The 57,105-nt window shown below is 41.9% G+C and carries 57 protein-coding genes and 1 riboswitch (1 of these 58 running past the window's edge); of the genes, 12 read left to right on the top strand and 45 right to left on the bottom strand.

The annotated features are described in order from the left end of the window. The first annotated feature begins 218 nt into the window (after nucleotides 1–218). Nucleotides 219–857 (top strand): YktB family protein, encoded by a 639-nt coding sequence (locus K8L98_RS10125; protein WP_223441959.1) that lies wholly within the window; start codon nucleotides 219–221, stop codon nucleotides 855–857. 34 nt (nucleotides 858–891) lie between these two features. Here K8L98_RS10125 and K8L98_RS10120 read toward each other — a convergent pair whose 3' ends face one another. The 23 genes from K8L98_RS10120 to K8L98_RS10010 form a co-directional block, all read right to left on the bottom strand. Beyond that, nucleotides 892–1,161 carry a UPF0223 family protein gene (locus K8L98_RS10120; RefSeq protein ID WP_223441956.1) on the bottom strand — a complete coding sequence of 90 codons (270 nt, stop codon included), beginning with the start codon at nucleotides 1,159–1,161 and terminating at the stop codon, nucleotides 892–894. A gap of 35 nt (nucleotides 1,162–1,196) precedes the next feature. Next, nucleotides 1,197–2,153 carry an NAD(P)H-dependent flavin oxidoreductase gene (locus K8L98_RS10115; protein ID WP_223441953.1) on the bottom strand — a complete coding sequence of 319 codons (957 nt, stop codon included), beginning with the start codon at nucleotides 2,151–2,153 and terminating at the stop codon, nucleotides 1,197–1,199. Nucleotides 2,154–2,270: 117 nt separating this feature from the next. Further along, the gene (locus K8L98_RS10110; RefSeq protein WP_223441950.1) at nucleotides 2,271–3,272 is read right to left on the bottom strand and encodes a phosphotriesterase family protein; all 1,002 of its coding nucleotides are present in this window, start codon (nucleotides 3,270–3,272) and stop codon (nucleotides 2,271–2,273) included. Between the two features lie 4 nt (nucleotides 3,273–3,276). Next, nucleotides 3,277–4,950 (bottom strand): long-chain-fatty-acid--CoA ligase, encoded by a 1,674-nt coding sequence (locus K8L98_RS10105; RefSeq protein ID WP_223441947.1) that lies wholly within the window; start codon nucleotides 4,948–4,950, stop codon nucleotides 3,277–3,279. Between the two features lie 151 nt (nucleotides 4,951–5,101). After that, entirely contained in the window at nucleotides 5,102–6,265 is a 1,164-nt protein-coding gene (locus K8L98_RS10100) for an ABC transporter substrate-binding protein (protein ID WP_223443307.1), read from the bottom strand. A gap of 68 nt (nucleotides 6,266–6,333) precedes the next feature. Beyond that, nucleotides 6,334–7,041 (bottom strand): ABC transporter ATP-binding protein, encoded by a 708-nt coding sequence (locus tag K8L98_RS10095; protein WP_223441945.1) that lies wholly within the window; start codon nucleotides 7,039–7,041, stop codon nucleotides 6,334–6,336. Beyond that, nucleotides 7,019–7,798, bottom strand: coding sequence for an ABC transporter ATP-binding protein (locus tag K8L98_RS10090; RefSeq protein ID WP_223441943.1), 780 nt, complete (start codon nucleotides 7,796–7,798; stop codon nucleotides 7,019–7,021). Before K8L98_RS10090 ends, K8L98_RS10095 begins: the two co-directional genes overlap by 23 nt. Further along, the gene (locus tag K8L98_RS10085; protein ID WP_223441940.1) at nucleotides 7,798–8,778 is read right to left on the bottom strand and encodes a branched-chain amino acid ABC transporter permease; all 981 of its coding nucleotides are present in this window, start codon (nucleotides 8,776–8,778) and stop codon (nucleotides 7,798–7,800) included. Before K8L98_RS10085 ends, K8L98_RS10090 begins: the two co-directional genes overlap by 1 nt. Beyond that, nucleotides 8,775–9,641 (bottom strand): branched-chain amino acid ABC transporter permease, encoded by an 867-nt coding sequence (locus tag K8L98_RS10080; protein ID WP_223441937.1) that lies wholly within the window; start codon nucleotides 9,639–9,641, stop codon nucleotides 8,775–8,777. Before K8L98_RS10080 ends, K8L98_RS10085 begins: the two co-directional genes overlap by 4 nt. A 298-nt stretch (nucleotides 9,642–9,939) precedes the next feature. Further along, entirely contained in the window at nucleotides 9,940–10,923 is a 984-nt protein-coding gene (locus tag K8L98_RS10075; protein ID WP_223443305.1) for a quinone oxidoreductase family protein, read from the bottom strand. A 5-nt stretch (nucleotides 10,924–10,928) separates the two neighbouring features. Beyond that, entirely contained in the window at nucleotides 10,929–11,702 is a 774-nt protein-coding gene (locus K8L98_RS10070; RefSeq protein ID WP_223441935.1) for an enoyl-CoA hydratase/isomerase family protein, read from the bottom strand. 19 nt (nucleotides 11,703–11,721) lie between these two features. Next, nucleotides 11,722–12,486, bottom strand: a complete 765-nt coding sequence (locus tag K8L98_RS10065) for an SDR family NAD(P)-dependent oxidoreductase (RefSeq protein WP_223441932.1) — start codon at nucleotides 12,484–12,486, stop codon at nucleotides 11,722–11,724. A 14-nt stretch (nucleotides 12,487–12,500) separates the two neighbouring features. Beyond that, nucleotides 12,501–13,244 carry a 2-phosphosulfolactate phosphatase gene (locus K8L98_RS10060; RefSeq protein WP_223441930.1) on the bottom strand — a complete coding sequence of 248 codons (744 nt, stop codon included), beginning with the start codon at nucleotides 13,242–13,244 and terminating at the stop codon, nucleotides 12,501–12,503. Between the two features lie 2 nt (nucleotides 13,245–13,246). Further along, on the bottom strand, nucleotides 13,247–14,302 hold the full coding sequence (locus tag K8L98_RS10055; RefSeq protein WP_223441929.1) for a phosphotransferase family protein: 1,056 nt from the start codon (nucleotides 14,300–14,302) through the stop codon (nucleotides 13,247–13,249). 25 nt (nucleotides 14,303–14,327) lie between these two features. Further along, nucleotides 14,328–14,735, bottom strand: a complete 408-nt coding sequence (locus K8L98_RS10050; protein ID WP_223441927.1) for an acyl-CoA thioesterase — start codon at nucleotides 14,733–14,735, stop codon at nucleotides 14,328–14,330. 15 nt (nucleotides 14,736–14,750) lie between these two features. After that, nucleotides 14,751–15,533, bottom strand: a complete 783-nt coding sequence (locus K8L98_RS10045) for an enoyl-CoA hydratase (RefSeq protein ID WP_223441925.1) — start codon at nucleotides 15,531–15,533, stop codon at nucleotides 14,751–14,753. Next, on the bottom strand, nucleotides 15,530–16,414 hold the full coding sequence (locus K8L98_RS10040; protein WP_223441922.1) for a 3-hydroxyacyl-CoA dehydrogenase family protein: 885 nt from the start codon (nucleotides 16,412–16,414) through the stop codon (nucleotides 15,530–15,532). The genes K8L98_RS10045 and K8L98_RS10040 overlap by 4 nt, the downstream gene beginning before the upstream one ends. A 76-nt stretch (nucleotides 16,415–16,490) precedes the next feature. Then, the gene (locus K8L98_RS10035; protein WP_223441920.1) at nucleotides 16,491–17,054 is read right to left on the bottom strand and encodes a TetR/AcrR family transcriptional regulator; all 564 of its coding nucleotides are present in this window, start codon (nucleotides 17,052–17,054) and stop codon (nucleotides 16,491–16,493) included. Between the two features lie 83 nt (nucleotides 17,055–17,137). After that, on the bottom strand, nucleotides 17,138–18,748 hold the full coding sequence (locus K8L98_RS10030) for a long-chain-fatty-acid--CoA ligase (protein ID WP_223443303.1): 1,611 nt from the start codon (nucleotides 18,746–18,748) through the stop codon (nucleotides 17,138–17,140). Between the two features lie 77 nt (nucleotides 18,749–18,825). Beyond that, complete coding sequence (locus K8L98_RS10025; protein ID WP_223441917.1) at nucleotides 18,826–19,578, bottom strand: SDR family NAD(P)-dependent oxidoreductase; 753 nt, start codon at nucleotides 19,576–19,578, stop codon at nucleotides 18,826–18,828. Further along, a complete protein-coding gene (locus K8L98_RS10020; protein WP_223441914.1) occupies nucleotides 19,578–20,753 on the bottom strand; it encodes a thiolase family protein in 1,176 nt (391 codons plus the stop codon). The genes K8L98_RS10025 and K8L98_RS10020 overlap by 1 nt, the downstream gene beginning before the upstream one ends. A 16-nt stretch (nucleotides 20,754–20,769) precedes the next feature. Continuing rightward, complete coding sequence (locus tag K8L98_RS10015) at nucleotides 20,770–21,546, bottom strand: SDR family oxidoreductase (RefSeq protein ID WP_223441911.1); 777 nt, start codon at nucleotides 21,544–21,546, stop codon at nucleotides 20,770–20,772. Between the two features lie 11 nt (nucleotides 21,547–21,557). Next, nucleotides 21,558–22,784, bottom strand: a complete 1,227-nt coding sequence (locus tag K8L98_RS10010) for an acyl-CoA dehydrogenase (protein ID WP_223441909.1) — start codon at nucleotides 22,782–22,784, stop codon at nucleotides 21,558–21,560. Nucleotides 22,785–23,042: 258 nt separating this feature from the next. On the opposite strand from K8L98_RS10010, the gene K8L98_RS10005 reads away from it, so the two are divergent. Further along, a complete protein-coding gene (locus K8L98_RS10005) occupies nucleotides 23,043–24,515 on the top strand; it encodes an aminotransferase class I/II-fold pyridoxal phosphate-dependent enzyme (protein WP_223441907.1) in 1,473 nt (490 codons plus the stop codon). A gap of 851 nt (nucleotides 24,516–25,366) precedes the next feature. On the opposite strand, the gene K8L98_RS10000 is transcribed toward K8L98_RS10005, so the two are convergent. Together K8L98_RS10000 and K8L98_RS09995 are read right to left on the bottom strand one after the other, a co-directional pair. Beyond that, entirely contained in the window at nucleotides 25,367–25,507 is a 141-nt protein-coding gene (locus K8L98_RS10000; RefSeq protein WP_083328358.1) for a GapA-binding peptide SR1P, read from the bottom strand. 199 nt (nucleotides 25,508–25,706) lie between these two features. Further along, nucleotides 25,707–26,006 carry a DUF3055 domain-containing protein gene (locus K8L98_RS09995; RefSeq protein ID WP_223441906.1) on the bottom strand — a complete coding sequence of 100 codons (300 nt, stop codon included), beginning with the start codon at nucleotides 26,004–26,006 and terminating at the stop codon, nucleotides 25,707–25,709. Nucleotides 26,007–26,157: 151 nt separating this feature from the next. Between K8L98_RS09995 and K8L98_RS09990 the strand changes: the two genes are divergently transcribed. Next, nucleotides 26,158–26,556: a DUF1885 family protein gene (locus tag K8L98_RS09990; protein WP_223441905.1), complete on the top strand. Its 399-nt coding sequence runs from the start codon at nucleotides 26,158–26,160 to the stop codon at nucleotides 26,554–26,556. A gap of 25 nt (nucleotides 26,557–26,581) precedes the next feature. Here K8L98_RS09990 and K8L98_RS09985 read toward each other — a convergent pair whose 3' ends face one another. Both K8L98_RS09985 and K8L98_RS09980 read right to left on the bottom strand, forming a co-directional pair. After that, the gene (locus K8L98_RS09985; RefSeq protein WP_223441903.1) at nucleotides 26,582–27,418 is read right to left on the bottom strand and encodes a polysaccharide deacetylase family protein; all 837 of its coding nucleotides are present in this window, start codon (nucleotides 27,416–27,418) and stop codon (nucleotides 26,582–26,584) included. 172 nt (nucleotides 27,419–27,590) lie between these two features. Further along, nucleotides 27,591–27,845 (bottom strand): hypothetical protein, encoded by a 255-nt coding sequence (locus K8L98_RS09980; RefSeq protein WP_223441901.1) that lies wholly within the window; start codon nucleotides 27,843–27,845, stop codon nucleotides 27,591–27,593. A 238-nt stretch (nucleotides 27,846–28,083) separates the two neighbouring features. On the opposite strand from K8L98_RS09980, the gene K8L98_RS09975 reads away from it, so the two are divergent. Then, nucleotides 28,084–28,473 (top strand): hypothetical protein, encoded by a 390-nt coding sequence (locus K8L98_RS09975; protein ID WP_223441899.1) that lies wholly within the window; start codon nucleotides 28,084–28,086, stop codon nucleotides 28,471–28,473. An 88-nt stretch (nucleotides 28,474–28,561) separates the two neighbouring features. Here K8L98_RS09975 and lpdA read toward each other — a convergent pair whose 3' ends face one another. The 5 genes from lpdA to K8L98_RS09950 form a co-directional block, all read right to left on the bottom strand. Then, a complete protein-coding gene (gene lpdA / locus K8L98_RS09970) occupies nucleotides 28,562–29,974 on the bottom strand; it encodes a dihydrolipoyl dehydrogenase (RefSeq protein ID WP_223441898.1) in 1,413 nt (470 codons plus the stop codon). A 3-nt stretch (nucleotides 29,975–29,977) separates the two neighbouring features. Then, the gene (locus K8L98_RS09965) at nucleotides 29,978–31,339 is read right to left on the bottom strand and encodes a dihydrolipoamide acetyltransferase family protein (protein WP_223441897.1); all 1,362 of its coding nucleotides are present in this window, start codon (nucleotides 31,337–31,339) and stop codon (nucleotides 29,978–29,980) included. Between the two features lie 171 nt (nucleotides 31,340–31,510). Next, nucleotides 31,511–32,488, bottom strand: coding sequence for an alpha-ketoacid dehydrogenase subunit beta (locus tag K8L98_RS09960; RefSeq protein ID WP_101564924.1), 978 nt, complete (start codon nucleotides 32,486–32,488; stop codon nucleotides 31,511–31,513). Nucleotides 32,489–32,491: 3 nt separating this feature from the next. After that, nucleotides 32,492–33,607, bottom strand: a complete 1,116-nt coding sequence (pdhA, locus tag K8L98_RS09955) for a pyruvate dehydrogenase (acetyl-transferring) E1 component subunit alpha (protein WP_223441895.1) — start codon at nucleotides 33,605–33,607, stop codon at nucleotides 32,492–32,494. A gap of 509 nt (nucleotides 33,608–34,116) precedes the next feature. Beyond that, on the bottom strand, nucleotides 34,117–34,803 hold the full coding sequence (locus K8L98_RS09950; RefSeq protein ID WP_223441893.1) for a YkyA family protein: 687 nt from the start codon (nucleotides 34,801–34,803) through the stop codon (nucleotides 34,117–34,119). Nucleotides 34,804–35,186: 383 nt separating this feature from the next. Between K8L98_RS09950 and K8L98_RS09945 the strand changes: the two genes are divergently transcribed. After that, nucleotides 35,187–35,312, top strand: coding sequence for a YjcZ family sporulation protein (locus tag K8L98_RS09945; protein ID WP_223441891.1), 126 nt, complete (start codon nucleotides 35,187–35,189; stop codon nucleotides 35,310–35,312). Between the two features lie 151 nt (nucleotides 35,313–35,463). After that, on the top strand, nucleotides 35,464–36,018 hold the full coding sequence (def, locus tag K8L98_RS09940) for a peptide deformylase (RefSeq protein WP_223441889.1): 555 nt from the start codon (nucleotides 35,464–35,466) through the stop codon (nucleotides 36,016–36,018). A 97-nt stretch (nucleotides 36,019–36,115) separates the two neighbouring features. Here the strand turns inward: def and K8L98_RS09935 are convergent, their stop codons facing one another. Continuing rightward, the gene (locus K8L98_RS09935; protein ID WP_223441885.1) at nucleotides 36,116–36,886 is read right to left on the bottom strand and encodes a Cof-type HAD-IIB family hydrolase; all 771 of its coding nucleotides are present in this window, start codon (nucleotides 36,884–36,886) and stop codon (nucleotides 36,116–36,118) included. A 443-nt stretch (nucleotides 36,887–37,329) separates the two neighbouring features. On the opposite strand from K8L98_RS09935, the gene K8L98_RS09930 reads away from it, so the two are divergent. From K8L98_RS09930 to K8L98_RS09920, 3 genes are all read left to right on the top strand, one after another. Beyond that, nucleotides 37,330–37,539, top strand: coding sequence for a DNA-dependent RNA polymerase subunit epsilon (locus tag K8L98_RS09930; protein WP_070878987.1), 210 nt, complete (start codon nucleotides 37,330–37,332; stop codon nucleotides 37,537–37,539). Nucleotides 37,540–37,544: 5 nt separating this feature from the next. Continuing rightward, the gene (rnjA, locus tag K8L98_RS09925; protein WP_223441882.1) at nucleotides 37,545–39,212 is read left to right on the top strand and encodes a ribonuclease J1; all 1,668 of its coding nucleotides are present in this window, start codon (nucleotides 37,545–37,547) and stop codon (nucleotides 39,210–39,212) included. A gap of 156 nt (nucleotides 39,213–39,368) precedes the next feature. Then, complete coding sequence (locus tag K8L98_RS09920; protein ID WP_223441879.1) at nucleotides 39,369–39,518, top strand: hypothetical protein; 150 nt, start codon at nucleotides 39,369–39,371, stop codon at nucleotides 39,516–39,518. Nucleotides 39,519–39,597: 79 nt separating this feature from the next. Here K8L98_RS09920 and ade read toward each other — a convergent pair whose 3' ends face one another. The 8 genes from ade to K8L98_RS09880 form a co-directional block, all read right to left on the bottom strand. Then, nucleotides 39,598–41,325: an adenine deaminase gene (ade, locus tag K8L98_RS09915; RefSeq protein WP_223441878.1), complete on the bottom strand. Its 1,728-nt coding sequence runs from the start codon at nucleotides 41,323–41,325 to the stop codon at nucleotides 39,598–39,600. Between the two features lie 57 nt (nucleotides 41,326–41,382). Continuing rightward, nucleotides 41,383–41,485, bottom strand: a riboswitch (purine riboswitch). Between the two features lie 476 nt (nucleotides 41,486–41,961). Then, nucleotides 41,962–42,624 (bottom strand): potassium channel family protein, encoded by a 663-nt coding sequence (locus K8L98_RS09910; protein ID WP_223441875.1) that lies wholly within the window; start codon nucleotides 42,622–42,624, stop codon nucleotides 41,962–41,964. 76 nt (nucleotides 42,625–42,700) lie between these two features. After that, nucleotides 42,701–43,714 (bottom strand): cytochrome d ubiquinol oxidase subunit II, encoded by a 1,014-nt coding sequence (locus K8L98_RS09905; protein ID WP_223441873.1) that lies wholly within the window; start codon nucleotides 43,712–43,714, stop codon nucleotides 42,701–42,703. A 15-nt stretch (nucleotides 43,715–43,729) separates the two neighbouring features. Beyond that, nucleotides 43,730–45,058, bottom strand: coding sequence for a cytochrome ubiquinol oxidase subunit I (locus K8L98_RS09900; RefSeq protein ID WP_223441870.1), 1,329 nt, complete (start codon nucleotides 45,056–45,058; stop codon nucleotides 43,730–43,732). A 130-nt stretch (nucleotides 45,059–45,188) separates the two neighbouring features. Then, entirely contained in the window at nucleotides 45,189–46,049 is an 861-nt protein-coding gene (locus K8L98_RS09895) for a gamma-glutamylcyclotransferase family protein (RefSeq protein WP_223441867.1), read from the bottom strand. 15 nt (nucleotides 46,050–46,064) lie between these two features. Continuing rightward, the gene (locus K8L98_RS09890; RefSeq protein WP_223441864.1) at nucleotides 46,065–47,372 is read right to left on the bottom strand and encodes an ATP-binding protein; all 1,308 of its coding nucleotides are present in this window, start codon (nucleotides 47,370–47,372) and stop codon (nucleotides 46,065–46,067) included. A gap of 82 nt (nucleotides 47,373–47,454) precedes the next feature. Beyond that, a complete protein-coding gene (locus K8L98_RS09885) occupies nucleotides 47,455–47,907 on the bottom strand; it encodes a DUF6884 domain-containing protein (RefSeq protein WP_223441861.1) in 453 nt (150 codons plus the stop codon). A 277-nt stretch (nucleotides 47,908–48,184) separates the two neighbouring features. Beyond that, on the bottom strand, nucleotides 48,185–48,751 hold the full coding sequence (locus K8L98_RS09880; RefSeq protein WP_223441858.1) for an acyl-CoA thioesterase: 567 nt from the start codon (nucleotides 48,749–48,751) through the stop codon (nucleotides 48,185–48,187). 102 nt (nucleotides 48,752–48,853) lie between these two features. On the opposite strand from K8L98_RS09880, the gene mreBH reads away from it, so the two are divergent. Continuing rightward, nucleotides 48,854–49,861: a rod-share determining protein MreBH gene (mreBH, locus tag K8L98_RS09875; RefSeq protein WP_223441855.1), complete on the top strand. Its 1,008-nt coding sequence runs from the start codon at nucleotides 48,854–48,856 to the stop codon at nucleotides 49,859–49,861. 284 nt (nucleotides 49,862–50,145) lie between these two features. Beyond that, entirely contained in the window at nucleotides 50,146–51,000 is an 855-nt protein-coding gene (locus K8L98_RS09870; RefSeq protein WP_223441852.1) for a VanW family protein, read from the top strand. 45 nt (nucleotides 51,001–51,045) lie between these two features. Here K8L98_RS09870 and abc-f read toward each other — a convergent pair whose 3' ends face one another. From abc-f to K8L98_RS09855, 3 genes are all read right to left on the bottom strand, one after another. Continuing rightward, nucleotides 51,046–52,803, bottom strand: a complete 1,758-nt coding sequence (gene abc-f, locus K8L98_RS09865; RefSeq protein ID WP_223441849.1) for a ribosomal protection-like ABC-F family protein — start codon at nucleotides 52,801–52,803, stop codon at nucleotides 51,046–51,048. A 287-nt stretch (nucleotides 52,804–53,090) separates the two neighbouring features. Next, on the bottom strand, nucleotides 53,091–53,972 hold the full coding sequence (locus K8L98_RS09860; protein WP_223441848.1) for an aminoglycoside phosphotransferase family protein: 882 nt from the start codon (nucleotides 53,970–53,972) through the stop codon (nucleotides 53,091–53,093). Further along, nucleotides 53,969–55,147: an acyl-CoA dehydrogenase family protein gene (locus tag K8L98_RS09855; protein WP_223443301.1), complete on the bottom strand. Its 1,179-nt coding sequence runs from the start codon at nucleotides 55,145–55,147 to the stop codon at nucleotides 53,969–53,971. The genes K8L98_RS09860 and K8L98_RS09855 overlap by 4 nt, the downstream gene beginning before the upstream one ends. Nucleotides 55,148–55,303: 156 nt before the next feature. On the opposite strand from K8L98_RS09855, the gene K8L98_RS09850 reads away from it, so the two are divergent. Then, a complete protein-coding gene (locus tag K8L98_RS09850) occupies nucleotides 55,304–56,533 on the top strand; it encodes an aminopeptidase (RefSeq protein WP_223441847.1) in 1,230 nt (409 codons plus the stop codon). Nucleotides 56,534–56,589: 56 nt separating this feature from the next. On the opposite strand, the gene K8L98_RS09845 is transcribed toward K8L98_RS09850, so the two are convergent. Next, nucleotides 56,590–57,105, bottom strand: the 3' portion of a protein-coding gene (locus K8L98_RS09845; RefSeq protein WP_223441846.1) for a DegV family protein. Its footprint extends 342 nt past the window's final position; the window shows 516 of its 858 coding nt (coding positions 343–858); its start codon lies beyond the right edge, outside the window; it ends in the stop codon at nucleotides 56,590–56,592.

Genomic DNA, 57,105 nt, shown 5'->3' with positions numbered 1-57,105 from the left:
GTTAACCAGCGACTTTTCATTTAACATAATTTTCTGATATTTTTATATATGATATGAAACTTGAAAATAGGATGCAACTTGGAAGTGAAAATTGTGTATTTACCTATTATTTAGTTAATACCACATTTTCAAAGTGTCGAAACGTGCAAGTTTCTTTCGAATATGCTGGCTGATGTGCTAAAATGTTGGCATGCACCGTGATCAGGAGGTAAGAAGGAATGGACTTCAAAGGATTTACAAATGAAGATTTCGATGTATTTAAAATTGACGGCTTAGATGAGCGAATGGAAGCATTAATTCATACAGTAAGGCCAAAGCTTGAGCAGCTAGGTGAAAAATTTGCCTCTGAACTCTCAGGAATGACGGGGGATGAGATGTTTGCGCATGTCGCAAAGCACGCACGCCGGTCCGTTAACCCGCCTAAAGATACTTGGGTTGCATTCGCAAGCAATAAGCGCGGATATAAAATGCTTCCCCACTTTCAAATCGGCCTATGGGAAACTCACGCTTTCGCCTGGTTTGCGGTTATTTATGAGTCTCCTGTAAAAGACCAATACGGAGCTGAGCTTGCAAAAAACTGGACCAGACTGCGTTCACAAATTCCAGACCATTTCGTCTGGTCGGCGGACCATACAAAACCGGAAGTAACCGTTCAAAAAGACATGAGCCAAAAAGATTTTCAAAAAATGTTTGAACGCCTGCAAAATGTCAAAAAAGCGGAATTATTATGCGGAATTAAAATGGACAGAGAAGATGCCGTTAAAATGAGCGGAAAAGAATTTACTGACAAAATGGAAGAGACATTTAAGACACTGCTTCCTCTATATACTATTGCTCAAAAAGCTGCTGTTTCATAAGAAATACACAAAAGGACGGGATGAACCCGTCCTTTTACATTTTGATTTTATCTGCATCGCTGCTTTCTCTGCTTTTTTTAATGGCCCGGTAAGAAGAATACCCGCTCATTTCTTCAAAATCATCACAGAGATTCTTCTCTTCTGCTTTGCTCGGGACAATCTCCTTGAATCTCCGGTACGCTTTCATCAAGTCTTCCCGGCTGATCCCCTTTTCGTATGCTTTTTCAATTGATTGAAAAAATGCAATCACATCAATGATTTCATTTGTGCTCCAATCCGGCTGAATCGGATATTGATAATCCATTGTTCCTCACCTGCCTTTTCCTGTTGAGTGGTAAGTTAACTCCACCTTTGTCTTATTTCGGAGGCCTCAGATATCATCCGCGACATAAGCTGTTCGACGCTTGGCACATCGCGGATTAAGCCAGTTACTTGTCCAGCCCACGCAAAACCATTGTCTATCATACCATCATATATGTATCTTTTGTTAGCATGGCCGCTAATATAATCTTTTAGCTGCTCATAATCAGCTTCTTTTTGTTCCATCTCCAATATTTTGGCTGTCCAGGGTCCCGCTAGAGCTCTTGCCGGCGCTCCAATACTGCGTTTAATGACAACGGTGTCGCGTTCTGAGCTGTTTACAAGTGCATGCTTATATTCCGAATGCGCATGAACACATTCCTGTGTCGCAATAAACCTCGTTCCCATTTCAATTCCTTCTGCGCCGAGACTTAGAGCAGCCATCAATCCTCTGCCGTCACCGATCCCTCCGGATGCAATTACAGGAATGGACACTGAATCAACTACTTGAGGAATTAAAACGAACGTCCCGGTGTCATCTCTCCCTAAATGGCCCCCGCCTTCTTGTCCTACAACCATGACAGCATCTGCACCAAGCTCTTCTGCTTTTTCAGCTTGCCTTCTGGCAGCCACAAGAACTAGTTTTTTTACATTTATCCCTTTTAATTGATCAAAGATAGCGGATGGATTGCCTCCTGTCATTGAAATGACAGGTACTTCTTCTTCAATAGCCACATCCAGCAGATCTGAGAATGGTCTTCCGTGCTGGCCGACCGCAAAGTTCACACCAAACGGCTTATCTGTTTTATTGCGGACTTTTGCAATCTCTTCCCGAAGCAGTTCAGGTTCCCCAAGAGACATGGCTGTTATTTGGCCCAGTCCGCCTGCGTTTGATACAGCAGCTGCCAAATCAGAATAGGCAAGGTATGCAAGTCCTCCCTGAATAATTGGGTATTGAATGTTTAAAAGCTCTGTAATTCTAGTCTTCCATTTCATAAAAATTCCCCTTTCGTTTATACATGAAAAATCCCTCTTTTATTCAAATTCTCTTTTTCTGAGTCATCTCCTTTTTTAAAGGGAATAAAAAAAGGCAGCTGAGGCTGCCTCAAGTCATCATGAATTGATTTTTGCTTCCTGATGAAAAAACAGTTTCGAAGGATTGATCTCAAGCATCGTCCGGATGTTATCTTCAGGCATTCCCTGTTCCCGAAGCTCCGGGATAATATTTTCAAAAAGGTGAGCAGGATGCCAGTTTTTCATTTTTTCCTGAATCAGTTCAGGCAGAATTAACGGCCTGCCCATCCAATGATTAACCGTGTCATGAGACAGCATGATTTGATCTGTATAGCCAAGCGATACTAATTTCAAAAGCGTTTTTATTCGTTCGTCATCATTCGGAGCCCCTACCATGCCCTGAATGCCAAACCGGTCAAATGCTATGAATGCCCCTTTTTCCAATACCCTTATATGATAGTCTGTATCCGTGTTCCCGCACATATGGCCAATCACTATTTTTTTAGGATCACAGCCAAGCTCCATCAATAATTCAACTTGTTCAGGCCCCATTGTACCTTCTTGTGTATGAGTCAGAATGACGGTTCCTTCCTCCCGCTGCACCCTTGCAGCGGCTTTAAAAAACATTCGTTCATACTCGGTAATCACACCTTTGCTTGACGCTAGCTTGATAATGCCCGGCTTGATTCCGGTATTCCTGATTCCTTCTGTTATTTCCTTCTTAAACATTTCATAGATTTCTTCTTCAGCTGTACCGAGTCCCTGCCTGAATTTAAAATAAGGAGTTGCTCCTTCTCCCTCATAATAAAAACCTGTTGCGCACACAATTTGCAGTCCTGTACGTTCAGAGATTTCCTTTAATAATTCAGGGTTTCTGCCGCATTCATTCGGAGTTGGATCGACCACCGTGTCAACCCCGAAGCTCAAGAGCTGAAGGGCAATGGTAATCCCTGTCTCAAGAGCATCCTGTTCATCAAATCCCCCAAGAGAGTCATCACCGTGGAATCCGGGATAACCAAAGACAAAATGTTCATGAATTAATGTTTTGCCAAGCTGATCGGCTGCTATTGGCCCAGTAACTGTTTCAACCATATGTTTCATGCTCTCACCCCATAACCTTTTGTTTTTCTTCTTCCTGGAGCTTTCTCCACAGCAGTTTTCCGCTTGATGTCATTGGCAGGCTATCTCTGAATTCAATGTGCCGCGGATACTTATAAGCGGCCATTCTTTCTTTTGACCAGTTCACAATTTCTTCTGCATCGATATTCCCTTCGAATTCTTTATTTAAAATAATGAACGCTTTAACGGTTTCACCGCGTCGTTCATCAGGAATCCCCACGACGCATGCCTGCAGCACGGCAGGATGCTGATACAGAACTCCCTCAATTTCCGTCGGCCACACTTTGAATCCTGATGCGTTAATCATCCTTTTGACACGGTCCACAATAAAGTAATAGCCTTCCTCATCGCGCTTGCCGATGTCACCTGTTCTAAAAAACTTTTTACCCTCAATCTCAATAAATGAGTTTTCATTTTCCTCTTCACGATTAAAATAGCCCAGGAAAATCTGCGGACCGGAAACAATGATCTCTCCCTCCTGCCCTGTTCCAAGCTCCGTAAGATGAACAGGATCGATCACTCTTGCGTCCACATCGAAAGATGGAATTCCCAGACACTGAAGCTTTGAACGGTCAGGCGGATTAAAATGAGTTTGGGCAATGGTTTCAGAAAGACCATATCCTTCAATGAACTTGAGGCCGGTCATTTTATACAGCTTTTCTCCTACAGCAGCAGGAAGAGCTGCCCCTCCTCCTGCGAGGTTCATCAAGGATGACATGTCTTCCTTGATAAGCGCAGGATTTGCTAAAAAGTCAATCAGCATCGTGCTGATGTTGATCCAGTGTGTCACTTTTAAATCGCGAATGACTTTTCTGGCATATTCCCTATCCCATCTGGTCATCATAATGACCGTTGCTCCTGAAAGAATCGGGATATGCATGCTGTGTACCATCCCTGTCACATGAAAAAGAGGCAGTGTTGCTAAACAGATCGCATCAGAAGTAGCATTCAGCCAATGATAGCCTCCAAATGTATTAGCCTGAACTGTCCGATGTGTATGCATGCATCCTTTTGGCAGTCCGGTTGTGCCGGAAGTGTAAGGCAAAACAGCCAGATCATCTGCAAGAGCTGTCATTTCAGATGGGGCAAATAATCCCTGTACAGCATCTTTCCAGATCGTATGATCATGATTTAATAGCTCAATCGCTCCTTTTTTTACCTCTTCCGGGATGTCCTCATTCAGTGAATCTGGAGAAAGATAATCACAGTAAGCAGCGACAATAACATTTTTCAGTGTGGTCGAATCAAAAACAGGCTGTATCCTTTCGTATAGCTCCTGTCCGATAATACCTGTCTTCATCTGACAATCATGAATATAAAACCTTAGCTCCTCTGCCGTATTCATCGGATTAATCGGAACAACAACCCCTCCCGCTCTAAGAATGGCATAATAACCGATGACAAACTGAGGGGAATTTTGAACGAACAACAAAACTTTTTCACCACGCGTGACGGATAATTTCTTTTCCAGGAACCCTGCGAGCGCATCAACTTCACGCAGTAGCTGCCTGTATGTAATTTCTGCACCATAATAATAAATCGCTGTTTTTTCAGGGTATCTCCTCGCCGAAATTTCCAGATTGTCATAAAGCGTCGTTTCAGGAACTGTTAACGTATACGGCACTCTTACCGGCCAATGTTCAAAATGAGTTTGAATCATCGTTATCACACCTCTTCTCTTTATTGGTAACGCTTACAAGTAATTTCTAACTTTTCTGATAAATACCTTTTTCTAATTAAAATATTTTCGAAAATTCTGATCGCGGTAATGAAATAGAGTTTCCCGAAAGATAACCGGGAAACTCCAGCTATTATTTTTTGATATTGACAAGCTTTCCATCTTCTACGGCATAAATAGAAGTTTTCCAGTCAAATCCATTGTTTTCAATGCCTGTTAAATGCCAGACCATCTGCTCGCCTTCTAGGTTTTTAATTCCTTCTTCCATGTTTTCCATGATTTTAGCCGGATCTGAGACTGTTCCTGCAGCCTGCATGGCTTTTACAGCTGCATGCAGAGCCTGATAGTTAAACGCACTCTCTGCAGTAGGAATCCCGTCACTCACTTCTGCATATTTATCAACAAATGCCTGTCCGCCAGATGCGTCACTTTCTTTAATTGGAAGCGTCCCAATCGCACCTTCCAGCATCTCATATCCGCCTAACACCGGCTCCATTTCTTCAAATTTCGCCTGATCCATCACCATAATTCCCCCTTTAAAACCAAGCTCTCTTGCCTGCTTGATTAGAAGAGCCGTTGGCTGAGATGGCCCGCCGACAAATAGAACGTCTGGCTTTTCTTTTAAGGCATTTGTCATGATTGTGAAGAAGTCTGTTTCTTTGCTGAAATCGACTGAGCCGTCAAACACGATTTCCCCGCCTTTTTTTTCCCAAACAGGCTTAATGGTATCGGTCCAATCTTTTCCGTATTGAGTAGCTGTGGGTATTAAAGCAAGCTTCTTCCCAAAACGCTCCATTTGATAGTCTGCAAACGGCTCTGGATAGGCATCATAAGCCGGAGGAATGCTCAAGGTCAGCTTATTTCCCTGTTCCTGAATTTTAGGCTCACTCGTATAGGCGCCGATAATGAAATTTTCCTGTTCATTAAATACTTGTGTTGCGAAAACCCCTCCGCTGTGCGGAACGAAAACGATTGGAGTCTTGTTTTCCTGCACAAGTCTCCGTGCGTTTGTACCTGTTTCATTCGGGAGATATTTGTCATCAAGGGAAACTATTTTTACTTTGTATTTTTTCCCGTCTACTTCAAAACCATCTTTATTAATTTCATCTGCAGCCATCGTTAAACCTCTTAATGTATTTTCCCCGTAAAACGCCGCAGGGCCTGAAAGAGGACCGCTAAAACCGATATTGACTGTTCCGTCTTTTGAACCTGATTCTCCCGAAGCAGTTGACGATTCACTTGAATTGCAGGCTGTGAGTCCGAATAAAGAAATAGACAATCCAAGAACAAGACCCATTTTTTTCAGCGATATCACATTGATTCCCCCTATTTTTTTGTTTGCCTTCTTCAGACTGAAGGCTATGATCATGCGCCTATGTAAGCACGCTTAATCTCTTCGTTATCAAACAGTTCATCTCTTGAGCCTTCCATTACAAGCTGTCCGCTTTCCATGACATATCCTCTTGAAGAGATGGAGAGAGCCGCATGCGCATTTTGTTCCGCAAGCATTATGGTGGTGCCGTTTTTATGGATTTCCTCTATGACTTTGAACATTTGGTCAACGATAAGCGGTGCAAGTCCAAGCGATGGTTCATCAAGAAGAAGGATTTTCGGATGGGACATGAGTGCCCGTCCGATCGCAAGCATCTGCTGCTGTCCCCCGCTTAAAGAGCCTGCTGCATCTTTTCTTTTGTCAAACAAAATCGGGAAGAGTGCATAAATTTCATCCAGCCGCTGTTTGACCATCTCTCTTTCCTTGCGGTGACTGTAGCTTCCCATTTTTAAGTTTTCATAAACGGACATTTCAGAAAACAGCTTTCTTCCCTCCGCACACTGGACGATTCCGGATCTGACCAGCTTATGGGGAGGTTTGTTCTGGATTTCTGCTTCATCAAATATGATTTGTCCTCCTGAAACTTTATTCAGTCCTGAGATTGTATTGAATAAAGTGCTTTTCCCTGCTCCATTTGCACCAAGGATCGTGACCAGCTCGCCTTGTCCAATCTCCATTGAAACATTTTTAAGCGCCTGATAGCGGCCGTAATAAACATCAATATGTTGCAGCTTCAGCATAGGCATGTCCTCCTAAATAGGCTTCAATGACATTAGGATCCGACTGAATATCCCGCGGCAGACCCTCAGCAATTTTTTTTCCGTGATTCAGGACCATGACTTTATCAGCGAGACTCATGACCATCTTCATCTTGTGTTCGATGAAACAGACGGTATAGCCGTGGTTTTTCAGCTTAAGAATGAGTTCTGACAATCCATCCGTCTCATCAGGGTTCACACCTGCTGCCGGCTCATCCAGCAGCACGATCTTCGGTTCAGTGGCAAGCGCCAGAGCAATGGCAACCCTCTTTTGCGATTCTTGGGTAATAGAGGATGCTACCTCTCCCGCCAAATGTTCAATTCCGCAGAAAGAAAGAGCTTCCATCGCTTTGTCATAACACGCTTTTTGTTCTGATTTCTCTCTCCTGCTGTTAAAAATGCCATCGAACAGATGCGCTTTCGTACGGAGGCGGTAGCCGATCAAAACGTTATCAATAACCGTTGAATCTGAAAATAAATTCGTCGTTTGAAACGTTCTGCCGATTCCAAGCTTCGCCATTTTTGCGGGTTTGGCTCTGGTCACATCTTTTCCTTCAAAATGAATGCTTCCTGACGTAGGGGAATGAAAGCCGCTGATCAAGTTCAGAAATGTGGATTTCCCTGCGCCATTTGGACCGATAATGGCGGTAATCTTACCTTGTTCAATCGCAAGATCAACGTGATTCACTGCCGTTAGACCGCCAAAGGATTTAGTCAATTGATTAATCTCGATCAGCATCAGCCTGCCTCCTTCACTTTCTCTTTTACCTGTGCTGTCCTGCGGTTATAAAGATGCGCTTTTACAGAATAATAACTGCCGACCAGCCCTTTAGGATAGAAAAGCATGATCAGCACAACAATCGGCCCGAAAATCAGCATTCTGTACTCTTCTAAAAATTGAAGAGATTGTGTGACAGAAACAATTAAAAATGTGCCCAGAATCGGCCCCGTCATTGTTCCGATCCCTCCGACAAGCAAATACATCAGCATTTCAAACGTCACCGTGATCGCTGAAATGTCCGGGCCGAGAAAACGGATAAAACCTGCATAAAGAACACCGGCAAGCCCTGCAAAAAAGGCAGACAGCACAAATGACAGCAGCTGATTTTTCATAATATTGATTCCGATTGTTTTTGAAAGATCTTCACTCCCGCGAATCGCTTGAAGTGTTCTTCCAAAAAGAGAATCTTTTATTCTTTTAACAACAAAGATAGTTCCAAGCAGGAAAAACAGAATGAAGTAATATTGAGATTCAATTGTTTCAAACGTGATCGGTCCGATTGGAGACGGAACAGGAATACCGATCAGACCTCTGACTCCCCCTGTCACCTCATCCCATTTATCAATGGTCAAATAAATAATGAAACCGACACACATCGTATAAATTGCAAAAAAGTGATGTCTTGTTCTAAGCGCAATCAAACCAATTAATAAGCTTAAAACTACTGTAACGGCCAGAGCAGCAAGAAAAGCCAGCCAGAAATTTATTTGAAAGGTCGACGTCAATATGCCGAGAGTATATGCCCCGCATGCAAAAAAACCGGCGTGTGCAAGTGAAAGCTGCCCTGTAAATCCAGAGATGATATTTAATCCGTAAACCGCTATCGACCAAATCATAACGAGAATGATAATTTGCTTGTGATAGTGATTTTGAGACATCAGCGGGAACAAGACAGTAACCAGCAGGATACCCAGCAGCGCAAGTCTTTGAATCTTCATGTGCGCACCCCCTTTGAAAATAATCCTGTTGGCTTAATCGTTAAAATCGCCACTAAGAGCAGAAAGGCTATCATATCTTTATAATCATTTGATAAATAAGTAGCGCCAAGGCTTTCCGTTAATCCAAGAAGAAAGCCTCCGACAATTGCCCCTGGAATACTTCCCATGCCTCCGATGATAATAATGACAAAGGCTTTCATAATAACCAGACTTCCCATCGTTGGAAAGACAAGATTAATAGGGGAAGCAAGCGTCGCTGCTGCAGAAGCAAGACCCGCTGCAATGGCGAATGTAAGCATGGCGACCATGTTTGCATTTATACCTACTAAAAACGCCCCTTCTCTATTTTGCGACATGGCCACAATCGAAGCGCCAGTCATTGTCTTTCTCAGGAAAAAATGGAGAGCAAGCATTAATAGAATTGAAGATACAACAATCAAGATTCGCTGCTGGGTCAGGGTCAACCCGAAAATTTCCACAACTCCTGAAAAAGGAGTTGGCATTTGTTTATAATCTGTGCCCCAAATTAAATGAGCCAGTGCTTCGAAAAAGAGCATAAGTCCAATGGCGGCAACCATCACTCTCATCGGGTTCACGTTCCCTAAGAATTTGAACACAAACTGTTCGCATAGAATCCCTAAAACAGCCACAATGAGGATCGACAATAACATGGCTATCCAATAATTAATGCCATATTGGGTCATAAACAGAAGGCTTACATAGGCTCCGATCGTGTAAAAGGATCCGTGAGCAAAATTAGGGATGTGGAGAATGCCAAAAACGAGCGTCAAACCTAAGGCAACCAAACTGTAAACGCTTCCAATTGTAATACCGTTAAATAATTGCTGAAGTAATAGTTCCATTGCGGGCCCCCTTACTTTTTTTGTATCTGAAAATGACCAATAAGTTGAATAGATACGTTCATATGTGTCCGTATTAATGAAGTCTGTATGAATAAGAAGTGTTTTTTTCAGCATATAGGCGGATTAAGTAGAAGGATTTGCAGAATGCAATGGAAAAAAATGAGGCCTGTTTCATACCCGAACGGGCCCCATTTTATTTAGAAAAAATGACTGAGTTTTGCTCAATGATGGCAAGGGAAAGCGAACAAATTCTTTTATCTGCCCTTCCGGGGAAAACAGCCGATTTCGCTTTTCTTATTTAAGGAACTAAGATAAGTTTCCCTTTTGTTTGTCTTCCCTGCAGCATCTGATGGACTTCCTTCGCACTTTCCAAAGGATAGACCCCGCCGATTGTCAGCTTTAATTCTCCATTTTGAAGGTAACCAAGCAGGTCTGACAGGCTTTGTAAATATAACTCTTTCTTTCTCATGATCTGCGGAAGGAAAAATCCGATAACTGACAGATTTTGTGCCATGAGTGATGATGGGTAAAGCTTCGACTGTTCACCGCTCGCCACTCCATAGATAACAAGACGGCCAAATGGCGCCATACAGGATAATGTCTTACGGAACACATCGCCTCCAGCCATTTCGAGTGCTACATCCACCCCTTTGCCTCCTGTCAGCTGAAGAACTTCCTTTTCCCAGCCTTCTTGGGTATAATCGACCGCTTCGTCTGCACCCATTTCAATAGCAAGGCTTCTTTTTTCCGGGGTGCTCGCGGTTGCAATGACAATAGATGCTCCAAACAGCTTTGCAAGCTGAACGGCGATTGTCCCTACGCCGCCTGCAGCTGCATGAATCAGGACAGTTTCTCCCGGTTCGATTCGCCCCATGGTTTTTAAAATGTGATACGCACTGAGCCCTTGAAGAGGAAGTGACACCGCTTGTTTGACATCCACACCTTCTGGAACAGGAATTAATCCTCTCTCCTCAGCCACTGTGAATTCCGCATAGCCGGTTGCGCGGCTGGAACCAAGAAGTGTGACGACTTTATCTCCTTTTTTAAAGCGGGTGACCTCACTGCCGATTTCTTCAACTGTTCCCGCAACCTCTGCACCCGGAACAAACGGGAGAGGTGTATCAATGACATATTGTCCTTCCCTTCTAGCTGTATCTGCATAGTTAACGCCAATTGCTTCTATTTTGATTAAAACTTCGTTTGCTGCAGGCTCCGGAACTTCCATTTCAACTACTTTCAGAACCTCTGGACCGCCGTATTCTTCTAATTGAATCGCTCTCATCATCATCACTTCCCCTGAAAGATTGGCTTGCGTTTTTCTTTAAATGCATGAATGCCTTCCTGATGATCTTCTGTAGAAATCATCAGTGTCTGGGCAATCCGTTCCTGCTCCAATATTTCTTCAAGTGTACTGACAGCAGAAGCATTGATGATTTTTTTCATCATGCCATACGCTTTTACAGGCCCCTGCGAAAGCTTATGGGCATACGAAACAGCTTCATCCTTCAGCTGTTCTAATGGAACCACTTTGTTGACAATTCCATATTCCTCAGCCTGAGCTGCAGTAATTGGTTCAGCATTATAGAACAATTGCTTCGCTTTATAAGGGCCGATGATGCGAGGAAGAAAATATAACCCTCCTCCATCAGAGATCAGGCCTACCTGTGAAAAACTCATCACAAACTTGCTGTCTTCTGCTGCAAGAATTTGGTCGCATGCAAGAGCAAGATTAAATGCTGCACCAGCAGCAAATCCGTGTACAGCTGCAATAATCGGCTTATCAAGGTCTTTGAACGCCTTGATGCATTCATTCAAGCGTCCGATGTGGTCGTATACCTGCTGGCCATTAGCCTCACCCATCGTTTTCACGTCTCCGCCGGCACTGAATGATCTGCCTGAACCGCTTAGGACAACAGCCCTTATGCTGTCATCTGCTTTTGCTTGGTGCAGCTCAGTTGTTAATGCTAAAATCATGTCTGCGCTGAATGCATTCAGCCTTTCAGGACGGTTCAATGTTAAAAACAGTACATTCCCGCTTTTTTCTACCAGTAAATCGCTCATCTTTTTTCTCCTCCTTGGTTTATGTAATCAGCCAGCCGCCGTCTGCAAGCAGATCGGAACCGGTCATATATGACGCTTCGTGTGAAGCGGCAAATGCAATAATGTTTGCAATTTCTTCTGGTTTTCCAACGCGCTTTAATGCGGTATTCCGCTTAATGGCTTCTGAGAATCTCTCGTTCTGAAGACCAGGTTCAGTAAGCGGGGTTTCAATAAAGCCCGGTGACACGGAATTGACTCTGATCCCGTTTGGGGCAAACTCATACGCTAAAGCTTTTGTGAAATTGATAACAGCTGCTTTAGCTGAGCTGTAATGAGGAATTTCGGCCCCTGCTTTATGTCCTGAAAGGGAAGCAACATTGACAATCGCTCTGTTCCCCCTCTGAACAGTGCTTCTCTCTGTCATATAGCCGCCCAGTGCTTTTGAGGCAAGGAAGACACTTTTTAAATTGACACTCTGAACAAAATCCCATTGTTCAACAGTTGTTTCCATGATTCTTGAATGTACGGAGCCGCCTGCATTGTTGACAAGAATATGCAGATCTCCAAACTCCTCTTTTACATATGCCAGCAGAGCGCTGATATCCTCTTCCTTCGTCACATCCGCAGAGAATGGGAAAGCCGCTGTTTCAGCAATGTTCAGCTGATTAGCCGCTGCTGTCAGCTTTTCCTCATTTCTGCCGACAAGAATGACTTTTGCTCCTTCTGCAATGAATCGTTTGGCCGTTTCAAACCCAATGCCGCTTCCGGCTCCAGTTACAACGGCCACTTGATGCTGAAATCTCATGCGCACCCATCCTTTCAATTGGAACTTACCTTTATCCGATTGAAATCAACCAGTTCATCCCCTATCAGTACTGGTACTGTGCTGAAACAATCTTGATTGCTGATAAAGGTGATTTCTTCTCTAAATCCATACTCTTCAAGCATCTTTCCTACTCTTGACTGGCCAAGAACCGTAGCTGGCTCCTGTATGGTGCCTTCGTAAAATAATTTTGCCGTCAAGGCAGAATCACTGAGGCTCCAGCCTTCCTGAGCTGTCAGCTGATGAATTAAATACCCTGCTCCATAGAAGTCTTCCAGGCTGAACTGGCCGGATGAACCAGAGCAAACGATGATGATTGTTTCATCTTCATGTGAAGCTGAAAGAGCATCAGCAATAGCTTTTGAGTTTAATAGAGAACAAGCATAGACTTTTTTTGCCGGGCTGCTTTTATGAACGGCAACTGTCCCGTTTGTTGTGGATAAAATAACCTTTTTTCCTGCTGCAGTGTCTTTTAGAGCGGAAGGATTCGGATCAAGAAATCCCTCAATTGTCCTGCCTTCGTATTCGCCAACCAGAATGTATTCATCCTTGTTCATCCCTGCTGCACGGTCCCTTGCCTGATTGCCGTCCAGCACCGGGATAACGGAAACGGCCCCGTGATGAAGGACAGTCGTAATGGTGGATGTTGCGAGCAGGACATCAAACACAACCGCTATTTTGTTATCCATTTTGACTTCATCAATTTCTTCTTTCCTTGTCACAACATGTATTTTCCCCATAGTCAGTCCTTCTGTGCCAGGCGCAGGGCATGCTGGATCAGAGTTTCTGTAAACGGACCAAACCGGGCAAAGCGCTGGTCATTTGTCTGCCCTTTTTTATACCGGTAGTAAATTTGCTGGCAAATGACAGCCAGCTTAAACGTGGCAAACGTCGTGTAATAATGAATATTTGTGACATCTCTTCCGCTTTTTCTCGCATAGCTTTCAATAAACTGCTTTCTTGAATAGAAGGTGCCATTTGTTGTGATTGATGGCTTGCCCATTCCTTTTTTCAGCGGTTCAGGATCCTCTTCCTCCATCCAGTAGCTCATGGCGGCCCCTAGATCTGCGAGGGGATCGCCAATCGTGGTCATCTCCCAGTCAAACAAACCTGTCATCTTTTTCAAGTCACTTGAAAACAAGGAATTATTCAGTTTGAAATCATAGTGAATGACAGTAGGTTCGGGTGATGACGGCAGCTTTTCTTCCAGCCATTTTGTCAGCAGTTCCACTTCGCGAATGTCATCTGTTTTTGCCCTGTGATAGCGGCCAATCCAGCCGTGCACCTGGCGCTCCATAAATCCATCAGGCTTGCTCAGTCTTTCAATCGCTGTTCCTTTATAAGGGACTTCATGTAGGCTGACCAGCGTATCCACCATTAGCTCGGACATTGAATGGCCAAGTTCTTGTGATGCCTCCATTCCTTCTGGAAGCTCTGTATCCACCAGAACACCGTGGCGTCTTTCCATGACGAAAAACGGACTGCCTGCAATGGACTCATTGCTGCTGAAAAAATAGGGCTTGGGTGCCAGTGGAAAAAGAGGATGCAAGTCTTTCAAAATGGTATACTCTCTTTCCATATCATGAGCTTTAGGGGCAACAGGACCAAGAGGCGGCCTCCTCAATACCCCTTCCCAATCCCCTATTTTCAAAGCGTACGTTAAATTTGAAGCGCCTGTGCCAAATTGATCAATTTGCAGAGAACCTAAGGGGATATCATGAATTTCCGTTCTTAAGCAGTTCTCAAGAACCTCTGCATGCAACTCTTCCCCTGTGCGGACTGGAATGATTTGAGACATCGAATCACCTCTTTAGTTTGAAGATTCAGATTTTTATTTCTGCAGCAATTCTCTTCAGCTGTTCTTTAAGATGCTCCGGCATGACTTCTGTGGCCTGCGTCTTAAAGTTAAATGTGACAATAACTGCCTCCCCTTCAGCGATCAGTCTTCCGGTCTCCTGCTCTGTTATTTCATGAAGAACGGTAAAGCTTTTTAAACCGATTTTCCGAACGGAGGTTTTAATGATCAAATGCTCGTTAAAATAAGCCTGACCGCGAAAATCGCATGTCGCTCTTGCAAGGATAAACGGCCAGTCTCCGGAAGACATGGAATAGCCCAATGCTTCGAAAAACTGAACGCGTGCATCTTCCAGATAAATAAAGTAACTAGTATTGTTCACATGTCCGAGCGCATCTGTTTCGCAAAACCTTACTCTCATCCGTGCTTCATGCATAGAGCCCACATCCCTTTATTTATGGCTGAAAGCAGGCTTTCTTTTTTCAATAAATGCCTGTACTCCCTCTTTGATATCTTCTGTCTGAAACACTTCTTCAAACAGCTCCGCTTCAAGGTCAAGCCCTTCTTCAAGTGAGGTGCTCAGTCCCTGATCAACCGCTTTTTTAATCTTAGAAAGGGCAGGAAGTGAATGGCGAGTCATACGGCCTGCAAGTTCCAGCGCTTTTTGGAGCCCTTCCCCTTTAGGAACAACATAAGACACAAGCCCTATGTTTTTGGCTTCTGCTGCATCAATCGGATCGCCAGTAAACATCAGCTCTTTCGCTTTGGCATCTCCAACTGTGCGAGGAAGTCTTTGTGTGCCTCCTCCCCCCGGGAACAATCCAAGCTTAATTTCCGGAAGTCCGACCTGAGCATGTTCCTCAGCAATGCGGAGATCGCATGTTAAAGCGAGTTCACAGCCTCCGCCAAAAGTAAGCCCGTTCAAAACGGCAATTGTCGGCTTTGGAAACTGATCGATTTCATTTAAAAAAGCATGCCCCTCAAGAAAATCGGCTTTAATTCCTTTTCTGCCGATCAAATTAGGAAATTCTTTAATGTCCGCTCCGGCCATAAACGCCCTGTCTCCAGCCCCCGTCAGGATCACAGCAACGGTCTCATTGTCTTCTTTAAGAGCTGCAAAGGCTTCTTTCAGCTCCCTTGTGACCTGCTGGTTCATGACGTTAAGCGGAGGATTATCGATCGTTACGATGGCAACAGCACCCTTTTTTTTATATGAAACGGCACGCTCTGTCATTTTCTCACCTCTTCTTTTTGATATGTGTACCAGCCCTTGCCTGTTTTTCGGCCAAGGTTTCCTTCTCTTACCTTTTGTTCAATGCATGCAAATGGTTTATCTGCAGGATCTCCCGACTCTGCGAACCGCTGCTGCATAACGTAATACCCTACATCTATGCCGGATAAGTCCATTAATTCAAACGGACCGATTGGATGGTTTAAGGCTTTGCGGCAAATAATGTCAATATCTTCATAGCTTGCATATCCCTCTTCATATAGGAAAACCGCTTCCCTTTGGAGTGCTCCTAAAATGCGATTGGCAATAAATCCTGAAATTTCTTTCTTCAATAGTACAGCAGTGCGGTTGATTGTTTTGCAGACTTCCATTGTTAAATCGGCCGTTTCCCTTGAGGTCTGATCACTCATAACAACCTCTACACAATCCATGACAAGCGGTGGGAAAAAGAAATGCATGTTCACGACTTTGTCTTCCCGATTTGTCGCTGATGCGATCAGAGAATTGACAATCGTTGAGCTGTTAGAAGCCAAAATAGCATGAGGCTTCGCAAGCTGATCAAGCCTTGCAAAGAGTTCCCTCTTCACATCCAGTTTCTCTACCACAGCTTCAATAATAAAATCTGCATGACTTGCTGCCCGCTCAAGTGAAGATGTGAATTTCAATCTTGCAAAAGCAGCCTGTTTCGCTTCTTCTGTCAGCTTGGATTTTTTCACCCATTTATCCATGATGGAATGCAAGGTCGACTCGGCTTTTTCTAAAGCGGTTTCCTGAACATCCTGCAGGATGGTTTCAAAGCCGCCAAGCGCGCACAGCATAGCAATTTGATGTCCCATTTGCCCTGCTCCAATGACCGAAATTTGCTGAATGTCCTCTTTTTTCATGATTATCCTCCCCTTACGACTACTAACCAGTCGGTATGTTTCAGGCGAAGAAATTCCCGGTCACCCGAAAATCCCTTTAGATATTTAGTCCTTCAAGCACCATTTTCAGAAAAATTTCCGATACTTCATGATCAGATACGCGTCCGTTCGGATCAAACCAGAAGTAACTCCAGTTCGTCATGCCCAATATCCCGAATGTGACAATATCTGTCTGCAGATCTGAACGGAATTCTCCGGCAGCAATTCCCGCTTCAATAACCTGCTGAATCTTCACTCTGAAAAGATCTCTTTTGGCTACTACTTCCTCCATATCCTCTTCACTTAAATTTCTCATTTCCCTGAAGAAGACCTTCGCGCTTAATCCTTCTTTTTCGATGTCATGAATCAGCATATAAACAATTTCATGCAGTTTATCTTTGTACATTTTTTCATCATCCTGGATGATTTCTTCCTGTTTTCGGAGAAGATCGTCAATGTACTTTAAGTGAATCGCCATTAACAGCTCTGTTTTGCTTTTATAGTAATAATAAAAGGTGCCTTTAGTTACGCTCAGGCTGTCAACAATATCCTGTATAGATGTTTCTTTAAATCCTTTTTCTCCGAATAGCTGTATGCTTTGCTGTATGATTTTTTCTTTCATTATGCCTAATCCTCTCTTGCCTAGATTAAAGAGATTATACCATAAGCCCTATTAAGAGATTCATAGATTATTTGCTTTCAGATTTACCTTTTTACAACTTCTTCTCTGAGAGCCCTGCGCAATATTTTGCCGACGCTCGTTTTCGGCAGCTGATCCCGGAACTCGATGATGGCAGGCACTTTATAAGATGCCAATTGGCTTCGGCAAAATGAAATGATTTCGTCTGCTGTTGCACTTTTCCCTGATTTTAATACAGCAAAGGCCTTAACCGTCTCCCCGCGGTAAGGATCCGGCACGCCTATGACAACTGCTTCCTGGATTGCTTCATGTTCGTATAAAACCTCTTCGATATCTCTCGGATAAACATTGTATCCGCTGGCAATGATCATATCCTTTTTGCGGTCGGCAATATATAAATATCCTTCCTTGTCCACCTTTGCAATATCACCGGTATAGAGCCAGCCGTCACGAATTGTATTTGCTGTTTCCTCAGGCATATTCCAGTAACCTTTCATCACCTGGGGGCCTTTTATTATCACTTCCCCGAGAGTCCCTGCAGGAACCTCTTCTTTTCCTGTTGCTACATCAACAATTTTATAAGCTGTTCCCGGAACACCGATTCCTACACTCCCCGGTTTCCGCTCTCCAAAAGGAGGATTGCAGTGCGTCGTCGGCGCCGCTTCGGATAAACCGTATCCTTCCAGTATCTTTGCTCCTGTTTTCCGTTCAAATTCATTTAACAGCTCTACCGGCATTGGTGCGCTGCCGCTATTGCAGATCCGGATGCTGCTGATTCCGTATTCTTCTGCCCTCGGGTGGTTCGTGATCGCCACATACATGGTCGGAACTCCCGGAAAAATAGTAGGCTGTTCACGTTTTATCGTCTGCATGACTTCTTCAAGGTCAAAACGGGGCAGCATGATCATCGAGTTGCCGCGAAGAACCGTTAAGTTCATGCAGGATGTCATCCCAAACACATGAAATAGCGGAATAACGGTTAAACAGCGCTCTGCCCCAGACTGCACTTCATTCTTAAAGAATTCATACGATTGATAAATGTTTGCCATTAAATTGCGGTGTGTGAGCATTGCCCCTTTGGAGCGGCCCGTTGTTCCGCCTGTGTATTGAAGGACGGCAATATCATGCTCTGGCTCAATCTGCACAGGCAACACTTCCCCGGTCCCCATGCCCAGAAACTGCTGAAACGTATGGTCATCTGCATCAGGCATGATTTCTTCATGGAGGCTCACTGTTATGACTTGCTTTAAGTTTGTACTTCTTTTAACCGCTTTTACTCTTGGATAAAGCGCATCAAAAACAACGATGGTTTCAGCCCCTGAATCATTGAGAATATAATCGAGCTCACGTTCGACAAGCATCGGGTTTACCTGAGTAATAATCGCACCTGCTTTTAATGCACCGTAGTAGGCGACAACATACTGCGGGCAATTCGGAAGCATAATCGCCACTCTGTCGCCTTTCCGAATTCCTTTTTTCTGAAGGGCAGATGCGAAGGCAATGACCATTCCGGCAGCTTGATGATAAGAAATAGATTTCCCGTAAAATGAAATGGCCTCTTTTTCACCATACTTATGTACGGTTTCCTCAAACATTTGCGGAATGGAGATGTAAGGTATGTCAAAATCATGATGAACGTGCCCCGGGTACGTTGCAAGCCATTTATCCAATTGCAGGTTCCTCCTTTATGGTTAGGCTCTTTTCTGAGAATTTGCTGTTTTTTTTATCTGCATTCACCAAAGAGGGCCAATGATTAAAAGGTAATCGTGCCGCCATCTACAAGCAGCGTGGCTGCCGTCACATAAGAAGCATCATCACTTGCCAGAAACAGGACGGCCTTTGCGATTTCATCAGGCTGCCCGATTCTTGCAAGAGCATTCGATTTCGAATAGATCTCCCATCTTCTTTCATCTTTGCGCCATTCATCAATAATGGACGTATCAATCACTCCTGGTGCAATCGCGTTTACACGGATGTTTTCCTTTCCATAATCAAGAGCGGCGTTCTTTGTCAGAGCAATAACACCCGCTTTTGATGCATTATATGGACCCATCCGCTTTTTCCCTTTCATTCCAAGCACACTGGAAGTATTAATAATTGAGCCTCCGCCGCTCTGTATCATGAATGGAACGGCATGTTTGATCCCCAAGAAAACACCTTTAAGATTGATGTCCACGACCCGGTCCCATTCATCTGTATCCATTTCGCCAATTTTTACGCTCTGGTTCGATACACCTGCATTGTTAAAAAGAACATCAAGTGCGCCATATTCATTTACAGCTGTTTTCATTAATGCCTGGACATCATCAGAGTTTGTCACATCCGTTTTAACAAAAAGGCATGGCAGGTTTTTCTCTCTGATTTCATGAGCCGCTTTTTCTCCAGCTTCACTGTTGTAATCGCCGATTACTACTTTCGCTCCCTGATCTGCAAACAGCATCGCAGTTGCTTTGCCTATGCCGCCTGCTCCACCTGTAATGACAGCAACCTTTCCTGCAAGTCTCATTAATCAGTCTCTCTTTCTATGATTGTCGCAATTCCCTGACCGCCTCCTATACACGCTGTGATCAGGGCATAGCGTCCCCCAGATCGCTTCAGCTCATAGATGGCCTTTGTCATCAAAATGGCACCTGTTGCCCCAAGCGGATGGCCGTGAGCAATTGCGCCCCCGTTTACGTTCAGCTTGCTGTGATCAAAATCCAGTTCCCGGTCGCATGCTAAGACCTGTGCCGCAAAGGCTTCATTCAGTTCGACGATGTCCATGTCTGCCAGTGATAAATTTGCTCTCTCAAGTACTTTTTTCACTGCTGGAACAGGACCGATTCCCATAATATTCGGATCGACACCTGCAACTGCATACTGCTTTACTGTGCATAGCGGCGTCAAACCAAGTTCCAAAGCTTTTTCCCGGGACATGACAACTACTGCTGATGCAGCATCATTCAGTCCAGAACTGCTGCCGGCAGTAACAGTGCCGCCTTCTTTAAAAGCAGGACCCAATGCTTTTAAACCTTCGAGCGTTGTATTCGGACGGGGATGTTCATCTGCTTTGAAAAAGAAAGGGTCTCCTTTTCGCTGACGTATTTCTACAGGAACAATCTGCTCGTCAAATCTTCCTTCTGATACAGCTGCTGCCATTCTCTGCTGGCTGCGGAGAGCATATTCATCTTGTTCCGCGCGGCTGATCTCATATTTGGAAACCAGATTCTCAGCTGTAATTCCCATAGGAGGATTGCCGATTTCTTTTGGCGACAGCACAGCTGACTTAAATCTCGGCGGTGCCGGACTGAATGGTTTTTTCGGTTTCTCCATTAAATAGGGAGCAAGAGACATACTTTCCGTGCCGCCTGCAATATAAACGTCTCCGTCGCCCGCTTTGATCGCCTGCGCTGCAAGATTGACAGCATTGATGCCTGAGCCGCATTGACGGTCAACTGTCAGCCCCGGTATATCCAGTGATAGTCCTGTGGACAAGGCTGTTAATCTTGCAATATTCCCTCCGCCTGAGAGAACATTTCCAAAAATGACATCATCGATCATGTCTGCTGATACCTTTGCTCTGTTCATTGCCTCTTTTATAACAATGGCGCCAAATTCACTGGCTTCCATTGATGAAAGTGCACCGCCCTGTCTCCCAATTGGAGTTCTGACAGCAGCTACGATGACCGGATCACGATTCATATAACTAACCCCTTTCTTACATGGCATGTGTTCCGCCGTCTACGACGAGAACATCACCTGTGATAAAATCAGAAGCTCTTGCCGCCAAAAACAGGGCAGCGCCTTTTAAATCCTGATCTGTTCCAAATCGTTTAAGCGGTGTGATATTCAGGAAATGATTTTTCCCGTTTTCAATGATCACCTGTGACATTTTAGTAGGGAAAAAGCCTGGTGCAATAGCATTCACATTAATGTTGTGCTGTCCCCATTTCACGGCCAGGTCCTTTGTAAAAGTGATGACAGCGCCTTTACTTGTGTTGTATGCAATGGTATCCATATACCGCGGGTCTGTTCCGCCAAGCCCTGCAACAGAGGCGATATTGATGATTTTCCCGCTCTTTTGCTTAATCATATGTTTGCCTGCTTCCTGAGACATCAAAAATGTACCGGTAACATTTACATTCATCACCTTATTCCACGCTTCAAGCGGCATATCTTGAACAGGAGCTCCCCATGTTGCTCCGCTGTTATTTACTAATATATCAATCTTGCCAAATTCCTCGATTGTTGTTTTTACAACATTTTTTACATCTTCACTATTTGTTACATCACAAGATAATGCAATAGCTTTTACTCCATATTCCCTGCTTAACCGGGCAGCTGCCTCTTCACATGCCGCGGCTTTTCTGGAACAGAGGACAAGCGAGGCTCCTGCCTGTGCAAATCCCTCAGCCATCTGCTCGCCGAGTCCACGTCCCCCGCCCGTTATAATAGCTACTTTATCTGTCAGATCGAACATTTCTTTCACGTGCATACTATCCCTCCTTATACAGTCTGAAGATTCACATCGTATTTTTTCAGCTCAAGCCTTGCCAGCTGAGCGCGATGCACTTCATCAGGACCGTCAGCAATTCTCAGGGTTCTGGCACTTGCCCACTGAGCAGCAAGCGGTGTGTCCTCGCTGACTCCAGCTGCACCGAATGCCTGAATAGCCCGGTCGATTACTTTAAGAGCCATATTCGGAGCAATGACTTTAATCATTGCGATTTCTGTTTTGGCTGCTTTATTGCCGACTGTATCCATCATGTATGCCGCTTTTAATGTCAATAAGCGGGCCTGCTCAATTTCAATGCGGGAGTCTGCGATCCATTCTCTGATGACCCCCTGGCTTGAAATCGGTTTGCCGAACGCCTCTCTGGTTTGTACGCGCTTACATAATTCTTCAAGCGCACGTTCTGCAGCCCCGATTAATCTCATGCAGTGATGAATCCTACCCGGTCCAAGCCGGCCCTGGGCAATTTCAAATCCTCTTCCTTCTCCGAGGAGCATATTTGAAGACGGCACCCTTACGTTATCAAAAGTGATTTCAGCATGACCGTGCGGTGCGTGATCGTAGCCGAAAACAGGCAGAACTCTTTCAATTTTGACGCCTTCAGCATCAAGCGGCACTAAAATCATCGACTGCTGTTCATATTTTGGTGCCTGAAAATCAGATTTGCCCATCACAATGGCAATCTTGCAGCGTGGGTCGCCGGCTCCTGAAGACCACCATTTTCTTCCGTTAATGACATACTCATCCCCATCACGGATGATGCTTGCTCCAATATTCGTCGCATCTGCTGACGCAACATCTGGCTCAGTCATGGAAAAGCATGAACGAATTTCCCCTGCAAGAAGAGGCTTCAGCCATTTCTCTTTTTGTTCATCTGTGCCGTATCGCACGAGGACCTCCATGTTTCCTGTATCAGGCGCTGCACAGTTAAACACTTCAGGTGCAAGCAATGAGCGTCCCATAATTTCACATAGCGGTGCATATTCCAAATTTGTAAGTCCTGCCCCGTGCTCGCTTTCAGGCAAAAATAAATTCCATAAACCTCTTTCTTTAGCCTTAATTTTCAGCTCTTCCATAATGGGCGGAACTTCAGACCACCTGGATTCCTGCGCATTCAATTGTTCTTCATACTTTTTTTCATTTGGATAAACGAATTCTTCCATAAAAGATGTTACTTGTTTTTGTAAGACAATCACTTTATCTGAGTAAGTAAAGTTCAACTAGATCACCCTTTCTAATAACTTACTAACCGGTTGGTATGTGAAGCTACTTCTATCATAATATGTAACTGGCAAAAAAAACAACTATTATTCTAAAAATTCTGCCAAATTAATTATTTTGCACGGTTTTCCCCTTTTGAAAAATTCCTTTTCAATCTATTTAGAAAGTGATATAATTCACTTGTTTTATGTGTAAATAACTAAAATGAAATGATGAAAATAGATGCTATTTTTTATTAAAGAAGGTGGGAATACAAATTGTCGCAATATGAAACACCCTTATTTACAGGATTAAAAGAGCATGCAAAAAAAGATCCTGTTCAATTCCATATCCCAGGACATAAAAAAGGTGCAGGAATTGATCCTGAATTCCGCTCGTTTATCGGGGACCCTGCTCTTTCCATAGATTTAATCAACATCGGACCTTTGGATGATCTTCACTCTCCAAAAGGAATGATCAAAAAAGCTCAAGACTTGGCAGCTGAAGCATTTGGTGCAGATTATACTTTCTTCTCTGTACAGGGAACAAGCGGGGCTATCATGACAATGGTGATGGCTGTTTGCGGACCTGGAGATAAAATCCTTGTTCCCCGCAATGTTCATAAGTCGGTTATGTCCGCGGTCGTTTTCTCGGGAGCTACTCCAATCTTTATTCACCCTGAAATTGATAAAGAGCTTGGCATTTCACACGGCATTACAACTGAATCTGTTGAACATGCTCTTGAGCAGCACCCAGATGCAAAAGGACTGCTTGTCATCAACCCTACTTATTTCGGAGTTTCGGCTGATTTAAAAAAAATCGTTGAAATTGCCCATTCGTACAAGGTCCCTGTTCTTGTCGATGAGGCTCATGGGGTTCATATACATTTTCATGAGGACCTCCCAATGTCAGCCATGCAGGCAGGTGCAGACATGGCGGCAACAAGTGTTCATAAGCTGGGCGGATCAATGACACAAAGCTCTGTGTTAAACGTCCGCGAAGGATTGGTATCTGTTCAAAGAGTTCAAACCATCTTAAGCATGCTGACAACAACTTCTACATCATATCTGCTTTTAGCATCGCTTGATGTGGCAAGAAAACGTTTGGCAACAGAAGGCCGCGAGCTCGTCGAACGGGCAATCCACCTTGCAGAGGATACACGCAGAAAGATTAATGAGATAGATAAAATCGAGTGCATCGGCGAGGAGATTGTCGGCACCAAAGCGGCATATGATTACGATCCGACTAAGCTGATCATTTCCATCAAAGAGCTCGGCTTAAATGGCTATGATGTTGAAAAATGGCTGCGCGAAAACTATAATATTGAAGTTGAAATGTCAGATTTATATAACATTCTTTGCATCATTACACCAGGGGATTCTGAAAGAGAAACAGGCATTTTAGTTGAAGCGCTGCAGGCTCTGTCTTCAGAATTTATGAATGCATCTGCAGACTTGGTAAAACCGACTGTCATGCTGCCTGATATTCCTGTTTTAGCACTGACACCTCGCGATGCTTTTTACGCAGAAACAGAAATTGTCCCTTTCAGTGAATCGGCAGGACGCATCATTGCCGAGTTTATCATGGTTTATCCCCCAGGAATTCCAATTTTCATCCCTGGAGAAATCATATCTGAAGAAAATCTTGCATATGTGCGCAAGAACCTGGAAGTTGGTCTCCCTGTACAAGGACCAGAAGATCCTGAGCTTAATTATTTGAGAGTGATAAAAGAGCATAAAGCAATCAGATAATAGTAAAAGACGATTCATTTATGAATCGTCTTTTTTTGCGCATGATTTGTTGAGTCTGTAACGTATTCAACTTCCAACAGGCAGCGATCAACGTCAGATTTTGACAAATAAATAAGGCCGTTCACGATAATAAGTGCATCAAACTAAGTTATAACACATCAAATTAGGCCAATCACGATAGTAAGTGCATCAAACTAAGTTATGACGCAACAAATAAGGCCGTTCACGATAATAAGTGCATCAAATTAAGTTATGATACAACAAATTAGGCCAATCACGATAATAAGTGCATCAAACTAAGTTATGACGCAACAAATTATGCTGATCACGATAGTAAGTGCATCAAACTAAGTTATGACGCAACAAATTAGGCTGATCACGATAATAAGTGCATCAAACTAAGTTATGATACAACAAATTAGGCCAATCTCGATAATAAGTGCATCAAACTAAGTTATGACGCAACAAATTAGGCTGATTACGATATTAAGTGCATCAAACTAAGTGATGATACAACAAATTAGGCCAATCTCGATAATAAGTGCATCAAACTATGTTATGACGCAACAAATTAGGCTGATCACGATATTAAGTGCATCAAACTATGTTATGACGCAACACATAAAACCAATAATCAGAATTCCTTACCATTTTATAGGGAATATACATTTATTCACTCAAAATTAGTTTCTGCGAGCTCATCCAGTATGTGTACGCGTTCAAAAAATGAATTTGTGCGCGTTCTGCTAATTTCCTCCTAATGATTAAAACCTAATTTTACCAAACAAACAGAAATCATCTAAAAAATAAAAGCATGCAGGAAATCCCGCATGCTTTCATCTATCTTCTATTTAAACCCCTTGAATAACTGTAATTTCTCTCTCGAGTACTTGGCAATCGCAGCTTGTGCACTTCCCATACAAAACACTGACCTTTTCGTCCTCAAAATGATCGATAGTACCATTGCATGTTTGACATACGATTGTTCCCATTTCCATACCCCTTTTTTGAATAGATTAGCGCTTTTGAAATTATTGAAAGCGCTTAATGCTTTGTAACTCTATAATAATATAACACATTTAATTCGTCAAGCCTAAATTGTATAACACATTTATCTATTTTCTATCAATATATTTATCTTTCTTTTACTATAAGCATAGAAAAAAACTGGCTGAAATACGCCAGTTTTTCTTATTCATATTCGGTGGTCAATTGGACGTCTGGGATCACTTCTTTGAAGAAATCAGAGAGTTCTGATGCCTGCTGCAGGGTTTCAGTGCGAAATGTGTGCTTGAGGAGTTCGAGGTCTTCGATATCAGACGAGTCAAGGAGTGCTGCTTTACCGGTTTGGAGACATATGACGAGAGGTTTCCCAAAAAACATGCTTGAGTAAACTATGGCCAAATCATACCTCCGGTCACTTGAAGCAAATCCCACATACCTTACGTTAGCCTGCTCGGTATCATCATAAAACTTCTCTAATGCATTCATGATGGCCTCCTTCTATTTTATTATCTGATTATTCAGATTAATTATACCCTACATTATGCCTCAGCACAATTATTTCACCTTTATCTTGTCAGATTGTTTAAATATTTGTAAAATTTAATTTAATCAGTCAGAAAAATTAGGAGTTGACAGGATGGCCTCTCACGCATTTATTAAATTAGTCGGCGGATCCATTAAACAGTATATAACGGTTGATGAAGTAGAAGAGCTTTTTCACTACTACAAGGACATTACGAGCAAAACAGGAGAGCAATTAAACTTCGCTTATGAAAGCTCTGCTTTCCCTTATGAATGTAAACAAGCGAATGGATATCTTACCTTATCGTCAGAAGAACGAGGATATTCCAAAATGTATGTCGGAGTCAGTTCAGCCGGTGAGGAACAGCCTTCTTTTCTTCAAATCACCCTCCCCTCTGATTCAAAATACGGAGACAAGAATAAAGCAAATGAGTTTTCAAAGTTCCTTGCAAAAAAACTTAAAGGCGAACTAACCTTATTTAATGGCAGAAAGATGTACTATTATAAAAGATGAAAGCGATCCTTACAGGACCGCTTTTTCATGAGATTTTTCCGATTGAATGGGGATCAGCTATTTCATATCCCTTGGCTCTTAATCCTTCTACAATCCCCTTTAATGCTTCGTTTGTCCATTTCCGGTCATGCATTAACAGATTCGCTCCATCTGTCAGGAACGGTGAATGGACCATAATGTCTGTAAGGGCATCTTTTGATTGATACGCCTTTTCCCAATCATAACCGTATGTCCAGTTCATCAAGACCATCTTTTCTTCCTTTGCAAGCTTCCGGCTTTCGTCTGTGTTGCTTCCGAATGGAGCACGAAAGAAACGAGGTCTTTCTCCGATTGTTGCTTCTACTAGATCATTCAGCCGAACGATTTCGTTTCGCTGCTCTTCAGGAGAAAGATCTTTCAAATTAGCATGTGTCATCGTATGATTGCCGATCGGAAACCCGAGATTATGAATATCTATCAGTGTCTTTTTTTCTTCATCTGAATCTATGAAGTGGCCATTAACGAAAAAAATCGCATTTACGCCCAGATTTTTTAGCGTATGAGCCATTTCCAGACTGTGTTTATCAGGTGCATCATCAATCGTAATCAGGACAGTCTTTGCATTGATATTTGCACTTAAAGGCTCAATTGTCCAATTGGCCGGATTTATCTTGTATTCAGGAAGAGCTTCTGGTTCTGCTTCGGTCTCCGCGCTTTCTTTTTCCTTTTCCTCAGGCGCAGGCTCTTCAGGTGCCTTGTCACTCTTTTGTCCTTCATCCTGTTTGTCCGCTATTTCATGTTTCGCTGCTTGATTACCGGTTTGATCTGAGCTGCACGCTGCAAGTAAACAGACCGCAGCCAAGATGCAAAGCAAATGCTTCATTATGTATCCCCCAATCATTCTCCTTTATTAGTATAATATAAGGGAGAATGCTTCACTATATAAAAAGAGGAATTAATTAACAAAAGTACCAGCTAACTATGAATCATCCTATATAAAAGAAAAAATCAAAAAACACTAGTTTTGGAAAGTGTTTTTTGATTATGCGGCAGTGTTAGTAAATAAACGTCCTAATGAGCAGTAAGAATTCATCCTTGCATAAAAATGCCGCTGCTGCAGTTGCAGCCGTCACGAATAGAGCGATTTTTTTAGATTGTGAAAGAGATGCTGCTACAATATATGCTATGTACAGAAAGACCCCAAGCAAGATCAATTTAGCCTGCAGCGAATCTTTTTCAGAAATCCATTCCACCAATAAATAACCGCCCCACATGAAACATTGCAGAAAAATAATCATTGGCCATTTCATCGTTACTCCCCTTCTTTTACTCAGCCGCTTTATCTCCTATATTTAGGTTATGCGACATTCCTACTGTATATTTTTCATTTATGTAACAAATAGGTAACATTCAGGGGAATATTCGGAAAACATGATAGAATAGCATTAATTTAGCAAGACGGCACAATAAAACTGGGTAGTAAGTATTGTTTTTATTCACAAATAGAGCGGTATGTTTAGACCATTTCATTTTAAAGAGGTGGGCAATATGGCAAAGTCGGTTATTGTCGCCTTCATCATTCCAGTATTTCTTCTATCATCCTGCAGTTTGAATTTCACTTCTGAGGCGAATAATCAGCCTGAACCGGAAGAAAGAAAGCTATTATTCTTCTCAGATGAACAGGATGAATATCGGGAATCCGTTTACTATGACGCACTTATCGATTTAAAACGGGATTTCCCAGAAGAAATTGAAGGTTTGCAATTTATCGATTCAAGTGCGGAAGAAAATTATCCGTTTGATGTAGAAAAATACCCTTCTCTTGTTGTTGTGGATGATAATCAAGTGATTTTCCAAATTGAAGGGCATGTAGGAAATAAAGAGGAGATTATTAATTCTGTCATTAAAGCTCTTTCAAAGAGCAGCGGACAGCGTTAAGCTTGTCAGGTGGTTCTAATATAATTAGCCGCCTTTTTTTTGTCAAAAAACCCCCTTAATGCTAAGCATTAAGGGGGTTTTTCTCTCATTATTTCACGATGTGAATCGGGCTTCCGATTGCAACTTCAGCAGCTTCCATTGTGATTTCTCCCAATGTTGGATGCGCATGAATTGTCATCGCAATATCTTCAGCAGTCATGCCGGCTTCAATTGCAAGGCTAAGCTCTGAAATCATATCAGAAGCTGCAGCACCAGCAATTTGCGCTCCAATAACAAGACCGTCTTCTTTACGTGTAACCAGTTTTAAGAATCCGTCTGTTTGGTTAAGAGAAAGTGCACGTCCATTTGCAGCAAATGGGAACTTAGCAGCAACAACCTCAAGTCCTTCTTCTTTAGCTTGTGCTTCTGTGTAGCCTACTGAAGCAAGTTCAGGCTCAGAGAATACAACAGCAGGAATTCCTAAGTAATCAATTTCAGCATTCTCTCCGGCGATTACCTCTGCAGCAATTTTGCCTTCATAAGAAGCTTTATGTGCAAGCGGAGGTCCTTCAACGATATCACCGATTGCAAAGATGTTAGAAACGCTTGTGCGGCACTGCTTATCAATTTTAATCACGCCGCGGTCTGACATTTCAACCCCAACTTGCTCAAGGCCAAGCTCGTCTGTGTTAGCACGGCGTCCAACTGTTACTAACAAGTAGTCAGCTTCAACTGTCTGCTCTTCGCCTTTTACTTCAAATGTTACCTTTACGCCGTTTTCTGTTTCTTCAACAGATTTAGCTTTAGCTTTTGTATGGATTTCAACGTTGCCCTTTTTCTTAAGGTTGCGTTTTACAAGTGAGCTCATTTGCTTTTCAAAGCCCATTAAGATCTCATCCATTGCTTCAATGAAAACTACTTCAGAACCGAAGTTAGCATATGCTGTTCCAAGCTCAGTGCCGATGTATCCTGCACCAATTACAACAATTTTCTTAGGGATTTCATTTAAGCTTAGCGCGCCAGTTGAATCTAAAACGCGTTTAGAATATTTGAATCCTGGAATTTCAATCGGGCGTGAACCTGTAGCGATGATTGCATTTTTGAATTTATAAGTTTGAGATGAATTGTCATCCATAACTTTAATAGATTCACTGTCAACAAAATAAGCTTCGCCGCGAACGATTTCAACTTTGTTTCCTTTAAGAAGTCCTTCAACTCCGCCGACAAGCTTTTTCACAACGCCAGCTTTGAATTCTTGAACTTTTGTAAAATCAACTTTTACATTTTCTGCAATGATACCCATGTCTTCTGAATGCTTTGCATGTTCAAAACGGTGACCCGCAGCGATTAACGCTTTAGAAGGAATACATCCAACGTTCAAACATACGCCGCCAAGGTTTCCTCTTTCTACGATTGTTACTTTCTGTCCAAGCTGTGCAGCGCGGATGGCAGCTACATAGCCGCCAGGTCCCGCACCAATGACAAGAGTATCTGTTTCAATAGGGAAATCTCCTACTACCATCGATTACGCCTCCATTAGAATAAGTTGTGGGTCGTTCAATAAACGCTTAATGTGATTTAATGCATTTTGTGCTGTAGCACCATCGATCATGCGGTGGTCAAAGCTTAATGATAAAGCAAGCACTGGAGCAGCAACAATTTCACCGTCAACTACGATTGCTTTTTCAGCAATGCGGCCGATTCCAAGGATTGCAACCTCTGGGTGATTAATTACTGGAGTGAACCATTGTCCGCCAGCTGAGCCGATGTTTGTAATTGTACAAGAAGCGCCCTTCATTTCCGCAGCAGAAAGTTTACCGTCGCGTGCTTTAGTAGCTAAGCCGTTAATTTCATCAGAAATGTCAAAGATTGATTTGCGTTCTGCGTTTTTAACAACTGGAACCATAAGTCCTTTTTCTGTATCAGCAGCAATACCGATGTTGTAGTAATGCTTTTGAATAACTTCTTCTGTTTTGTCATCGATAGAAGTGTTAAGAACCGGATATTTTTTAAGCGCTGATGTAAGAGCTTTCACTACGTACGGTAAATATGTTAACTTAATTCCCTGCTCCGCTGCAACACCTTTGAACTGTTTTCTGTGAGAAACTAGTTTCGTCACATCCACTTCATCCATCAAAGTTACGTGTGGAGCTGTTTGTTTTGAGTTAACCATTGCTTTAGAGATTGCTTTGCGCATTGGGCTCATTTTTTCGCGTGTTTCCGGGAAGTCGCCTTCTGGAACAGCTTGTTTTGCAGGTGCTTTTTGCTCTGCTTTTTCTTCTTTAGCTTCTGTTTGAGGAGCTTCAGTTTGCGTTTCAGCAGGTTTAGATCCGCCTTCTAAGAATGCATCAATGTCTTCTTTGCCGATGCGTCCGTTTTTGCCTGATCCAGATACTTGGCGGATTTCAACGCCTTTTTCACGTGCATATTTGCGTACAGAAGGCATTGCAATGATGCGGCGGTCTGGATCGACTTCAGCCTGATCCTGTGCACCTGCGCCTGTAGCTGCTGCTGTTTCTTGTTTAGGAGCTTCTTCTTTTTTCACATCTTGGCCAGCTTCAGCTGTAGATTGAACTTGTGCTTCTGTTTTCTCTTCTTTAGCAGGCTCATCTCCATGGTCATCACCTTTAAATTTAAGGTTTTCGTAACCAGGAGCATCAAATGTGATAAGAGTTTGTCCAACAGTAGCAACAGTTCCCTCTTCAACTTTAAGCTCAATAACTTTTCCTTTTACAGGAGAAGGAATTTCAACGACAGCTTTATCGTTCTGGATTTCAGCCAGTACATCATCTTCGTTTACTTCATCGCCTGGCTTGATAAACCACTTTACAATTTCACCTTCGTGGATACCCTCACCGATATCCGGCATTTTAAATTCGAATGACACGGTATATTACCTCCTATTTTTCATATGGAAAAGAAACCAGTTTGCAGGTTTCAAAAGAATAAACATTTGATGTTTGTTCAAGTGCTTTCACGCAGCCGCGCCGCGCTGATCATGGAACATAAACACGCATTCTTCCGGGGACCCTCTGATTTCTTTTCTCAGAATGTATAATTAAAAATTCATTACTTTTTTAGCTGTTTCAATCACATCTTTGAAGTTTGGCAGCCAAACACCTTCAGCTTGAGAGAAAGCAAATACAGTGTCTGGAGCTGTCACGCGAAGTACTGGAGCTTCTAAGCTTAAGATCGCACGGTCATTGATTTCAGCAACAACATTAGCTGCAATTCCTGCTTGCTTTTGAGCTTCTTGTACAACAATCGCACGTCCTGTTTTTTCAACAGATGCAATGATTGTGTCGATATCTAATGGGCTGATTGTGCGAAGGTCGATCACTTCAGCAGAAATTCCTTCTTTTTCAAGCTCTTCTGCTGCTTTTAATGACTCATGCACCATTGCGCCGTAAGTAATAATAGAAAGGTCAGAACCTTCTCTTTTCACTTCAGCTTTGCCGATTTCAATCGTATATTCTTCTTCCGGAACTTCCTGACGGAAAGAACGGTAAAGTTTCATATGCTCAAGGAAAACGACAGGATCGTTATCACGAATAGCAGAGATTAAAAGTCCTTTTGCGTCGTATGGAGTTGAAGGAATAACAACTTTCACACCAGGCTGCTGAGCCATAAGACCTTCTAAGCTGTCAGCATGAAGTTCAGGTGTATGAACGCCTCCGCCGAATGGTGAACGGATTGTAACTGGTGAAGACCAGCGTCCGCCTGAACGGTAGCGCATACGAGCCATTTGGCCTGAAATAGAGTCCATTACTTCATAAACGAAACCGAAGAATTGAATTTCAGCTACAGGACGGAATCCTGTTAATCCAAGACCGATCGCAAGACCGCCGATTCCTGATTCAGCAAGAGGTGTATCAAATACACGGTCTTCGCCAAATTCTTTTTGTAATCCTTCAGTAGCACGGAATACGCCGCCATTTACACCAACATCTTCTCCAAACACTAAGACGTTAGAATCATTTTTTAATTCTGAGCGCAGCGCATCAGTGATTGCTTGAATCATTGTCATTTGAGCCATGGCTTACTTCGACTCCTTTGCTTTGTAGATTTCATATTGCTCTTTCAGATTGTATGGCATTTCTTCGTACATGTTATCCATTAGATCTGTTACTTTTTGTTTTGGATATTCATCCGCTTTTTTGATTGCTTCTTTAATATCTTCTTTCGCTTGTTCAATCGCTTTATTTTCTTCTTCTTCGTTCCATAAGCCTTTGTTTTCTAAGAATTTACGGAAACGTACAAGAGGATCTTTCTCTTCCCACTCGTTATCAAGTTCTTTCGTACGATAGCGGGTTGGGTCGTCACCAGCCATTGTATGAGGGCCATAACGATAAGTAAGCGTTTCAATTAATGTAGGGCCTTCACCATTAACAGCGCGTTCGCGTGCATCACGTACTGCAGCATATACAGCTAATGCATCCATTCCATCAACCTGAATTCCTACGATACCTGCAGCTGCAGCTTTTTGAGCGATTGTTTGAGCAGCAGATTGCTTTTCAACAGGTGTAGAGATCGCAAATCTGTTGTTTTGCACAACAAAAATCGCTGGTGCTTTATAAGCGCCTGCAAAGTTGATTCCTTCGTAGAAGTCACCTTGAGATGCTCCGCCGTCGCCAGTATAAGTAATTGCAACTGTTTTAAGGTCTTTCTTTTTCATTCCAAGAGCTACACCGGCAGTCTGGATGATTTGTGCACCTATGATGATCTGCGGTGAAATCGCATTTACATCTTCAGGGAACTGATTTCCGTGGAAATGTCCGCGTGAGAATAAAAATGCTTGGTATAATGGAAGTCCGTGCCAGATGATTTGTGGAACGTCACGGTATCCTGGAAGAACGAAATCTTCTTTTTCAAGTGCAAAATGAGAAGCGATCTGAGATGCTTCCTGTCCTGCTGTTGGAGCATAAAATCCTAAACGTCCTTGACGGTTCAGTGAAATAGAACGCTGGTCCAAAATACGCGTATAAACCATACGGCGCATTAATTCTTTTAATTGATCATCTGATAAATCAGGCATTGCAGAGTCGTTTACAACCTCGCCCTGTTCATTCAGAATTTGGAACGTTTCAAACTGCTTTGCAATTCCTTCGAATTGCTTTTTGCTGTCAACTACAGCATTTTTAGTCTTAGCAGCCATCTTTAGTCACCTATCCTTTCTCTTATAAAAAAATAGTTTTAGATAATTACTGACACATACAGCATTAGCCTACCCAAAATGAGTACGCCTGACACATTTTTTTAGGCTATCCTCTATATATCTTTATACCACCTGAGAGAATGCCGAAACGTTCTCTATGTATTGGACAGTACAAATATCTGTACTAATTTAAGTGATGAAAGAAATTAATACAATTCGTTTCAACATTTCTTAGTGTACACCATTAAAAATAAGTTCGTCAATTGATTTATATCGATATTCTTAAAAGATATCAAGTGTTTTCATTTTACTTTTATTCCCTATTTATCAATCTGTACTATAACTAATTGTTCTTCTGTATTACAAAAATCGATACAGGTATCATTATAACCGAATCTCGAAAATTGCTGAAGCAGCTGCCTATAGACACAGCGATTTACGTCTAAATACAAAAAAACTGCAGAGAACTATCTCTCTGCAGGCCATACTTTATTAAACAAGCTGTATTGTTAGGATTTTGATGCATTTTCTTCCGGCTGTTCTACCTCAATCTCTGCTTCTTTATAAAAGTCCATTTTTGCCTGATTATACTGTTCTGTATAATCATTAAATTTTTTATTTTCGGCCAATACTTTTTCGTAAGTACTGTTAATTTCAGTAATTTTCGCTTCAAGCTCTTCAAGCTTCAAATCCTTTTTTTGAAACATTTGATAAAGCTCTTTATCAAGGACAATCGCTTCTTTATATGAAGCATAAAGGGCATCGTAGGAATCATAGCGATTCTGCATCAGCCCCTGCAGCTTATCAGCCTTATCTTTCGCTCCGTCTTCTTTGAGCTCATTTGAAAGAGCTGCAATGTTTTTAAATTCTTCCTTGGAATCAAGAATGCTTTGCCTTTCATCCTCTAATCGCTTTTCTCTTTCTTCTACAACAGCTGCCGCTTCCTTTGAAAGAGAAACAATTTTATCGTACTCTTTCATTCCCAAAGAAATAATTTCTTCGTAAAGATCATTTTCCTCTTTTTCAAGCTCAATTAGAGGCTTCTGCTGCTCCTCAAATGTATCTTCAAGAGATACTACCTTCTCAAGAGCACTGTACATTTCTTCTTCTGGCGAAGAGCCTGAACAGCCAGATAATACTACCGATCCAATAAAGATTGCTGCTGCTGCTGAAATTGCTTTTGAAAATTTTGTCACCGCGGGTCCCCCTAACCATTCAACACTTTAACTATAAGACGTTCTTCGTTTTTTTACAATATCTTCTTTAAATAGAAAAGCAGAATCGACTGGTCAGACCCGACAGCCGTTTGTTTTGGCCAAGTATCCAGGAGTGGACAGCGAGAAATGCGGGACCAGACTTTCATACTGAGCAAGCTTGCTTAAACTCAGGCGGTCAACAGGTTCAATCAAACTTTATATAATGAAATGTTAAATCCCCTTATTCTGATCATCTTCAATTCCCAATTTTTTTATTGGACCTGGGCTTTTGTCTATACACTTCCCATTCCGTGACATAGGTTATATTAGACACTCAGGCTAATGCACAGAACATGAGGGTCAATTAAAAGGAGGTTTTTTGCATGTACGGATGTTATCCTGGATACGGGTACGGCCACGCGGGTGATTGCGGACGCACTTTCGCTTTAATTGTAGTGTTGTTTATTCTATTAATTATCGTCGGTGCAGCTTTTTGTGGCAACTATTAATGAATGATTGCGGAAGAGATGCCCACATTTTATGTGGGCAAGCCGCAAAATAATGGCGCTTATCCTGAATGGACAAGCAATACTTTTCGTTTTTCTGCAATTCCATTATACTTATATAGATGATTTAGCAAGAAATGGAGTGTGAGTCCCCATGATTACAATGGATGATATTATCAGGGAAGGCCATCCGGCACTTCGCAAGGTGGCAGAAGAAGTTGCCATGCCTCCTTCTGATGAAGACAAAAAAACATTGCAGGATTTGCTTGATTATGTTTCAAATAGTCAAAATCCTGAAATGATCGAAAAATACGGCTTAAGACCTGGCATAGGACTTGCTGCACCGCAAATAAACGTTTCAAAACGGATGATTGCCATTCGGCTGACAGATGAAAAAGGAACATTGCACAGCTACGCTTTATTTAATCCGAAAATTATCAGCCATTCCGTTGAAAAAAGCTACTTAACAAGCGGTGAAGGCTGTCTGTCAGTTGATCGCCCTGTACCTGGATATGTGCCCCGCTATGCAAGAATTCGCGTCAAAGCGGTTTCGCTTGAGGGAGAAGAACTCGACTTAAGACTCCGCGGCCTGCTTTCCATTGTATTTCAGCATGAAATAGACCATCTAAATGGAGTCATGTTTTATGATCATATGAATGTAAAAGATCCTATGCAAGAACCCGAAGATGCTATTGCCATTGAGCGCTAAAAAACCTGTCTGCTTTAGCAGACAGGTTTTTTATTGTCATAAGAACAATTAATTCTTTTTACATATATTAATCTCGGCCCAATAAACTTATGCTTTTCTACAGCAGTCCCACTTTTTTCAGCCCATTAAGGATGCCGTCCTGGTTTACATCTGATGTCACTTCATCTGCAAGCTCTTTCAGTTCAGGAACTGCATTCCCCATCGCTACGCCGGTACCAGCATATTTAATCATTTCAAGATCATTCAATCCATCACCGAATGCATAAACATCATCTTTCTCAATCTCAAGGCGTTCCATCAGCTTTTTAATGCCTTCAGCCTTAGAACCTCCAAAAGGCAGGATATCGGTAGCAAGCTCATGCCAGCGGATGATATGAAAGTCTTCATATTTTTTATAATTTTCTTCTTCGCCCTCTTTACAAAAAAGAAGCGTCTGATAAATTTCGTGATGGCGGTAAAAGTCAGGATCCCGCTCCGGATGCATAAACTTCAGACTGCCCATGCTCTCGTGTATATAAGGATGATCCGTTTCTGTTGACATCATAGTGTCATCACTCATGAAAACTAACGGGTGATTTGACGTGCGAGCAAATTCATATAATTCTTCAAGTCTTTCAGTATTAAGAGGATTTTTATAAATGACATTTCCTTCAAAAACTACAAACTGCCCATTAAAACTGACAAAGGAATCGATTCCAAGTTCTTTTCTAAGATCCTCAAACATGAAAGGAGCCCTGCCTGTCGCGATGGCAACATGATGACCTGCTTTTTTTAAATCTTCGATTGCTGCCCGTGTGGAGTCCGGTATTTCTTTATCGTGATTTAATAAAGTACCGTCAATATCAAAAAATATTACTTTTCCATTCATAAAACGTCTCCTAACCTGTCCTGAATTAATCAACCATATCTAGACCCATAATAAAGGAAAAAATTTAGCTTCTCAACCGAAATCGCTTAATCTCTTCTTATTTAATCATTAAACACAATCATTTTCCACAAATACCCATGTTAACTTTGCTCTATATCACATATACTAAGTCTGGCAGATTCACGAAGGCTCGGCACACATCGAATTGGACAAGATAAGGAGTGAGACAGAAATGATGAAAAGATTGCGACGCAGATTAAGATCTCAATGGAATAGTATACTTGGCAGAAAAACAATGGCTTAACAAAAACCCTTTCTAGTTATAGAGGGTTTTTTTTCTAATTGAAACGGGCCTAGTGCTCATGAGGGTTGGCTTAGGGACGATTATCGCATATAATAGAACAAGTTAGTCTAACATACGGCAGTTAAGGAGAGATTTGGCAATGCTATATAAAGTTTATTATCAGGAGAAATTAAATCAGGTTCCTGTCCGCGAAAAAACAAAAACACTTTTTGTTGAAGCTAAAACAGAAGGTGACGCAAGAAATAAACTAAAAGACCGCTTTTATAACATTGAATTTATTCAATCGGTAGAAGGCGCTTTTCTTGAATATGAAAAACAAAACGAAAACTTTAAAGTATTGGAGATTTGATTTTTATGAAATTTGTTAAAAATGATCAAGTTGCGGTATTCGCACTTGGTGGACTCGGAGAAATCGGCAAGAACACGTACGGTGTCCAATTCCAGGATGAAATAATTATGATAGATGCCGGCATTAAATTCCCTGAAGAGGAATTGCTTGGAATTGACTACGTGATTCCGGATTACACGTATTTAGTCAAGAATGAAGATAAGATTAAAGGTCTTTTCATTACACATGGCCATGAAGACCATATCGGCGGGATTCCTTATCTTCTGAAGCAAGTAAATGTGCCAATTTACGGAGGCAAGCTTGCACTCGGCTTAATCCGCAACAAACTTGAAGAGCATGGTTTATTGCGTCAGGCTAAATTATATGAAATTAAAGAAGATGACATCATTAAATTCAGAAAGACGTCTGTTACCTTCTTCAGAACTACACACAGCATCCCGGATTCGTACGGAATCGTTGTAAAGACACCCCCAGGAAATATCGTACATACTGGAGATTTCAAGTTTGATTTTACACCTGTCGGCGAACCTGCAAACTTGACAAAAATGGCTGAAATCGGAAAAGAAGGCGTTTTATGTCTGCTTTCAGACAGCACAAACAGTGAAATTCCTCACTTTACGATGTCTGAGCGCCGTGTCGGCGAGAGCATTCAGGAGATCTTCCGGAAAGTTGATGGACGTGTCATCTTCGCAACTTTTGCATCAAACATTCACAGACTTCAGCAAGTCGTAGAAGCAGCTGTTCAGCATAACCGTAAAATAGCTGTATTTGGCCGCAGTATGGAATCAGCGATTGCAATCGGACAAGATCTTGGATACATTCAATGTCCGAAAGAAACTTTTGTTGAACCGCATGAAATTAACCGCCTGCCTGCTAATAAAGTGACTATTTTATGTACTGGAAGCCAGGGTGAGCCTATGGCAGCTCTATCTCGAATTGCAAATGGCACACACCGTCAAATTCAAATCATTCCTGGAGATACGGTTGTATTTTCTTCTTCGCCGATTCCTGGAAACACAATCAGCGTAAGCAGAACAATCAACCAGCTTTACCGTGCAGGCGCAGAAGTCATTCATGGTTCTTTAAGCGATGTTCATACGTCCGGCCATGGCGGCCAGGAAGAGCAAAAGCTGATGCTTCGTCTAATGAAGCCAGAATACTTCATGCCAATTCATGGTGAGTACCGCATGCAGATTATGCATTCAAGACTTGCCAAGGACTGTGGTGTTGCGGAAGAAAACTGCTTTATCATGGATAATGGGGAAGTTCTGGCCCTCAGTGACCGCGAAGTATCTGTAGCAGGCAAAATTCCTTCTGGTTCTGTCTATATTGACGGGAGCGGAATTGGCGATATCGGAAACATCGTACTTCGTGACCGCCGCATTCTTTCGGAAGAAGGATTAGTTATTGTCGTTGTCAGCATTAATATGAAGGAATTTAAAATTTCTGCCGGTCCTGACATCATCTCACGCGGATTCGTCTACATGAGAGAATCAGGTGATCTTATTAATGATGCTCAAGTTCTGATTACCAAGCATTTAAATAAAGTGATGGAGCGCCGCACAAGCCAGTGGTCTGAAATTAAAAATGAAATTACAGATACTCTTGCACCATTCCTATACGAAAAAACAAAACGCCGCCCAATGATTTTACCTATCATTATGGAGGTTTAATCTGCAAAGCTGCCGGAAATCCGGCAGCTTTTTTCTATTAGAAGAACTGTCTTTATGTGCGCTCCATCATATTGTAGAATCAGAAAATATGCTGTATAATAAACTGCACTGACCGTTCAGTCAAATTTTAAGTCGAAAGAAAGGTAGTGCCTAACCATGAAAAAGCCGTCCTCTCTTGAAAAATTCGTACAGCGTCTAAAGGATAAAGGAGTTAAAGCAGATCTGATCAGCCCTGCCACAAAAAAAGTAGTGACTATCCTTCAATTAGACTGCAAGCAAATGAAGCAATATACATTAGAGCAATAATATTTATTCGCACAAAGCTCCCTGGCGATCATACATAAATTTAAACAACCGGTCTCACTGCGAGACCGGTTGTTTGTGGTTAATACACTAAATGTTTAAAAGAATGGACATCAAAGATTCCCTGACAAGTTATTTTTAATTCCGGAATGACAGGAAGTCCAAGAAAAGATAACGTTAAGAATGGATTAAAGGTGTCAGGCAGACCTACCTTTTCTAATGCTTCATGTATCGATTTTAGGCCGTGCAGCACTTCTTCATAAGGCTGATCAGATATTAAACCCGAGATTGAGAGCGGTAGCTGTGCGAGAATGTTTCCATCCTGTACAACGGCTAAGCCTCCTTGATTGGTTTTCAGTGCTTTGACGGCAAGCAGCAAGTCTGAATCATTCGTACCGGCAGCAATAAGGTTATGTGAATCGTGCGAAATCGAAGTTGCGATTGCCCCTCTTTTCAGCTGAAAGCCCTTTACAATTCCTTTTCCGACTAATCCTGTATTCTTATGACGTTCAGCCATTATTAGCTTTAAATGATCAAGCTCAGTGGTAGGATGGAAAATACCATCGCTGACACTTGTTTGTTCGTATAATTTTCTTGTAACAAGCTGATTTGGAATGATTTCAATAATCGGTACAGGCTGATCGTTCGATATAGCGAGTTTAAGATCTGAAAGCTGCAAATCATGCAGATGAACTGTATTTAATAATGCAGAAGGTGTTTTCACTGTTCTCTGATCATCCGTCTTTACCCCACCCTCAAGTGCTGCTAATTTCCCTGCTTTATAAACTTGCTCAATCTGAAAATCGCTGAGACTGTTTAGAATCAGCAGGTCGGCTTCATACCCGGGCGCCACTGCCCCTTTATTTTTAAGCTCATAGCATTCTGCCGCATTTAAAGTAGCCATTTGTATGGCTGTAATAGGATCAACTCCATACTGCACAGCAAGTCTAATATTATGATCGATGCTGCCTTCTGCTGCTAAATCATCCAAATGCTTATCATCCGTGCAGAATAAAAATCGTCTGGAATTGCGTTCATTGACAGCTTCTATTACATTCGGAAGATCCTTTGCCACAGAGCCTTGTCTGATTAACACATACATTCCCCGCTGCACTCTCTCCTTTGCCTCTGCCGCATTCGTCACTTCATGATCTGTCATAATCCCCGCAGAGCGGTAGACATTGATTAAATCAGCAGGAAGGCCCGCCATATGTCCATCAATCAGGCGCGAGTGCCTTGCAGTCATTTCAAGTTTATTCAGCATGCTGTCAGAAGCTGTTTGAACAGCAACATAATCCATGACTTCTGCAAGCCCGATTACTCGTTCATGGTCAAAAAGCGGTTCTAAATCAACAGCTTCCAGCCTTGCACCTGCATGTTCAAAGCTTGTAGCAGGCACACTGGACGGCAGCATGACAAATACATCAAGCAAAATTCCTTCTGAGCTGTCCAGCATATATTGAATTCCTTTCACCCCAGAAACATTCGCAATTTCGTGAGGATCTGCAATGACAGTTGTTACACCATGAGGAAGCACCACTTTGGCAAATTCATGCGGCGGTACCATTGACGATTCAATATGAACATGACCATCAATTAATCCGGGGCAAAGATACTTCCCGCTTATATCAATTTCCTCATTGCCTTCATAATCGCCTATACCTACAATTCTTCCATTTGTGACGGCTACGTCGCCGCTTATAATCTCCGAATTAAACACATCGACAATCTGAGCATTTTTAAAAACGATATCGGCTTTTTTTCTTTTTGTACTTGCTTCTATTGATTGAATAATTTCTTCTTTTTTCATAAAAAAAACCCCTCGCTGTTATGGAGGAGTGAGATAAATAAAGGCAATTGAATCATGCCTTTATTATTCATTCCTCGTAGTCAAACTTTTTACGGCAGTTCGGTAGAAACTTTTTGGACCATATCTCCAATATTATACGAGTTCTTGAATATAAGTATTTAGTAACATATAGTAATAGTAAATAAACCTGCAGTCAACGTTTTTTGTTTCCGTTTAATAATTTTTTATTCTGTGGTATGATAGCCATAAAGTTGAATAACATAAAAATGACCGCAAGTGCAGCAACACTTACGGCCATGCATACATTCGGTCCCACGCTCGGGGTCGGCCATTTTTCTCAATCAATTAAAAAATAGACCTCACCCGCAATCGACAAAGCTGGGAGGTCTATTTTTTCTGGTCAAACGACAGAACGGCAATGATAAGCGTAGCAAATGAAATGGCAAATGTTAAGCTCTCATATACTGTCACCCGGGCATCACCCCCTTTCCTTGCTTCACAAAGAAAAGAGACAGGGGCTAGCCGACCACCCATATGTTCACGAATGTATACATCTTCCATTATACCACAATCCACAAAGAACAAACGTTCTATTGCAAAAAACAAAAAAAGACACTTTCAAGTGTCCTTTTCCGATTAAGCTTCTAAAACCCTTTTTTCAAATCTGTCGATATCTGTATCTGCACCAATAACAATTAAAATATCATCTTTTTGAATCACTTCATCTGCCTGTGGTGTCACAAATATTTCTTTGCCTCTTTTTATAGCAACTATGTTAATTCCGTATTTAGCACGAATATCAAGGTCGATTAATGTATTTCCTGACAGTTTATTATTTACGACAATCTCTACAATACTGTGTTCATCGGAAAGTTCAAGGTAATCAAGAACGTTATTGGAGATCAGATTATGAGCAATTCTTCGGCCCATATCTCTCTCTGGATGAACGATTTGATCAGCTCCAATTTTCCTTAAAATTTTCTCATGATAATCGTTTTGCGCTTTTACAGTAATAAATTTTACGCCTAGCTCTTTCAGCATCAATGTTGTTAAAATACTTGACTGAATATTATCGCCAATCGCCACGATGACGTGATCGAAGTTGCGGATGCCCAGGCTTTTTAAAACGGCTTCATCCGTTGAATCTCCGACAACAGCATGGGAAGCAATATTGGCATACTCATTCACTTTATCTTCATCCATATCGATGGCCATTACTTCCATGCCCTCTTCGCTCAGCTCGCGGCAAATACTGCCTCCAAAACGCCCAAGTCCAATAACTGCAAAATCCTTTTTCATATGTACGTTCCTCCAGCCATCATACTATAAACAAAGTTTATCATAACTTTATTCATTATTAAAATAAATTAAAGCTTTACTTCTTGCCCTTTACATATTCCGCATCAAATAAAAACAGGCGCAAAAGCAAAATAAGTGAGGGAATCAAAAGCAGCAGCCCGGCTATAAAAACGATGACAAGTGTGATCCCCATCGTTTCGTTGGTATATCCCGAATAAATAGTAACAAACGGATCAAGAATGTAAGGCAAATGTGATGCCCCGTAGCCAAAGAAGGCAAAGAAAAATTGCAGCATCACCATAATAAAGGCCGTTCCAAAATTCTTTCTTTTATAGATTAGCCAAACGGATATCATAAAAAACAAGAGTGAGGATCCGAACATCCACCAAAGATCGAGCGCTTGATTAAAATGCCTGGGATTATGCTGCTGAAGGGAAAGAAAGACAAGAAAGCTAGCAATGATTGTAGGCGGCGCCCAAAAAAGAGCAAACTTTCTAAGCAGTGATAAAGCTTTGCTGTCTGACGCACGATCTGCATAGTAGGTTAAAAAAGAAGCACTGATAAACAAAACGGATACAATGGCAAGGAATACCACACTCCACGAATAAAAGCTTGTAAATAACTCATTAGCAAGAAATACGACAGTGCCATTTCGTTCTTCCAAAAAGCCGCCTTCTGATATTGAAAGAGCTGTAGACAGAGACGCAGGAATTAAAAGTCCTGTGGCTCCATATAAAAACGTATAAAAAAGACTGTCTTTAGCCCCGTAGTTCCCAAATGCGTAAAAGGAACCGCGGATCGCGATTAAAACCAGCGCTATGCTGCCTGGAACCAGCAGTGCTGTACCATAATAATACGCTGTTTGCGGAAAAAAACCGACGATCCCCACAAAAAAGAAGACGAAGAAGACATTTGTTACTTCCCACACCGGCGACAAATAACGGCTGATTAAGTTATTTACGATATCATCCCGCTTTGTCAGCTGGGCGTAAAAAGCAAAGAAACCAGCTCCAAAATCTATAGAAGCAACAATTAAATAACCGTAAAGAAAAACCCACAGAACCGTCATTCCAACGATTGGAATATCCATTTAGACTTCTCCCTCCTATTTAAACCGGTACTCTAGCTCCGCTTCTGCCGGATTTTCTTTAAACATTCGTTTTAACACAATAATGCAAAGTGTTCCGAGCAAGGTGTACAGGCCAAAAAACAGTACAAACATTAACCCTACATGATCAGATGTCGTTGCTCCTTCAGCAACCTTCATATAACCTCTGAGAATCCATGGCTGACGTCCTACCTCGGCAAAAATCCAGCCTGCTTCGATTGCAACCATGGAAAGAGGTCCCGCAGCTACAATCGGCCATAAAAGCCTTGATTGGAAACCATTCAGCCTTTTTATTTTTCCAAATAAAACAAACAGCATAGACAGTCCCAGGCCGAACATCCCAATAGTGACCATTACATCAAACATATAGTGAATCCATAGAGGAGGTCTTAAATCTTCTTCTATTTCATTTAATCCTGTTACTTCTGCATTAAAATCACTGAATGATAAGAAACTGAGCATTTTAGGAACTCTTATTTCATTGGTGATTTCCCCTTTTTCATTCAGTGTACCGTATAAAATTAAATCAGCTCCGGCTTCTGTTTCAAAATGCCACTCCCCTGCTGCAAGCTTTTCAGGCTGATGCTCCGCCAAAAATTTTGCAGAGAGATCACCAGCGAGAGCCGTACCAAGCGAAAAGAAAAGAGCCGAGACCATTGTCACCTGCAAGGCTTTACGGTGATAGTCTGTTCTTCTTCCTTTAATGATCATAAAAGCAGTTATAGCAGCGAGCACAAAGGCTGAAGTCATATAGGAAGACATCAGCACATGAAAGACTTTTGAAGGTGCTGCAGGATTAAACATTGCAGCAATCGGATCGATGCCCGTAATCGTTCTGCCCTTCAGCGTAAATCCCTGAGGAGTATTCATGAAAGCATTGACGGTGGTAATAAACACGGCAGACATCGATGATCCTATCATAATCGGAATGGAGATAAGCCAGTGGTAAATTGGTTTTTTAAACCTGTCCCATGTGTAAAGATAAATCCCCAAAAAGATTGCCTCAAAGAAAAAAGCGAATGTTTCCATAAAAAGCGGCAAGGCAATCACCTGGCCGGCAATTTCCATGAAACTAGGCCATAATAAAGATAACTGCAATCCAATACATGTTCCTGTAACGACACCCACTGCCACTGTCACAACAAAGCCCCTCGTCCAGCGTCTTGCCAGCAGGATATAGTGCGGATCGTTTTTCCTGATTCCCATCCACTCTGCAATAGATATTAAAACAGGAACTCCGACTCCAATTGTTGCAAAAATAATGTGGAAGGCAAGTGTCAATGTCGTAAGCATCCGGCTAAGTATGACGCTATCGAGTTCAGCCAAAGGGCCACATCTCCTTTTATTGTTCTAATGATCTTATATCACAGTTTCCCCAAAGTAAAACATGCCAAGATTGTGATGTGATGAACAAATTTTGAAATCATAATCAGCAAAGAAGATTTCTCTTTGCTGATTATGGTTTATATTCAGGAAGAGCAGCCATATATGCCCGGATTTTTTCAATATACTCCTCTCCGAGTCTGCTTTTTGCACCTCTTAATATTTCTGTTGAGTAGTGGCCAGGCGGGCGGAACTCTTCTTTTTTCTGAACCACTGTAAAAGTAAGGCACTGCTCATAAACCACTCCGCCCGTTTCCACCTTAATGAAGGCTGGACGATACAATTTAGAATCAACACCTTCACGCATGTAAAGATAGTCCACCGCTTCCTCAGGTACACGGTATAAAATGCCCTCAGCCCCTCCGCCATCTTCAACGATGTCAGCGCGGCCCCCATCTTCCATCGTAACTGTGAATTTAACAGAATACTTTTCTGCTTTTCCTCCGCCGATTACATCGGCAAAATGATGATCAACAGCCGCTTTTTGAAATCGTTCGGTATCCATACACGAACCATAAGCAAAATAAAACGTTTCAGCTGGCGGATTCAAGATAAACTGATATTCTTTCCAGTCTCCGCTCTTTATTTTTTTCATTGTATCAGCCTGTTCCGGCTTTATGACATAACAAAAAGCATCATATTCCATTTTATCTGTATAGACACGGATTGGCACAAATTCGAACAGATTGTCATCTGCTTCAGGTCCATTGTACCCTTCTAGTACATGAACTTCAGGAAGCAGTTCCTCATCAATTTCATAGAGTTCTCCGTAAACTGTTTCCTGTTCCACAGTCATCGCAGGATAGCCGTCATTCGAATCATACAGCGATCCATTTGTCCACGCCTGTTCGGCAATACATGTTCTATCCTTTAAAAAATGATGATTTTTCTCCATATAGCGAAGTGTCCCATAAACAAATAAATGACAGTTCATCTTACCATTCTCCTCTTAAACTGGTTCTAATATCGTATGGCGATTCACAACTGGCAGTACAACCTCGAAGATAGTCCCCTTATTTAAGCTGCTGTTTACATTGATATGGCCATAGTGATCTTTTATTATCCTTAAGCAAACGGTCAGACCAAGACCAGTCCCTTTTTCTTTTGTAGAAAAGAATGGTTCGCCAAGTTTTGAGATTTTTTCTTTTGGTATCCCCATACCATCATCTTCAATTGCTATGATCACATATTCCCCTTTCAGTCTGCAGCTCATGTGGATATTTCCTCCATCAGGCAGTGCTTCAATCGCGTTTTTAATTAGATTGATAAATACCTGTTTTAATTGATTTTCATCACATTCCACTATAATTTCTGTTGAGGGCAAACTTTTTTCAATCTGGATATTATGTAAAATGGCATTGGATTCAATCAGTACAGCCACTTGGTCCAAAATGGAAATCATATTCTTTTCCCTGAAATGAATCGCCTGCGGTTTGGCCAAGACAAGCATTTCACTAAGAACCAGCTCAATTCTCTTTATTTCTCCAAAGATAATATCAAAATATGTATCTTTGCCAGGAAATTCTTTTTTAATCAGCTGAAGAAAACCGCTGATGGATGTAAGCGGATTTCTTACCTCATGTGCAATGCCCGCTGCAAGCTGTCCGGCAATGGAAAGTTTTTGGGATTTCAGGGCAAGGTGCTCATTCATTTCTCTCCATTCCCGCTCTTCCATTTTTCTGTCAGTAATGTCCTGAATTGTCCCGACCGTTCCGATCAAATAGCCTTCATTGTCATAATACATTTTGAATTGAACATGAGCATAAAATTCTCCGCCGCTTTTCTTGCGATAGGATGTTTCCAGTTTTCCCTCGGGTCGTTTCGCAGCTGTATATTCAACAAGCTTGCTTTTTACCCGCTTTTTATCTTCAAATGTAATGTAATGATAAAAACTGGAATAAAGACTTTCTGATCTTTCATACCCTGTTACGTCCGTCCATGCAGGATTTAAGTAAATAAAATTCCCTTCACCATCTGTTTGAAACACGACTTCCTGAATATTTTCAAGGACCATCTTCGTCTCACCAAGCAGGTTTTTATAGCGGAGCTGACTTTCGCTCAGCTGATGAATCAACAATTTGGAACGGTCAAAATAAGTGCCTAATTTCCAGACAACAGACAAGACTAATAAGCAGAATAAACTTCTGAGTATCAAAGGGACAGACTGACTCCCCAAATAATAGTCTAAGATATTCCATAAAATCAGAATACATACTGCTATTAAAGTAATCATAATTCTGCCCGTATATTTGTTCATCACAGCACCTTTTCGCCTCTGTTTTTTTATAGTATACCATTTTCTGATTTATCAGTATATTCAACTGTCTTATGTCTCTCTATCAATCATGGAGACTATGATTTGTAAGAACCGCTTTTTTTAGCATTTGCTGCATATATCCGATTCCTGTACAGCCCTGCAGCGGATAAATGTATTCCCCTTCAACCGCAGTTTCTATAATGGGTCTGAATTTCTTGCCTCCAAGCACAACAAACTTATTAAATTGATGCAGGTTCTTTTCATAAGCCTGCATGTTCAGCTCTTCAAGTCTTATCACTTCTTCTGTTTTCATGCTGAACGAGACATTGTAATTGCCCGGAACAAAATCCTCAGGGAGTAAGAAGCCATGTTTAGCAGAAAGAATGACCCAATCATCGAAAAACTTTTCGGCATACTGCCGGCAGAGCAAATGAAAGGTTCCCGTATAGGCATTTTGAGCTTCAACTTTTCCAAGATGAGGCTCCTTATCCCAAATTTTTTTATTTCCGCATGGTATAACACATAACTGTTTCAATTTAGTTTCTCCTTTTTTTAAGGGTGATACCTGACACCGTCGTCAATAGATTTATAGATCAATTAATAGAAAGATATACTTCTTTTTATCAGAAGATCCTGTTTTCTGTCCAATTATTTATGAAAGATTACTGCTTCTCTATACATGCATAGAAAATGACTGCTTCAGTATTTCATTTAGAATGAATAAGACCAAGGTTTTAGATTCCCCCATAATGCATTCAGCCAAAGAAACAGGACATCCTGCTCCTTTAGGCTTTGCATCACTTTCTTTCCGCTTACAGCCAGGGATAATCGGTTCCGAATGCGGCTGCCATTGATTCAGTGTCTTCTTTTCGCTTTTTCCGGATTTCTGCACGCTTAAGTGCAGAGTCGTTCAGCATCTTTTCTGTTTCTGACTCGGGAATAACATTTGGTACGGGAGTAGGTCTATTGTGTTCATCAACGGCGACCATTGTAAGAAAGGATAGAGCGCAAACATTTCGATTTCCGTTCAGGAGGTCTTCTGCAATGACTTTTACAAAAACCTCCATTGATGTTCTTCCCGTATATGTCACAAACGCTTCAAGACAAACTGAGTTTCCTTCATATATTGGATGCAGAAAATCAACAGAGTCCGTTGAAGCAGTGACAACATGCGCCCGGGCATGTCTGATTGCAGAAATGGCTGCTACGTCATCGATATAAGCCATAAGCTTCCCTCCGAACAATGTTCCATAATTGTTTGTATCAGAGGGGAGCACGATACTGGTTTTTACTACAAAAGAATGTCTACAGAATTTCACTTCCACTTTAGATGCACTTCCTTTTTCAATACTCTTTTTCTTATTCCCTGAAGTTCCCATAAAATACATTCTAAAAAAAAAGGCCAGCTACCCCCATAAATCGACACTGTTCGCAGAATGAATATTAAAGACTCGAAATCTATGAGGATTGGGTGAAGATATATGTTTTCTACTTCTGAAATTGGTATTGACTTAGGTACAGCAAATATTCTTGTATACAGCAAGGATAAAGGAATCGCAATAAATGAACCGTCCGTTGTGGCGATTGATACAGTAACAAAAAATGTTTTGGCTGTAGGGACGGAAGCAAAAAGCATGATCGGCAAAACGCCTGGTAAAATTGTGGCGGTCAGACCGCTAAAAGATGGCGTAATTGCTGATTATGATGTAACAACTGAAATGCTTAAGCAAATTATGAAAAAAGCTTCAAAAAAATTAGGTTTTTCTATTAGAAAGCCTACTGTTGTTGTATGTACTCCATCAGGTGCAACCAGTGTTGAACGCCGTGCCATTCACGATGCGGTAAAAAATGCAGGTGCTAAAATCGTTCATTTAATTGAGGAGCCGGTTGCAGCAGCTATTGGTGCAGATCTTCCTGTAGATGAACCGATCGCTAATGTGATTGTTGATATCGGCGGCGGTACAACAGAGGTTGCCATTATCTCTTTTGGCGGGGTTGTATCATGCCACTCCATCAGAATCGGCGGTGATCAGCTTGATGAGGATATTATTGGATATGTCCGTAAAAACTATAACCTGTTAATCGGCGAGCGCACTGCTGAAAACATTAAGATGGAAATCGGCTATGCTCTTGTCAAGCATGACGAGCTGTTAATGGAAGTCAGAGGACGTGACTTGGTTACAGGTCTTCCAAAGACGATAACTCTATCTTCAACAGAAATGCAGAATTCAATGAGAGAATCATTGCTTCATATACTGGAAGCGATTCGTGCTACCCTTGAAGACTGTCCTCCTGAGCTTAGCGGTGATATTGTAGACCGCGGAGTTATTCTGACAGGCGGCGGTGCATTAATGAAAGGCATGCAGGAATGGCTCAGTGAAGAAATTGTCGTCCCTGTACACCTTGCTCCAAGCCCGCTTGAATCAGTTGCAATCGGAACAGGAAGATCTCTTCAGGTCATTCACAAGCTTCAAAAAGTTTCAAAATAATATAAGTGTGAAAGAGCCGCATTTTACTGCGGTTCTTTTTTTTGCCCGGCACAGAACGTTTGTTCCTGTTTTTTCATTCTACTTTCTTTTTCTAAATAAATCAATCACTTGAAAATTATTCTTTTTTTCTCCAATTTTTTGAAACTTTTCTCTTTTCATATGCGTCTTACCTATTGTATGATTCACATAAAAACATCTAATCTACAATTTCACTGGGGGAGAACGACATAAAACGCTTATTATTGTTCGTATCAATTACTTTTGTTCTAAGCGGATGCGGTTTGGTGGAAAAAGAAAAACTTATCATGGCGAATAATGCCGTGAGTGCAAAAGCTGTTTCTTCAAAGGCGATGGAGATGAACCGGGAGTTTGCTCTGATTGACAGCAGAGACGGCAGCACAGTAACCACATTTATACCGGCTGCAGATAAAAATAAAGAGCAGCATGAAAAGGATATGAAGGCACTGGTCCGGCAGATGGCAGATAAATTTGATCAGCCGATGACCCCTTCAAAAGTTAAAAACGGCAAGCTTTTCCCGGGTCAAAGCCGAGTTGTCCTGGACGAAGAGGCTCTATTAAATCAATTGCAGAATCTTTCGGCTTTTAATCAGGAAATCCCGCTCCCTATCACGGAGACAGCTCCAAATATTACGCAGGAAGCCCTAAATGGCGCTAAACAAACAGTGATCGGAAGCTATAAAACAGCTTTCAATCCTTCTGTTGCAGGCAGAAGCACCAATATTGCCATTTCTTCGAATGCGATTAATGAAATTGTACTTGGTCCTGGAGACAGATTTTATTTTAATTTAATCGTCGGCGAGAGAACACCTGCACGCGGATATCAAAAAGCGCTTGAGATTGTAAATAAAGAGTTTGTCGAAGGAATCGGCGGAGGCATCTGCCAGACTTCAAGCACTTTGTACAATGCTGTTGCCAAGGCAGGTCTTGAAATAATCGAACTTCATCATCATTCTAAAACAGTCGGCTATGTCCCTATTAATCAGGATGCAACTGTTTCCTGGGGAGGCTACGATTTTAAATTCATGAATAATAAAGACTATCCAGTCATTATTAAATCCATAACCGATCAAAAAAGCGGTACTCTAGAGGTTCAAATTATAGCAGCTTCTAAAATCTAACTATTATTATAAAAGGCTGAGTCATCGTGACTCAGCCTTTTATGATCAGCCTGTTAACTTTTTCTTAGCTTTAAGAAGTCTGCTGTACTCTTCATCAAGCAGTTCAAAAGAAGGATCATCTCTGCTGATTACACTCAGCTTGCTTAAAACAGCTGTCAGCTGATGATCTATTTTAAGCAGCTCTTTCTCAATATCAGTTTCATTCGATTCACTTTTGCTCCTGGAAAAATAGTCATCAAGCTTCATTTCCACTCTTCTTACGGTCCCATCTTCAAATACGAGCAGCTTATCACATAATTTATTTATAAAATACTGATCGTGAGAGACAATGATGATGGTCCCTTCAAACTCATCAAGGGTCTCCTCTAGCTGTTCGCGGCTCGGGAGGTCCAAATGGTTTGTCGGCTCATCGAGTATGAGAACGTCATATTCTTTAAGGATCATAGACACGAGCTTCACCCTTGTACGTTCACCCAGGCTAAGTGAACCGATTGTCTGCTGAAGTTTTTCTTCAGGCAGCCCCATATTTGCGAAAATGGTCCGCGCTCTTAGGATCTGTTCCCTCTCATGAAGATCAAGAGCCCGAAGAACCGTTGCATCTTCTTTTAAATCATTCACATCCTGACTTAAATAAGCGATTTTCATCGTTTCGCTTTTCCATAACTCGCCTCCGGTTACGTCTTCCATGCCTTGAATCATCCGGATAAGCGTCGATTTACCTGCACCGTTTTTTCCAATCATGCCAATTCTCTCGCCATGTTTAATATAAAAATGGCTTTTCTTAATCAAGGACAGCTGCCCAAACGTTTTTTCAAGATCCTTTGCTTCAAGTACACGTCTGCCCCTCTTGCCGCTTGAATCGAACTGAAACAAGATTTTCGCTTCTTCTTGCGGCTTTTCTATTTTATTTTTTTCAAGCTCAGCCGTTAACCGCTTCATCTTAGAACGAACCTGAATGTCCATTTTTTTTGCCTTTACTCTGTTGTATTCTTTAAAACCCATTTGTTTCCGTTCAGAAGGACTTCCCTGCTTGGTTGATTCACGGTGAGCTTTATCTGACCAATTCTTTAAATTTTCCATTTGCCCTTCAATTTTTGCTTTATACCGCTGCTGCACTTCATACTGATGCTTTTGTTCTTCCAAGAGCCTTTTCTTCTCGATCCTGTAAGCTGTGTAATTCCCTTTGTATTCCACCATCTTCTTATTTTCAAGTTCAAAAATATAAGATACGGTTCTGTCGAGAAAATACCTGTCATGTGAGATAATCAGCACAGCTCCGCTAAACGTCCTCAGCTGATCCACAAGCCATTCTATTCCCTGATAGTCCAAATGATTGGTCGGTTCATCCAGAATCAGCAGATCGGGGTTTGAGGCCCATACATGAGCGAGTGCGAGCTTCAGCTTCTCACCGCCGCTTAAATGATGAAGCCGGTCATCTTCCCAATTCTGCACTTTTTCAAGTCCTAATTTTTTTGTCGTTTCAAAGATTGCTTCGAAGCTTTGATCTTCCAAAACACCTTTAAAATCATGTACGGTGTAATCAACTGATTGCATCAGATATCCGACTTTCAGGTCTTTTTTTCTGTAGATGCTGCCTTCATCAGGAAGAAGCTTCCCAAAAATCAGATTGGCTAAGGTCGTCTTGCCTGCACCGTTGTATCCGACTAATCCCGCACAATCTCCTTGTTTCAATTCAAACTGTATGTTTTCAAGTATCACTTTATCTCCATATTGTTTTTTTACATCCTTTACATTAAGGATTGTATTTGCACTTCGCTGTTTTAATCTTTCATTTTTACCCATAAAAAAACCTCCCAAGTTCGCCTAGAGAGGATTTCAACCATATGAAATAGACAGAAGGGTACAGAAAAAAATGCAAAAAGATGCATGTTTCTGGGCCTTCAGCTGGAAATGGTATGAAAAATGAGCGCACTCATCCTATTCTCTAGGTCTCGTTTTTTTGCTTATTCAAAAAACGTTTAGAAAATAAGATTAGTTCCACATGTCTCCTGTACCTTTTCCTTTCCGATATTAGAATGATATTAGTATATGATAAAAAAACTGAATATGTCAACACCATTTGAAAGCAGTTACATCATGACATCGTACATCTCGGCCAGATGAAGATTCTCTTCAAAACATGCTGCCCCATCCTCAAGACACCAGCATGCACTCAGTACAGCCTGACAAAAGCCCCAGCCAATCATCCGGGTTCGGTCCAGGCCTAATTCTTTTTCAAACAGGTCAAGTCTCTTTCTCAGCACATCCTTAGGATTTTTTTTATCAAATAGATAATTTTTGGAAAAGCTTGTTACTTCATATTCCGCTTCCCCTATAACCCCCTTAGGGTCTATGGCAAGCCAGTCCTTGCCCTTTTTCAAGATATTGTCCTGATGAAGATCTCCATGCAGAAGAATGGGGTTAGTACTGGAGTTAATTAAATCATCAAAAAGAATTTCCGCTTTATGAATCCATTTTTCAGCAATGATATTTTGCTCCACCCTCCTCAAACCCGCCATCCAATCTGACAAGTGGGGGAAATCATGGTCACCTGCATAAGGCTGCCAAATTTTCTTCATAACAGATGAAGCAATTGAAACAGCCGTTTCATCGCTGTTCACCTCTGACAGCATGGTGCCTGGGTTTAATTTTTCTAAAATTAATAGTCCCTGATTTAAATGGTCATCAATCAGCTTTACCATGCCATTGCCGCTGCCCATTATCTTTAAAGCGATGCACTCTGCGATTAAATCTTTGTGGTTGGGAAGACCGATTTTAACAACTGCCTCTTCTCCATTTTCCATACTAGCCTGTGCCACATAATGATACGTCAATTTATAAGGATCACCTATTTTAAGACCGTATGTCTGCTCACAGCGGGCAATATGGTAAGGCAGTTCACGCAGCCATGCTTCTCCTGAATCTCCATGAACTCCGATAATTGTCTGTTTAAACTCGCTTGAAAGGTTCATTTACCTTGTTCCTCTCCTTGAAAAGCCTGGTCTGCAAGAATCGAATATGTAATCTCATCAGCCGGAGGATTATGTAGTCCCGCTCTTACATCTCTGTAATATCTTTGGAGGGGAAGGGAATTAAACATGCTTTGCCCCCCAACTACTCGCATGGCTAAATCTACCACTTCGACTGCTGTATTTGTAGCAACTGTCTTGGCAGCTGCAAGTTCAGCTGAGAGCTTATTTCGCTCATTAGGTGATGCGTCCCATTTTTCCGCTGTACCGTATAAAAGATGTCTCGCCGTCAGAAGCGAAAGATCCATTTTTGCTATTTTTCTTCTTACTTCAGGCAGATCTTTAATTGGATGATTTAAGCTGTTTGGCTGATGTTTTTTTGCAAACTGAACAGCAAAATTTCTTGCTGCAATGGCAATTCCCAAGTAACATGCCGGTATATGGAGCAGCCAGCCTTGCGGAACCGGTCCTTTAGAAGATTTCGTTTTCAAACCCGTTAAGGCCTCTGCTTCGAGTACCACATTCACAAGAATTAAATCGTCGCTTCTTGTTCCTCTCATTCCAAGCGTGTTCCACGTTTCTTCAATGGACAGCCCGGGAGATTCCCTTGGAATAATAAATTCCCCCACTTCGCCTGTATCCTCTATTGTTGCAGTAATCAGGAAATAATCAAGCGCAGGTGCAAGTGAAGTGAATATTTTCTTGCCGTTAATGATCCACTTCTCCCCATTGCGTTTTGCCGTCGTTTCAGGTTTTCCGCCTCTTGCAGGACTTCCTCCATTCGGTTCAGACGCTGCACTGTTCAATAATTTGTCGAACTGTATGATTTCTCGGGAAATCCGTGCATACGTTTTTTCTTCCCACTTTTCAGTTTCTCTAATATTCATAAGAATTCCAAGATGCCATCCAAGTGATAGAGCTGTTGCTCCGTCACCCTGTGCAAGCTTTTCCTGTATTAACACGAATTCATAAAGAGTCAGATCGTCTCCGCCATATTTCTGAGGGATTGATAATTTCAAAAAGCCCGCTCTTTTTAAATCATTGAAATTTTCAAAAGGGAAAAGAGCCTGCTTATCGTAATAATCGGCACGCACTGAGAACTGCTGTGCAAGCTCGGCAGCCTTCTCCAAAAATATCCGTTGTCTGTCCGTTTTGATGAATTGATGATCAAGCACAATTCCACCTTCTTTCCCTTCTATTCTAACTTTTCTTGTGAATTTGATAAAGTATTCCGATCTGATATCTGTTTGTATATAGAATACTCAGTCTTTTTATTTCCTAATGTTAGCAGTTCTGATAAAATAGAACTAATTCTGGTTAAAGGAGATAAACTAATGACCTCTTTTCAAAAAAATCTCGAAAAATATGCAGAGCTTGCTGTCAAAGTCGGAGTGAATATCCAAAAGGGGCAAACGCTTGTCATCAACGCTTCCATTGATGCAGCTGAGTTTGTTCGATTAGTTGTAAAAAAAGCCTATGAAACAGGTGCAAAACACGTGCAGGTAGACTGGAATGATGACGAAGTAACCCGTACAAGATTTGAGCTTGCACCGCAGGAAGCTTTCGAAGAATTTCCTGAGTGGCGTGCAAAAGGGCTTGAAACGCTTGCCGAAAATGGCGCTGCATTTATGTCGATCGTTTCATCGTCCCCTGATTTATTAAAGGGCATTGACTCGAAGAGAATTGCTGCTAATTCAAAAGCTGCAGGCACTGCATTATCTACATACAGAAATTATGTTCAGGCAGACAAAGTAAGCTGGTCTGTGATTGCGGTCCCATCTGAGAAATGGGCTGCAAAAGTGTTTCCGGAAGCTGGTGAAAATGCAGTTGAACAGCTGTGGGATGCAATCTTCAAAGCAACCCGCACAGATCTTGAAGATCCTGTAGCAGCATGGAAGGAACATGACCGATCACTGAACAGCAAGGTAGAATATTTAAACGGCAGAAAATATAAAAAGCTCCATTACCGCGCACAGGGAACAGATTTAACAATCGAACTTCCTGAGAAACACCTATGGATTGGCGCTGGAAGCGTCAATGAACAAGGCAACGAATTTATGGCTAATATGCCGACAGAAGAAGTGTTCACTGTTCCTGAAAAAGAAGGCGTAAATGGTGTTGTAGCAAGCACAAAGCCCCTTAGCTACGGTGGTAATTTGATTGACAATTTTTCGATCACATTTGAAAAAGGCCGGATTACAGACGTCAAGGCAGAAGAAGGCGAAGAGATTTTAAAGGAACTCACAGCAACAGATGAGGGCTCGCATTACCTCGGAGAAGTGGCTCTTGTTCCTCATGATTCTCCTATTTCTATGTCAAATGTTTTATTTTATAATACACTTTTCGATGAAAATGCATCCAATCATTTAGCAATCGGCAATGCTTATGCTTTCTGTATTGAAGGCGGAAAGAAGATGTCCCGCGAAGAATTGGAGAAAAACGGCGTCAACTCAAGTATCACTCATGTTGATTTTATGATCGGTTCAGCAGAAATGGATATTGACGGCATTTTGGAAGACGGCACAAGCGAGCCTCTATTCAGAAAAGGCACTTGGGCAATCTAAACTGCCTCATAAAAAACTTAAAAACCGCCTGGAGGTGATCTCTTGGCGGTTTCTGCTTATTTGTCAGATGTTTTCTTTTCAAACCACATCAGTCCGATCGTTCCTTCACCAACATGTGCTGAAATAACTGGACTTAAATCTCCAACTTCTATTTCTAATGCAGGGTCGATTTGTGAAAGTCTTTCCTTCCACTCTCTCGCTTTTTCGAAGAGATTGCTGTGAATAACAGCTACTCCATAAACGCCTTTCTCCGTATAGGATGCTTTAAAAAGCTCAAAAATGCGGTTTTCAGCTTTTTTCGTCGTTCTTACTTTTTCCAGCTGCACTAATTCGCCATTTTGAAACTCAATAATGGGACGAATTTGGAGCAGGTTGCCGATCACCATGCCTGCGCCGGAGACACGTCCCCCTTTGTGAAGCTGTTCGAGGCTGCCGATCAAGTTAAGCCCTCTTACCCGCTCGGGAAGCTCCTGCAAATGTTTGGCTATTTCTACGCCTGTATACCCTTCCCGGTCCATGCGGGCACCCTCGAGCATCATATATTCCTGGGCTTTTGCGCCAATTTTTGAATC

The organism is Metabacillus dongyingensis (assembly GCF_019933155.2).
Classification (GTDB): domain Bacteria; phylum Bacillota; class Bacilli; order Bacillales; family Bacillaceae; genus Bacillus_P; species Bacillus_P dongyingensis.
The sequence above is the reverse complement of the archived record's forward strand: the minus strand, read 5'-3'. Positions and strand labels throughout refer to the sequence as shown.

What these genes read in the sequence shown, in the direction of transcription:
- K8L98_RS10125 (WP_223441959.1), top strand. Translation starts at nt 219, where the DNA reads ATGGACTTCAAAGGATTTACAAATGAAGATTTCGATGTATTTAAAATT.
- K8L98_RS10120 (WP_223441956.1), bottom strand. Translation starts at nt 1,161, where the DNA reads ATGGATTATCAATATCCGATTCAGCCGGATTGGAGCACAAATGAAATC.
- K8L98_RS10115 (WP_223441953.1), bottom strand. Translation starts at nt 2,153, where the DNA reads ATGAAATGGAAGACTAGAATTACAGAGCTTTTAAACATTCAATACCCA.
- K8L98_RS10110 (WP_223441950.1), bottom strand. Translation starts at nt 3,272, where the DNA reads ATGAAACATATGGTTGAAACAGTTACTGGGCCAATAGCAGCCGATCAG.
- K8L98_RS10105 (WP_223441947.1), bottom strand. Translation starts at nt 4,950, where the DNA reads ATGATTCAAACTCATTTTGAACATTGGCCGGTAAGAGTGCCGTATACG.
- K8L98_RS10100 (WP_223443307.1), bottom strand. Translation starts at nt 6,265, where the DNA reads ATGGGTCTTGTTCTTGGATTGTCTATTTCTTTATTCGGACTCACAGCC.
- K8L98_RS10095 (WP_223441945.1), bottom strand. Translation starts at nt 7,041, where the DNA reads ATGCTGAAGCTGCAACATATTGATGTTTATTACGGCCGCTATCAGGCG.
- K8L98_RS10090 (WP_223441943.1), bottom strand. Translation starts at nt 7,798, where the DNA reads ATGCTGATCGAGATTAATCAATTGACTAAATCCTTTGGCGGTCTAACG.
- K8L98_RS10085 (WP_223441940.1), bottom strand. Translation starts at nt 8,778, where the DNA reads ATGAAGATTCAAAGACTTGCGCTGCTGGGTATCCTGCTGGTTACTGTC.
- K8L98_RS10080 (WP_223441937.1), bottom strand. Translation starts at nt 9,641, where the DNA reads ATGGAACTATTACTTCAGCAATTATTTAACGGTATTACAATTGGAAGC.
- K8L98_RS10075 (WP_223443305.1), bottom strand. Translation starts at nt 10,923, where the DNA reads ATGAGAGCGATTCAATTAGAAGAATACGGCGGTCCAGAGGTTCTGAAA.
- K8L98_RS10070 (WP_223441935.1), bottom strand. Translation starts at nt 11,702, where the DNA reads ATGAGCGATTTACTGGTAGAAAAAAGCGGGAATGTACTGTTTTTAACA.
- K8L98_RS10065 (WP_223441932.1), bottom strand. Translation starts at nt 12,486, where the DNA reads ATGAGATTTCAGCATCAAGTGGCCGTTGTAACTGGAGCCGGAAGCGGC.
- K8L98_RS10060 (WP_223441930.1), bottom strand. Translation starts at nt 13,244, where the DNA reads ATGGGGAAAATACATGTTGTGACAAGGAAAGAAGAAATTGATGAAGTC.
- K8L98_RS10055 (WP_223441929.1), bottom strand. Translation starts at nt 14,302, where the DNA reads ATGTCTCAAATCATTCCAGTCCGCACAGGGGAAGAGTTGCATGCAGAG.
- K8L98_RS10050 (WP_223441927.1), bottom strand. Translation starts at nt 14,735, where the DNA reads ATGCATGAAGCACGGATGAGAGTAAGGTTTTGCGAAACAGATGCGCTC.
- K8L98_RS10045 (WP_223441925.1), bottom strand. Translation starts at nt 15,533, where the DNA reads ATGACAGAGCGTGCCGTTTCATATAAAAAAAAGGGTGCTGTTGCCATC.
- K8L98_RS10040 (WP_223441922.1), bottom strand. Translation starts at nt 16,414, where the DNA reads ATGAAAAAAGAGGACATTCAGCAAATTTCGGTCATTGGAGCAGGGCAA.
- K8L98_RS10035 (WP_223441920.1), bottom strand. Translation starts at nt 17,054, where the DNA reads ATGAAAGAAAAAATCATACAGCAAAGCATACAGCTATTCGGAGAAAAA.
- K8L98_RS10025 (WP_223441917.1), bottom strand. Translation starts at nt 19,578, where the DNA reads ATGAGACTTGCAGGAAAGGTTGCTGTCATTACAGGTGGAGCAGGCGGC.
- K8L98_RS10020 (WP_223441914.1), bottom strand. Translation starts at nt 20,753, where the DNA reads ATGAATCGTGATCCGGTCATCGTAGCTGCTGTCAGAACTCCAATTGGG.
- K8L98_RS10015 (WP_223441911.1), bottom strand. Translation starts at nt 21,546, where the DNA reads ATGCACGTGAAAGAAATGTTCGATCTGACAGATAAAGTAGCTATTATA.
- K8L98_RS10000 (WP_083328358.1), bottom strand. Translation starts at nt 25,507, where the DNA reads ATGGGAACAATCGTATGTCAAACATGCAATGGTACTATCGATCATTTT.
- K8L98_RS09995 (WP_223441906.1), bottom strand. Translation starts at nt 26,006, where the DNA reads ATGAATGCATTAGAGAAGTTTTATGATGATACCGAGCAGGCTAACGTA.
- K8L98_RS09990 (WP_223441905.1), top strand. Translation starts at nt 26,158, where the DNA reads ATGGCCTCTCACGCATTTATTAAATTAGTCGGCGGATCCATTAAACAG.
- K8L98_RS09985 (WP_223441903.1), bottom strand. Translation starts at nt 27,418, where the DNA reads ATGAAGCATTTGCTTTGCATCTTGGCTGCGGTCTGTTTACTTGCAGCG.
- K8L98_RS09980 (WP_223441901.1), bottom strand. Translation starts at nt 27,845, where the DNA reads ATGAAATGGCCAATGATTATTTTTCTGCAATGTTTCATGTGGGGCGGT.
- K8L98_RS09975 (WP_223441899.1), top strand. Translation starts at nt 28,084, where the DNA reads ATGGCAAAGTCGGTTATTGTCGCCTTCATCATTCCAGTATTTCTTCTA.
- lpdA (WP_223441898.1), bottom strand. Translation starts at nt 29,974, where the DNA reads ATGGTAGTAGGAGATTTCCCTATTGAAACAGATACTCTTGTCATTGGT.
- K8L98_RS09960 (WP_101564924.1), bottom strand. Translation starts at nt 32,488, where the DNA reads ATGGCTCAAATGACAATGATTCAAGCAATCACTGATGCGCTGCGCTCA.
- pdhA (WP_223441895.1), bottom strand. Translation starts at nt 33,607, where the DNA reads ATGGCTGCTAAGACTAAAAATGCTGTAGTTGACAGCAAAAAGCAATTC.
- K8L98_RS09945 (WP_223441891.1), top strand. Translation starts at nt 35,187, where the DNA reads ATGTACGGATGTTATCCTGGATACGGGTACGGCCACGCGGGTGATTGC.
- def (WP_223441889.1), top strand. Translation starts at nt 35,464, where the DNA reads ATGATTACAATGGATGATATTATCAGGGAAGGCCATCCGGCACTTCGC.
- K8L98_RS09935 (WP_223441885.1), bottom strand. Translation starts at nt 36,886, where the DNA reads ATGAATGGAAAAGTAATATTTTTTGATATTGACGGTACTTTATTAAAT.
- K8L98_RS09930 (WP_070878987.1), top strand. Translation starts at nt 37,330, where the DNA reads ATGCTATATAAAGTTTATTATCAGGAGAAATTAAATCAGGTTCCTGTC.
- rnjA (WP_223441882.1), top strand. Translation starts at nt 37,545, where the DNA reads ATGAAATTTGTTAAAAATGATCAAGTTGCGGTATTCGCACTTGGTGGA.
- K8L98_RS09920 (WP_223441879.1), top strand. Translation starts at nt 39,369, where the DNA reads ATGAAAAAGCCGTCCTCTCTTGAAAAATTCGTACAGCGTCTAAAGGAT.
- ade (WP_223441878.1), bottom strand. Translation starts at nt 41,325, where the DNA reads ATGAAAAAAGAAGAAATTATTCAATCAATAGAAGCAAGTACAAAAAGA.
- K8L98_RS09910 (WP_223441875.1), bottom strand. Translation starts at nt 42,624, where the DNA reads ATGAAAAAGGATTTTGCAGTTATTGGACTTGGGCGTTTTGGAGGCAGT.
- K8L98_RS09905 (WP_223441873.1), bottom strand. Translation starts at nt 43,714, where the DNA reads ATGGATATTCCAATCGTTGGAATGACGGTTCTGTGGGTTTTTCTTTAC.
- K8L98_RS09895 (WP_223441867.1), bottom strand. Translation starts at nt 46,049, where the DNA reads ATGAACTGTCATTTATTTGTTTATGGGACACTTCGCTATATGGAGAAA.
- K8L98_RS09890 (WP_223441864.1), bottom strand. Translation starts at nt 47,372, where the DNA reads ATGAACAAATATACGGGCAGAATTATGATTACTTTAATAGCAGTATGT.
- K8L98_RS09880 (WP_223441858.1), bottom strand. Translation starts at nt 48,751, where the DNA reads ATGGGAACTTCAGGGAATAAGAAAAAGAGTATTGAAAAAGGAAGTGCA.
- mreBH (WP_223441855.1), top strand. Translation starts at nt 48,854, where the DNA reads ATGTTTTCTACTTCTGAAATTGGTATTGACTTAGGTACAGCAAATATT.
- abc-f (WP_223441849.1), bottom strand. Translation starts at nt 52,803, where the DNA reads ATGGGTAAAAATGAAAGATTAAAACAGCGAAGTGCAAATACAATCCTT.
- K8L98_RS09860 (WP_223441848.1), bottom strand. Translation starts at nt 53,972, where the DNA reads ATGAACCTTTCAAGCGAGTTTAAACAGACAATTATCGGAGTTCATGGA.
- K8L98_RS09850 (WP_223441847.1), top strand. Translation starts at nt 55,304, where the DNA reads ATGACCTCTTTTCAAAAAAATCTCGAAAAATATGCAGAGCTTGCTGTC.